The organism is Parageobacillus sp. G301, from assembly GCF_030268025.1.
In the GTDB taxonomy this organism is placed as follows: Bacteria; Bacillota; Bacilli; order Bacillales; family Anoxybacillaceae; genus Parageobacillus_B; species Parageobacillus_B toebii.
The window spans coordinates 1,151,531-1,209,201 of sequence record NZ_BSDB01000001.1 but is presented as its reverse complement, the minus strand read 5'-3'; the positions used below and the strand labels follow the sequence as shown (position 1 = coordinate 1,209,201).

Below are 57,671 nucleotides of genomic sequence, written 5' to 3'. Positions count from 1 at the left end.
AGCTTCGTCCGAGCACGAAAGGAAATGGGTATGTCGTCAGCCAAAATATTCGGCCAGGTGCATTAGTAAAGAAAGGTGATTACTTAATTGTAGAATTAGAAGAACCGCGAAAATGGAATGAGAGAATGGAACAAGAACAAAAAGAAGCATCCAAGAAAAAAAGCGACGGACCAGTGGATTGATTTAAGACGTTCTATAATGAAGCGTACAAGCATATAGTGGAACGAGCCTATCATAAAGGAGGTTCCACTATATGCGTGTTTCCCACGTCACTGTCCGCAAACGGCTAATGATCGTGTTTCTAGTTGGGGTGTTTATTTTTGCGATTATTGACATTCGTCTCGGATATGTTCAATTTATATTAGGTGATATGTTAACAGAAAGAGCGAAAGATTCATGGAGCCGAAATATTCCATTTGAGCCGAAGCGCGGAGAAATTTTGGATCGCAACGGCGTTCCGCTCGCTACGAATATGAGCGCTCCAACAGTATACGTCATTCCGCGCCAGATTGAAAATCCGGCCGAGACGGCAGAAAAGTTAGCGAAAGTGTTAAATATGCCCGTCGAAAAAGCGTATAAACATATTACGAAAAAAACGTCGATCGAACGCATTCCAGAAGGTAGGAAAATATCGAATGAAAAAGCAAAAGAAATTCGGGCACTCGGATTAAAAGGGGTATATATCGCGGAAGATACGAAACGTTATTATCCGTTCGGCAGTTATTTGTCCCATGTTTTAGGATTTACCGGCATCGATAACCAGGGCTTGATGGGATTAGAGCTCTATTATGATAAAGAATTGAGCGGTCAACGCGGTTCGGTGCAATTTTATTCGGACGCAAAAGGAAAAAGAATGCCTAATATGGCAGATGATTATACGCCGCCAACAGATGGGCTAAATTTAGTGCTCACGATTGATTCGCGTATCCAAACAATCGTGGAGCGGGAACTCGATATTGCCGAAGCAAAGTATAATCCAGACGGCATTATTGCAGTTGCAATGAACCCGAATACGGGAGAAATTTTGGCAATGGCGAGCCGTCCAACATTTGACCCGGCAAACTATCGAAACGTCCCAGCGGAAATTTATAACCGCAACTTGCCGATTTGGAGTACGTATGAACCTGGTTCGACGTTTAAAATTATTACGCTTGCTGCGGCGTTAGAAGAAAAAAAAGTAAATTTATTGAAAGATCATTTTTATGATCCAGGATATGTAAATGTTGCCGGTGCAACATTACGTTGCTGGAAAAAAGGCGGGCATGGATCGCAAACTTTTTTAGAAGTTGTGCAAAATTCTTGTAACCCAGGTTTTGTAGAGTTAGGGGAACGCCTTGGGAAAGAAAAATTGTTTCACTACATAAAGGAGTTTGGCTTTGGTGAAAAAACAGGCATTGACTTGCAGGGGGAAGGAACTGGAATTTTATTTGATTTGAAACGCGTTGGACCTGTCGAACAAGCAACAACGGCCTTTGGGCAAGGGGTGTCGGTGACACCGATTCAGCAAGTGGCAGCTGTTTCTGCGGCAGTAAATGGCGGAATTTTGTACACGCCATATATTGCGAAGCAATGGGTTGATCCTGAAACAGGAAAGGTAGTAAGCCGCAATACGCCAAAGGCGAAGCGACGCGTTATTTCCGAGGAAACGTCGAAACAAATTCGTTATGCTCTAGAGAGCGTTGTTGCACAAGGGACAGGAAAAGGTGCCTATATAGAGGGATATCGTGTTGGTGGAAAAACCGGGACAGCACAAAAAGCAAAAGGCGGCCGATATTTAAAAGATAATCATATCGTTTCTTTTATCGGATTTGCTCCGGCGGATGACCCACAGCTTGTCGTTTATGTTGCTGTCGACAACCCGAAAGGAACGGTTCAATTCGGTGGTGTGGTCTCTGCTCCAATCGTCGGAAAAATTATGGAGGATAGTCTACGTACACTTGGCGTGAAACCACGCAAAGGTCAAATAGAAAAAGAACGGGCGTGGAATGATCCCAAAATGGTCGAAGTTCCGAATTTAATCGGCTTATCAAAAAAAGACTTGCAAGAGCAACTTTTTAACTTAAAATTAGATGTTAGTGGAGAAGGTGATGTTGTTATTGAGCAAGCTCCAAAACCTGGTGTGAAAGTGAAAGAAGGTTCCACTATTCGCATTTACTTAGCGTCAAAGACATCATTTTCTAAAGAAGAAGTTCGATGAAAGCGATCAATATATCGATGTATCAAGGGGGCGGCTGATGTAAGTTGTCATATATCCTATCTCGCCCCTTTTTTCCGCTTTTCATTGTTTTCTTCTAAAGACTATGAAGCGAAAGGAATGAACAAAAATGAAGCTGCGGACGCTGCTTTCGTATTTGCATGATTTTACAACGTATGTCGGTGAAAACCCGACAATTACTTCCATTGAAATGGATTCGAGAGAAGTAAAAAAAGGATCATTATTTATTTGCGTCAAAGGATTTACAGTGGACGGCCACGATTTTGCGAAACAGGCAGTCGAAAATGGTGCTGTAGCCATTATTGCCGAACGGCCTCTTGATGTGGATGCGCCCGTTATTGTCGTTCGTGATAGCCGTCGCGCAATGGCGGTGCTTGCCGATGCGTTTTACGGACAGCCGACCCATCAGTTACATTTAATCGGGGTTACGGGCACAAATGGGAAAACGACAACGACTCATATAATAGAGCACATCGCTAGAAAGGCGAATAAAAAAACGGGGCTAATTGGAACGGTGCATATTAAAATTGGCGATGATACGTATCCAACGAAAAATACGACGCCAGAATCGTTGCTGTTGCAACGAACGTTTAAACAAATGGTGGACGAAGGTGTCGATGTTGCGGTCATGGAAGTGTCTTCGCATGCCCTTCATATGGGACGCGTGCACGGCTGTGACTATGATGTCGCCGTGTTTACTAATTTAACGCAAGATCATCTCGATTACCACGGGACAATGGAAGAATACCGCAATGCGAAAGGATTGCTGTTTTCCCAGCTCGGAAATCGTTATGATCACAAACGGCCAAAGTTTGCGGTATTAAACAACGATGATCCTGCTTCACAATATTATAAGCATATGACGGCTGCAACCGTTATTACATACGGAATTGAAACAGAAAGCGATATTATGGCAAAGCGGATTGATATTGTTCCAAGCGGAATGTCGTTTGATCTTGTCACACCGCACGGTACTGTTCGGGTCAAAACAAGGTTAATCGGATTGTTTAACGTATATAATTTGCTCGCAGCTGTTTCCGCCTCTCTTGTGTCTGGTATTCCATTTCCTGTTATTGTAGAGGCGATTGAAGAAATTTCTGGGGTTGCGGGACGGTTTGAAACAGTCGATGAAGGGCAAAACTTTACAGTAATCGTTGATTATGCTCATACACCAGATAGTTTGGAAAATGTCTTAAAAACAATTCGGCAATTTGCTCAGAAAAAAGTTTACGTTGTTGTTGGCTGCGGCGGTGATCGAGATCGTACAAAACGGCCGCTTATGGCAAAAACAGCGGTCAAATACGCCGATGTGGCCATTTTCACTTCTGATAATCCGCGTTCCGAAGAGCCTGAACAAATTTTGCGCGATATGGAAGCAGGTGTTTCCAGCGAGCGTTATGTAACGATTGTCGATCGCAAGGAGGCGATTTATTACGCGATTGAACAAGCGCAAGAAGGAGATATTATTTTAATCGCAGGCAAAGGGCATGAAACGTACCAAATTATTCGGGATCGCGTCATTGATTTTGATGATCGGCTTGTTGCCCGGGAAGCGATTAAGGAGCGAAAGAACATATGTTGACATATGAAATGGTTAAACGGTTATGTAAACAGGCTCGTGGCATTGTCGATGATGCGATTACGTTTCACCATGTGTTTGTGGATCCTTATGAACATGCCCCAAAAGGGTTATTCGTTCCGCTTGGGCATGGGATGGAAACGTTAAAAATTGCGATTGAACATGGAGCAATCGCAGCGTTTTGGCAAGAAGGCGATGAATTGCCGCGTTACATTCCAAATCAGTTTCCGATCTTTTTTGTTTCATCACCAATTCAAGCATTAGAGGAGCTTTTAGATATGTATGGGCAATGGGAAAACAATAAGAGTGAAAAAACAAAGTTTAACCTTACCATTTCTGCTCATAATGAACAAAATCATTCATATGATATAGCGGTGCTCGCTGCTCTTAAACGGCTGCAACAGAAATGGATGCATGTTCAAGGACAAGAAGGATGTGACCGATCATGCTAGAGCAAGTCATTGTTTTAGCCATTGTTCTTTCCTTTCTGATTACTGTTATCTTATCGCCATTGTTTATTCCGTTTTTAAGACGGTTAAAATTCGGGCAGAGCATACGGGAAGAAGGACCGAAATCGCATCAAAAAAAATCAGGCACCCCGACGATGGGAGGTATTATGATTTTACTTTCCATCGTTGTGACAACGTTATTGATGACGAAAAAATTTGCTACTCTTTCCGTTGAAACATATTTATTGCTTTTTGTAACGATTGGTTATGGATTGCTTGGCTTTTTGGATGATTTTATTAAAGTGGTGATGAAACGGAATCTTGGTTTGACGAGCAGACAAAAGTTAATTGGGCAATTAATTATTGCCATTGTTTTTTATTTTGTATATCAGCGCAGTGGTTTTTCTACTGCCTTACATATTCCAGGGACAGATCTTTCTATTAATCTTGGCTTTGGATATGTGTTATTGCTTATTTTCATGCTTGTCGGCGGTTCGAATGCGGTCAATTTAACCGACGGGCTTGATGGTTTATTGGCTGGGACAGCGGCCATTGCCTTCGGCGCTTATGCCGTTCTTGCCTGGAACCAAGGCCAATATGATATCGCTATTTTTTGTGTTTCCGTTGTTGGGGCTGTACTAGGATTTTTAGTATTTAACGCCCATCCAGCGAAAGTGTTTATGGGGGATACCGGGTCGCTTGCGTTAGGCGGCGCGATTGCTACTGTGGCAATTTTAACGAAGTTGGAAATATTGCTTGTTGTTATTGGCGGTGTATTTGTTATCGAAACACTGTCCGTTATTATTCAAGTCATTTCATTTAAAACAACGGGAAAACGCGTATTTCGCATGAGCCCGTTGCATCATCATTATGAGTTGATTGGCTGGTCGGAGTGGCGCGTTGTCGTCACATTCTGGGCAGTCGGCTTATTATTTGCAATGCTAGGAATCTATATCGAGGTGTGGATTTAATTGAAACAGACAGCTTTCTATCAACAACGTCAGGTGTTAGTCATTGGTTTGGCAAAAAGCGGTTTTGCAGCGGCAAAACTGCTTTATGAGCTAGGTGCCAACGTCACGGTAAATGATCAAAAAACGTTTGAAGAAAATAAAGAAGCACAACAGCTAGAACAAATGGGAATCCGGGTTGTTTGCGGCGGGCATCCGCTTGAGCTCTTGGATGAACCGTTTGATCTTGTCGTAAAAAACCCTGGTATTCCATATACGAATCCAATGGTAAAAAAAGCAATGGAAAAAGGATTACCCGTTGTTACAGAAGTGGAGCTAGCGTATCACATTTCGGAAGCGCCTTTTATTGGAATTACCGGTTCCAATGGAAAAACAACAACAACAACATTAGTTTTTGAGATGCTGCGTGAAGGAGAAAAACGCCCGCTGCTTGCGGGAAATATAGGGATGGTTGCTTGTGAAGTGGCAAAAAATGCGGAAGCGGGCAATTGGCTTGTAACGGAACTTTCCTCCTTCCAGCTAGCGGGAATTCGTGATTTTCGCCCGCGTATTTCCGTTTTATTAAACATTTTCGATGCCCATTTAGATTACCATGGTACAAAAGAAGCCTATGCACAGGCAAAAGCAAATATTTTTAAAAACCAAACAAATGAAGATTATGCGGTCATTAATGCAGATGATGAACTTGTGATGCAGCTTGCTGAGGACATTCATGCACAAAAGATTCCTTTTTCGACAACAAAAGCGTTAGACCGCGGTGCTTATATAAAAGATGGTTTTATCTATTGGAACAATGAAGTGGTAATTGCTGTTGGCGATATAGTGCTACCAGGAAAACATAATTTGGAAAATATATTGGCAGCTGTTTCTGTAGCAAAATTAGCAGGCGTAGACAATAAAGCTATTTCTCAAGTCTTAACGACATTCACAGGGGTGAAGCATCGGCTTCAATACGTTGCTACTATTGATGGGAGAAAGTTTTTCAATGACTCCAAAGCAACCAATATTCTTGCGACACAAAAAGCACTATCCGCTTTTGAAAAAGATGCTGTCATCCTTTTGGCAGGTGGGCTAGACCGCGGCAATGAGTTTGATGACCTTCTTCCTTATTTGCATAACGTAAAAGCAATCATATTGTTTGGCCAAACCGCGCCAAAAATAGCTCGTGTCGCTAAACAGGCGGGAATAGAAACCATTGAATATGTCGATAATGTGGAAAAAGCTGTACCAGTTGCCTATCGACTATCCGAACCAGGTGATGTCATTTTACTGTCGCCGGCATGTGCAAGCTGGGATCAATATAAAACTTTTGAACAAAGAGGAGACATTTTTATCAATGCCGTGCATAAGTTGAAATAGAGAGAAAGGACAGCCTTTTCTCTCCTAGTTTAGAAAAGTAGAGGTGTTGGGCATTGCCGCGGAAAAAGTCTACGCCTGATTTTTTGCTGATTATCCTTACGTTTTCGTTGTTGGCAATTGGGCTTATTATGGTGTATAGCGCCAGCGCCATTTGGGCGGAATATAAGTTTCATGATTCGTTTTTCTTTGCAAAACGTCAGTTTTTGTTTGCCGGCGCGGGAGTCATTGCAATGTTCTTTATTATGAATATTGATTATTGGACATGGCGCGACTGGTCGAAAGTGCTTATTATCGTCTGTTTTTTGTTGCTTGTTCTCGTATTAATCCCCGGAGTTGGAATGGTTCGCAATGGATCACGCAGCTGGATTGGTGTTGGGGCGTTTTCCATTCAGCCATCCGAATTTATGAAACTTGCAATGATTGCCTTTTTGGCAAAGTACCTGTCGGAAAACCAAAAAAATATTACATCGTTTAAACGAGGGCTGCTTCCCGCTTTGGCACTTGTGTTTTTTGCGTTTGGAATGATCATGCTTCAACCGGACTTGGGAACCGGCACCGTAATGGTCGGCACATGTATTGCAATGATTTTTGTTGCTGGTGCGCGCATCAGTCATTTTATCGGATTAGGAATACTTGGACTGGCAGGATTTGCTGCTCTTGTTTTGTCAGCGCCATATCGGATTAAGCGGATTACTTCTTTTTTGAATCCTTGGGAAGATCCGCTTGGAAGCGGTTTTCAAATTATTCAATCGCTATATGCGATTGGTCCTGGAGGTTTGTTTGGCTTAGGGCTGGGACAAAGCCGACAAAAGTTTTTTTATTTGCCTGAGCCGCAAACTGACTTTATTTTTGCGATTTTAGCAGAAGAACTTGGTTTTATTGGCGGGTCGCTTGTTTTACTTTTATTTAGCTTGCTGCTTTGGCGCGGAGTGCGTATTGCACTTGGGGCGCCGGATTTGTATGGAAGTTTTCTTGCCATCGGCATTATTTCGATGGTAGCCATTCAAGTAATGATTAATATCGGCGTTGTTACAGGATTAATGCCGGTAACGGGAATTACGCTTCCGTTTTTAAGCTATGGTGGTTCATCATTAACGCTTATGTTAATGGCAATTGGGGTTTTACTAAACATTAGCAAGCATGCAAAATATTAATAAAACCAATTCGCTGCGTTGCATCCAACAACCAAAAAACAAAATGTTCAAGTTTCATCGATCTAGAAGGGTATCTCTCAAATTAGAGAGACACCCTCTCATTTTGTTAAGGTGACATCTACGATGAAAGGAGCATACGTATATACATAGGCGGTTTGGGAAAGGAGATGAAAGCGATGAAAGCAATGGTAAATGAATTATTAAGCGCTAACGTTGGGAAAGTGAAGGAAATGGAACCTTTATCGAACCATACGACGATAAAAGTTGGCGGTCCTGCAGATGTATTGATCGAACCAGATAGCGTAGAAAACCTGAAAAAAACAATGGCGATTATAAAAAAGCATGAAGTGCCATGGCGCGCGATTGGCCGTGGTTCGAATTTGCTTGTTTCTGACGAAGGGGTCGAAGGGGTTGTAATCAAAATTGGCGAAGGATTAGATGAATTACATGTTGATGGGGAAACCGTTACGGTCGGTGGAGGATACTCATTAGTACGCCTTGCCACGTTAATGAGCAAACAAGGGTTGTCTGGTTTAGAATTTGCCGGCGGAATTCCTGGATCGGTCGGGGGAGCTGTTTATATGAATGCGGGGGCGCACGGCTCCGATATGTCACAAATCGTAAAAAGGGCGTTAATTTTATTTCCAGACGGGATGATGGAATGGCTGACGAATGAGGAAATGCAATTTGCGTATCGCACTTCTGTGTTGCAAACAAAAAGACGTGGAATTTGTATAGCAGCGGAACTTCAGCTTACTTCCGGGAACCGTGAAGAAATTGTTGCAAAAATGCGGAAAAACAAAGATTATCGCCGTGAGACACAACCATGGGATAAACCTTGTGCGGGCAGCATATTCCGCAATCCTTTGCCGCAATATGCTGGAAAACTGATTGAAGAGGCTGGTTTAAAGGGATATACGATTGGCGGCGCGAAAATTTCTGAACAGCATGCCAATTTTATCGTTAATACAGGAAAAGCAAAAGCAAAAGATGTACTGGACTTAATTCAGTTTGTGAAAAAAACGATTTATGAATTGCATGGCATTCATTTGCGGACAGAAGTAGAAATTATTGGCCGGAAGTTGTAAAATCTATCTCTCTATATTACAATGCTGTGATATAATAAATTTGAATTTGTCTATGTTTATCGAACATAGAAATACAACGGCATCGAGGTGTGCCGTTTGTTTTTATAGACGTGCTTTCGAGCTTATGTCGGAAAGCGGTGAATGGCTTTGGAAAAAGGAAAAAAAATCGTTGTTCTTGAGGAACGGGTGCCGAAATTAAAGGAACGGCGGAGACAAAAAGCGAATCGTCGTTTAATCGCGTATATCTCTTTCTTTTTTCTTCTCATTTTATGCATGATTTATTTTCAATCACCATTGAGTTATGTCCGTCATATTCAAGTAAACGGAAATCATCATCTTTCCGCAAAACAAGTGATACAGTTAAGCGGCATCACAAAACGGACAAGCTTTTGGAAAGTAAAAAAAGACGAAATTAAGCGGAATGTGGAGAAACATCCGGAAGTGGAGAGCGTATCGTTGGAAAAACATTTCCCAAATACGATCATCATTCATGTGAAAGAGCGGAGGAGAATCGCTTATATTTATGACCAACAAACATTTTTTCCGCTTTTAGAAAATGGTTACATACTAAAGAAACACACATCAAAAACCGCGCCAAGCGATGCGCCGATTTTAATTAATTGGAAAAAGGGAGAAGATATTCAAGAAATCGCAGGACAGTTGGCGCAGCTTTCCCCATCGATATTAAACGCCATTTCTGAAATTCATTATACACCGAGCGATGATAACCGTTATCATATTACTGTTTATATGAATGATGGTTTTGAAGTGAGTGCGAACGTGCAAAATTTTGCCGATAAAATGTCATTGTATCCGTCTATTGTCCAGCAATTAGATCCAAATGTAAAAGGGGTAATCCATTTAGAAGTAAGCAATTATTTTACCGCTTATAAACAACCGAAAAAGGAGGATGACAATGACAAAGCGGAAAGGTAACCGTGTCATCCTTTCTTTTATCTGTTTTATACTAGGATCTATGCTGGCGTTTTCTTATCAATATACAAAAAGGGAAGCATCAAAGCGAAATATAACAGATCGGCAATGGCAAAAGGAGTATGATTACCGAGAGCGATTGATTAAGATACAGAAAGAAAATCGACGATTAAAAAACGAGTTAGTACAAAAACAAAATGAAGTTGTGGAGATGGAAAAAGTGTTGGCAGAACAACAAACATCGTATACGGATTTGGCAAAACAAGCAGAAAAACTACGCATGTATGTTGGAGAGGCCAAAGTAAAAGGAAAAGGAATTGAAATAACGTTATCGGATGCATCTTATATTCCTTCTGAACAAAGTGCGACAGACTACATTGTTCACGAACAACATGTCTTTAAAGTCATTCATGAGCTGCTCATTTCCGGAGCAGAAGCAATCGCCATTAATGGGCAACGAATTTCCCATCGTTCGTACATTGTTTGCAATGGTCCCGTAATCGAAGTAGATGGTACGCAACACGCAGCCCCTTTTGTCATCTCCGCAATTGGCAATCCAACGGTTCTCGCTTCCGCTTTGAACATTCCCGGCGGGGTAAAGGATCAGCTTATTCAAGATAACATAATTGTAGGGATTGCTAGTAAAGATGAAATAGTGTTAGATCCTATCTTTCATGTTAATCATCCATAAATTGCCTCGGCAGAAAGAATGGTGAAGATGATTGGAACGGAAAAAAACGATCTATTTTACTTGTATTACGGCCATTTTTGGATTTATGCTAGCTGTTCAACTTCAGACAACGTCACATCCCAAAGTTCGCGATACACGTGATATTTGGGAGTTGCGCGCTGATTTAAAAAAAGAACAACAATTGCAGCGACAACTTGTATTAGAAATCGGGGATTATGAGGAAAAATTACGGAATTACAAGCAAAAGCAGCGATCTAATCAAGAAGCCGTTTTGCATGAAACAGTAAGTGAATTGGAACAGGAAGCTGGTTTGACAAAAATAGAAGGCCCAGGAATTGTTTTGACAATTGAACCATTTTATTCGGATCATTACGTAGGTCCCATTGCGGAAACGGTGTCGCCTGAACTGTTGCACCGGCTTATTAATGAATTAAACATGTACGGTGCGAAAGAAATTGCTATTGCCGAGGAGCGGATTACAAACACGACGGCGATTCGCGATGTTAATGGTTCGACGAAAATCGGAGATAGCAAAATCTCTTCATTGCCAATTACAGTAAAAGTAATCGCAGATGATGCAGAAATGTTATGTAATCGTTTAAAAGTATCGACAATTCGTGATGATTTTGTCGTTGAAAATTTGCAGCTTACAATTTCTGAACCGTTGACATCGGTGGTTATTCCGCCGTCTAAAGAAAAATGGAACGTGAAATATATGGAAACGGTAAAAGCCGAAAAGGAGGAGAAATAATATGTGGCTCCCGCTCATCGGCTTATTCGTTGGTTTAATAGTAGGATTTTTGAGCGATTTGCGCGTCCCTGACGAATATTCCAATTATTTATCCATTGCAATCCTTGCTGCATTTGATACATTAATTGGTGGACTCCGCGCCCATTTACAGCAAACATATGACGAAATAGTATTTATAACAGGATTCTTTTTTAACATTATTTTGGCTACAACTTTAACTTTTCTTGGTGTCCATCTTGGTGTAGACTTGTACTTAGCAGCTGTATTTGCATTTGGTGTGCGCCTTTTTCAAAATATCGCTGTCATTCGCCGCCTCCTTCTTACCGAATGGATGGAAAGGCGACAAAACCGTGAAAAAAGTTAATTGGAAAAAAGGGAAAGTTTCTTAAAATGTTGAATATATGGAGTAAAAAATGATTGGTTCGCTTTTTAACATTGCCGATGATAAGCAAGCGTATCCGTTATAGATTAAGATTAAAAGATGAATAGGGAATAACGCAAATGTGTGGCATATACGGGATATATAAATTTCAGCTTAAAGGAGGTGTCACTGCTTACTAAAATACGTAATAGGACCGCAAGAAAATGGATGAGAAGCCACAGTTGCAGACGGAAGCGGTATATATACGATTTTAGTAGGCAGGTACCAAAAGATGAGCAGCAATGAGATCGTCGTTAGTCTTGACATTGGCACGTCCAGTGTTAAAGTCATAATCGGAGAAATGCTAAATGAATCTATTAACATTATTGGAGTAGGAAATGTAAAATCGGAAGGACTCAAAAAAGGTTCCATAGTGGATATAGATAAAACGGTGCAATCGATCAAAAGAGCGGTTGAGCAAGCGGAACGGATGGTTGGTTTAACGATTCGCCGTGTCATTGTTGGTGTGACGGGCAATCATGTCCAGCTTCAAGACTGCCACGGCATCGTTGCTGTTTCCAGTGAAAACCGCGAAATTACCGATGAAGATGTTGCGCGCGTGATGGATGCTGCGCAAGTCGTATCGATTCCTCCAGATCGGGAAATTATTGGCGTGATTCCGCGGCAGTTTATCGTTGATGGGTTAGATGGCATTAACGATCCGCGTGGAATGCTCGGTGTCCGTCTTGAAATGGAAGGAACGATTATTACCGGTTCGAAAACGATTTTACATAACTTACTCCGCTGTGTAGAAAGAGCTGGACTGGAAATAAGCGATATTTGCCTGCAGCCGCTTGCTGCTGGTTCTCTTGCTTTGTCAAACGATGAGAAAAACTTAGGGGTGGCGTTAGTCGATATCGGTGGCGGTTCCACGACTATCGCTATTTTCGAACAAGGATTTTTACAGGCCACTTCCGTTTTGCCAGTAGGAGGAGATCATATTACAAAAGATTTATCGATCGGGCTCCGAACATCGACGGAAGATGCAGAAAGGATTAAGCTAAAGCATGGACATGCTTTTTATGACTATGCTTCTGAAGAAGAAGTATTCATCGTGCCGATTATCGGGACTGATCAGCATCAGCAATTTAGTCAATTAGACATTGCCGATATTATTGAGGCAAGGCTGGAAGAAATTTTTCAAATGGTTCAACATGAAATCCGCAAGTTAGGATTTCGTGATTTGCCAGGCGGCTATGTGCTAACTGGCGGAGTAGCAAATATGCCAGGAATATTAGAATTGGCTCATGTCGTATTAGGAAGCAGTGTTCGCATTGCTATGCCTGATTATATTGGTGTGCGCGATCCGCAGTATACGACAGGAGTAGGGCTGATCAAGTTTGCTTATCAACAAGCGATGCTGCAAGGAAAATCGGTTCCTGTTGCTGCATCGGTTGCGGAGCCTGTTGAAAAACATCCGCAAAAGCAATCACAACCGAAACAAAAAAAGAAAGAAGCGACTATTGGAAAAAAAGTGAAAAAATTTTTCGGGTATTTCTTTGAATAGAGATTGAATTTGGGAGGATTTAGTTATGTTGGAGTTTGACACTACAATTGATCAAATGGCAACGATTAAGGTGATTGGTGTTGGCGGCGGCGGTAACAATGCCGTAAACCGAATGATTGAGCACGGTGTACAAGGTGTTGAGTTTATTGCTGTCAATACGGACGCACAGGCGTTAAATTTATCGAAAGCACCAACAAAGCTGCAAATTGGCGCAAAATTAACGCGCGGTTTAGGCGCAGGTGCAAATCCGGAAGTAGGGAAAAAAGCAGCGGAAGAAAGTAAGGAGCAAATTGAAGAAGCGCTGAAAGGCGCTGATATGGTGTTCGTTACTGCAGGAATGGGCGGTGGAACAGGAACTGGGGCTGCTCCAGTTATTGCTCAAATTGCCCGTGAATTAGGAGCATTGACTGTTGGTGTCGTTACCCGTCCATTCACATTTGAAGGGAGAAAACGGGCGACACAGGCAGCAAGTGGAATTGCCGCGATGAAAGAAGCAGTCGATACATTAATTGTCATTCCAAACGACCGCTTGCTAGAAATCGTCGATAAAAACACACCGATGTTAGAGGCATTCCGTGAAGCAGATAACGTTCTTCGTCAAGGTGTACAAGGTATTTCGGATTTAATCGCAGTGCCAGGTCTTATTAACTTAGACTTTGCCGATGTGAAAACAATTATGTCTAACAAGGGCTCTGCGCTAATGGGCATCGGGATTGCAAGCGGGGAAAACCGGGCGGCGGAAGCAGCCAAAAAAGCAATCTCTAGTCCATTGTTAGAAACATCGATTGATGGAGCACAAGGTGTTTTGATGAACATTACCGGCGGCACGAATTTAAGCCTTTATGAGGTGCAAGAAGCTGCCGATATTGTCGCATCTGCGGCTGACCAAGATGTTAATATGATTTTCGGCTCGGTCATTAATGAAAACTTAAAAGATGAAATTATTGTAACGGTTATTGCGACTGGGTTTAATGAAAATGTGGCATCACAATCACGCCCATCCCGTATTGGAATTGGCACGATTCCGAAAGTGACAGCAGCTCCAAAACGGGAAAAACGCGAAGAAGCCGTACAAGATTATGCGGCGTTGCGTTCCGCGCAAGCCGAAGATCCACTTGACATTCCTGCTTTTCTTCGCAATCGCAATCGCCGCCGCTAAACGAAAGAGCGCGAATCTTTTATGGTTCGTGCTCTTTTTCTTTTAGTTAATATTTTTTCCTAGTGCGTATTGCGGAGCTAGGATGGTGACATTTCGCCGTTGCCCGCAGGACTCGGGGCCACTCTTAGGAGAAATAGGGGGGCCTTTTGCTTTTCCATTTGTCTAGTTGCGGCGTCAACACATTGTATTAACTTCTCTGAACAACCCACGCAAGACCTAACTTTGTTTGGTCTGAGCCTCCTCGCGGGTCCTTCAGCGCGTGTCGCGGAGCCAGGATGGCGACATTTCGCCGTTGCCCACAGGACGTGGGCCGCCTTTAGGCGAAATTGAGGCGCCTTCCGCTTTTCTTTATTGTCTAGCTCGGCGGCTAGCTCTCTTGTGCGAAATAACCTTCTCCCTTGAAGTGCAAGCACTTCAGCGGTCGAAGAACATTTCGCTTCGAGAGCTAATCGCGCCGCCTCCGCTTTTCTTTATTGTCTAGCTCGGCGGCTAGCTCTCTTGTGCGAAATAACCTTCTCCCTTGAAGTGCAAGCACTTCAGCGGTCGAAGAACATTTCGCTTCGAGAGCTAATCACGCCGCCTTCCGCTTTTCTTGTTTCTTTGACAAAAATTCCTGTTTTTCACCATCATAAATTGACAGACTTTCCAATAAGATGTACTATATACTATTTTCAGAAACTGCTTGTTTTTGTTATGAGTGAGGGAGGCTATTTGATTGGCCGTTTATTTGGATGTCATTTGGTTATTAAATGTTTGTTTTGACAGTTTATTGCTTTGGTTGACAGCGATTATGTTAAAGCGGGATGTCGTGTGGTGGCGAGTGTTGTTTGGAGCATTTATTGGCGCATCTCTTGTTGTAATGATGTTTACACCGTTTTCTATGTATGCTCAGCATCCGGCGATCAAAACCGTGTTCTCGTTTCTCATTGTTTTTGTTACATTTGGATTCAAACGAATAAGGTATTTTTTAGAAAATTTATTTGCCTTTTATTTTGTGACGTTTACGGTCGGAGGAGGTATGATTGCCGTCCATTATTTTTTGCAGCGGCAAATCGATATTCATGCTAGCGTGTTAACAACGTATTCGCTCGGTGTGGGCGACCCGGTCAGTTGGATGTTTGTTTTATTAGGATTCCCAGCCTTATGGTTATTTTCGCGAGCACGCATCAACGGGATTCGCGAAAAAAAGTTGCGATTTGAACATATTGTCGACGTCCTTATTGTATTTGATGGCATACCGCTTCAATTAAAAGGACTCATCGATAGCGGCAACCAACTATATGATCCGCTATCGAAAATGCCTGTCATGATTGTTGAGATGAATAAAGTAAAGGAAGTGTTGCCGGAAGAATTAGTGCAACATATCCAGTTAGGAAAATCAATGGATTGGATCAATAATGAGCAATTGGAAAAGTGGGTGCATCGTCTGCGTATTGTTCCATATCGGGTTGTAGGGAGCGAACAACAATTTTTAGTTGCGATTAGACCAGACCGCATCATGATTTTTTACGAACAACAATGGCTGGAAATCGAAAAAGGGCTTGTCGGATTAAACGAAACCAATTTATCTGCTGATGGAGAATATGAGTGTATTATACATCCGAAAATGGTACAAACGGGGAAGAGGCTCACAGCTTCATAATTCGTTACTATATCATACTCACTTTTTGCTAATTTAGAAGGGGGGATTTTGATGAAAACGTGGAAACTTCGTATCATTTATTTTTGGTATAAGTTATTGGCGAAGTTAGGGATTAAAGCGGATGAAGTGTATTATATCGGTGGAAGTGAGGCGCTGCCGCCACCGTTGACAAAAGAAGAAGAAGAGATGTTGATTAAAAAGCTTTCATCTGGGGATGAAACTGCACGGTCACTGCTTATTGAGCGTAATTTACGGCTTGTTGTATATATTGCGCGCAAATTTGAGAATACGGGAATTAATATCGAAGATTTGATTAGCATTGGAACGATCGGACTTATTAAAGCAGTAAATACGTTTAATCCAGAGAAAAAAATTAAATTAGCGACATACGCTTCTCGTTGCATTGAAAATGAAATATTAATGTATTTGCGCCGCAATAATAAAGTGCGTGCGGAAGTATCGTTTGATGAACCTTTAAATATTGATTGGGATGGTAATGAATTATTGTTATCAGATGTGCTTGGCACGGAAGATGATGTGATTACGAAAGACCTTGAAGCAGATGTCGATCGGCGTCTTTTATTCAATGCGCTAAGGCAACTTAGCGACCGTGAAAAACAAATTATGGAACTTCGTTTCGGGCTTTCAGGTGGAGAAGAAAAAACACAAAAAGATGTTGCCGATTTGCTTGGCATATCGCAATCTTACATATCACGGCTAGAAAAGCGGATTATTAAGCGGCTTCGCAAAGAATTCAATAAAATGATGTAAAATGACGGCAATGGTTTCGCATTGCCGTTTTTTTATGCATGGATCTGCGTGCATATTTTTCCTTCCGGAGGAGATACTGAAAATGGACGACTTAGCATCTCCTGATGGGAGGGAACAACTTGACAAGAAACAAAGTTGAGATTTGCGGAGTAGACACATCTAAGCTCCCTGTACTAAAAAACGAAGAAATGAGAGAACTGTTTAAGCGAATGCATGAAGGGGATTTGGAGGCAAGGGAAAAATTAGTGAATGGCAATTTGCGGCTTGTATTGAGCGTCATTCAACGCTTTAATAATCGCGGTGAATTTGTGGATGATTTATTTCAAGTTGGTTGTATCGGACTTATGAAATCGATTGATAACTTTGATTTAAACCAAAATGTAAAATTTTCGACATATGCAGTACCGATGATTATTGGAGAAATTCGCAGATATTTGCGCGATAACAATCCGATTCGCGTATCCCGCTCGCTTCGTGATATTGCCTATAAAGCATTGCAAGTGCGTGAAAAGTTAATGAGCGAGACGGCGAAAGAGCCTTCAGCGGAAGAAATTGCAAAGGTGCTTGGTATTCCTCATGAGGAAGTGGTGTTTGCCTTAGATGCAATCCAAGACCCTGTTTCGTTATTTGAGCCAATTTATAACGATGGCGGTGATCCGATTTACGTGATGGATCAATTAAGTGATGAACGCAACCGTGATAGCCAATGGATTGAAGAAATTGCGCTAAAAGAAGGACTGCGCCGTCTAAATGAACGAGAAAAAATGATTATCCGCAAGCGTTTTTTCCAAGGAAAAACGCAAATGGAAGTTGCCGAAGAAATTGGAATTTCCCAAGCACAAGTATCGCGGTTGGAAAAGGCGGCGATTCGTCAAATGAATAAAAACATTCAAGTATAAGAGCTGCTCGTTCAGCTCTTTTCTTTTTTACATAAGCCACTAGGCAAACTCATATAGTTATGATAAGAGAAGAAAGCGGGGGATGTTGAATGATGAGAATTTCTGAGTTTCAAACAAAAGATGTTGTAAACGTTGCAAACGGAAAAAAATTAGGGAATATCGGGGACATAGATATTGATTTAGAGACAGGGCAAATACAATCACTGATTATTTTAGGATCAGGGAAAGTACTCGGTTTATTTGGCCGGGAGGAAGCGACAGTCATCCCGTGGCAAAATATCGTCAAAATTGGTGCGGACGTTATTTTAGTACGTTTGCATGAAAGCGAGTAAATAAAAAATAAGGATTATCACGTTTAAGCAAACTATGATAAAATAGGAAAAAAAGTGATAAAAATCAACAAAAAAGATATGAGGTTGACGAGGATGTCAGACATTTTTCAACAAATAGAAAAGGAATTGTTGATGCTGCAGTCGCATTCGTTTCCTCAGATCGTCGCTGGATTTACGACGAAACATGGAGGAGTGAGTAAAGGAGCATTTGCGACATTCAATTTAGGGCTGCATGTTGGGGATGACCCTTCTTTTGTTTGCAGCAATCGACAGCGTTTGGCGGATTTGCTACAATTTCCACTTGAATGGTGGATATGTTGCGACCAAATACATGATGTTCACATTGAAAAGGTGACAACCGACCACGGTGGAAAAGGAACAACGGATTATCAGTCCGCTATAGCGGGTACGGACGGTCTGTATACAGAAGAGGCAGGATTGTTGCTTGCCTTATGTTTTGCTGATTGCGTACCGCTTTATTTTATGGCTCCGAAACATGGCATGATTGGCCTTGCTCATGCCGGATGGAAAGGAACAGTAAAAAACATTGCGGGAGAAATGGTTCGTCTTTGGCATGAGCGTGAGCAAATTCCTCTTGAGGATATATACGTTGTGATCGGCCCTTCGATTGGCGCCTGTTGCTATATCGTCGATGACCGTGTGATCACGCGCGTCGATCGCGTTTTGGAAGGGGAAGAGAAGCTTCCGTATAAGCAGGTGAGCATAGGGCAATATGCTCTTGATTTAAAAGAGCTGAATAAAGTATTACTGATAAAGGCAGGAATTCATGAAGAACATATTGATGTTTCCGGGTATTGTACGAGTTGTGCTGATCATTTGTTTTTCTCCCATCGCCGTGATCAAGGAAAAACAGGAAGAATGATGGCGTTTATCGGCAGGAAGGAGGAATGAATGATGACAGTTCGCGACAATTTAGCAATCATTCGAGAAAACATTGAAGCAGCGTGCCAACGAGTAGGACGCAACCCTGCCGACATTCGCATTGTTGCCGTTACGAAATATGTAAGTGTGGAGCGGGCGAGAGAGGCGCTAGAAGCCGGCATTACCGATTTGGGAGAAAATCGTGATGACGGGTTGTTGAAAAAATATGAAGCGTTGGGCACGGAGCCGACATGGCATTTTATTGGCACACTGCAATCACGAAAAGTGAAAAATATTATTGACAAAGTGGATTATATTCACTCGCTTGACCGTATGTCGCTTGCTAAAGAAATCGAAAAGCGAGCAACGAAGCGGGTGAAATGTTTTGTTCAAGTGAACGTATCTGGTGAAGCGACTAAACATGGATTAGCAAAAGAAGAAGTGATTCCGTTTATTCAACAGCTGCAAGATTTTTCGCATATTGAAGTGATTGGTTTAATGACGATGGCGCCTTATACAGATGACGAATCTGTTTTGCGTACATGCTTTCGTCAATTAAAATTATTGCAAGAAAATGTACAAGCATTACATATTCCAAACGCTCCATGTACGGAACTGTCTATGGGGATGTCCAACGATTACGTGATCGCCATTGAAGAAGGCGCAACTTTTATTCGCCTTGGCACATCGCTTGTTGGAAAAGAATTTTAGGAGGTGAAATCAATGGGATTGATAAAAAAATTTAAAGATTATTTTTTAGAGGAAGACTATGAGGAATATGAAGAATATGAAGAGGAATATGAGGAAGAGGAAGAAATGCGGCAAGCGACAAAGGCAAATACAAAATCCAATGTGGTGAGCTTACAAAGCGTACAAAAGTCGTCAAAAGTAGTATTAATTGAGCCAAGAGCATATGCGGAAGCGCAAGAAATCGCTGACCATTTAAAAAATCGCCGCGCGGTTGTGGTGAATTTACAACGAATTCAACACGAACAAGCAAAACGTATTGTCGACTTTTTAAGCGGTACCGTATATGCCATTGGAGGAGATATTCAACAAGTTGGCACGAAAATTTTTTTGTGCACGCCAGATAACGTAGATGTGACTGGTTCGATTTCCATCGATAGTGACGATGATACATCAATGAAGAGGTGGTAGCCGTTTATGGATAGTTTGCTTTGGTTTTTGACCACATTGATTCAAATTTATTCGTATGCGCTTATTATTTACATTTTGATGTCATGGTTTCCTAATGCTCGCGATACAAAAATCGGGCAAATGCTTACAACGATTTGTGAACCGTATTTAGAACCGTTTCGCCGCATTATTCCACCAATCGGAATGATTGACTTTTCTCCGATCGTCGCTTTTTTAGTGCTTAAATTTGCGACAAAAGGGTTGTATGCCCTTTTTGATATGTTAAATTTAGTGTGAGGAATCCATCGTAGGGTTCCTTTCTTCATGGAAGTTAGGTGTGAACAGATGGAAATATACCAGCATTTTCGCAAAGAAGAACATCATTTTATTGACCAGGTATTAGAGTGGCAAGAAACGGTAAAGAGGCAATACGCACCAAAGCTTACTGACTTTTTAGATCCACGCGAGCAACAAATTGTGCAAAGTGTTATCGGCCGTAATGAAGAAGTTTATATTTCTTTTTTTGGCGGCGCCCCGTTTGTGGAGCGCAAAAGAGCGCTATTGTTCCCGCCATATTTTCAGCCTGCAGATGAAGATTATGAAATTGCTTTGTTTGAGGTCCATTATCCGAGCAAATTTATCAGCCTAGAGCATCGCCAAGTGCTAGGGGCGCTCATGTCGCTTGGGTTGAGGCGCGGAAAATTTGGTGATATTTTAATGAAGGAGGAACGGATTCAATTTTTGGCGGCCAACGAAGTGGCGGACTATATCCGCCTACATTTGCACGCAATCGGAAAAGCAAATGTTTCGGTAGAAAAAAGACCATTGACAGAGATCATCACGTTAGAAGAAAAGTGGCAAGATACGACCATTACCGCTTCATCATTAAGGCTGGATGCAATATTATCACAAGCATTTCATGTATCACGGCAAAAAATTCAGTCATTCATTGAAAATGGATTTGTAAAAGTAAATTGGAAAATCGTTGAACAAGCACATTTTGAATGCCAACAAGGAGACATTCTTTCCGCGCGCGGATTTGGCCGCTGTAAAATTATATCCATTGAAGGAAAAACAAAAAAAGAAAAGTGGCGCGTTCGAATCGGAATGCAAAAATAATCGAATGGTTGCAGGAATTGATAGAAAAATGTCGAATGATAAGGAAAAGGAATTTCGAGACGGAGGTGGCCATTGTGCCTTTAACGCCATTAGATATTCATAATAAAGAGTTTAGCCGAGGTTTTCGCGGCTATGATGAAGATGAAGTAAATGAATTTCTTGATCAAGTCATTAAAGATTATGAAATGGTGATTCGCGAAAAAAAGCAACTTGAGGAAAAAGTAGCGGAATTGACAGAAAAACTAAATTACTTTACTAATATTGAAGAAACATTAAACAAATCGATTTTAGTTGCCCAGGAAACAGCGGAAGAAGTAAAGCGAAACGCGGAGAAAGAAGCGAAACTAATCATTAAAGAAGCGGAAAAAAATGCGGAGCGCATCATCAGCGAAGCGCTCGCGAAATCGCGGAAAATCTCTCTTGAAATTGAAGAACTAAAGCGGCAATCGAAAGTATTTCGCATGCGTTTTCGCATGCTCATTGAAGCGCAGCTAGAAATGTTGAATAATCGCGATTGGGATGATTTAATGGAATATGAAGTGCCAGAAGTAGAAACAAAGGAGAAGGAAGAACTCTCCCAATCTTGACGACCATTGATTTTTTCGCATATAATATCGAATAAAATGAACATAGGCGTTAACGATGAAAGGGACAGTAGCTCTTTCAACGCTTATTTCAGCGAGCTGGGGATGGTGGAAGCCTGGCATAAGCGAAAGAGTGAAGATCACCCTGGAGTTCCATGCTGAACGGAAAAGTAGGCAGTGGCGTGTCATTCACGTTACGAATGCAAAGTGGGCTATGGCATACATAGCCAATAAGGGTGGTACCGCGAGACCGTTCTCGTCCCTTTTTGGGAGAGAGCGGTTTTTTGCGTTTCTACTGTCTTTCCAACTTGATCAGCTGCTTATCTATTTCGCTCATTTATACATGAAATAAAAGGATAGGAGGAATGAACATGGATTACAAAGAAACGCTGTTAATGCCACAAACGGAATTTCCGATGCGCGGAAACTTACCGAAGCGTGAACCAGAAATCCAGAAAAAATGGGAAGAAATGGACATTTATCGTAAAGTGCAAGAACGGACAAAAGGACGCCCGTTGTTTGTGCTGCATGACGGGCCGCCGTACGCGAACGGCGATATTCATATGGGACACGCTTTAAATAAAATTTTAAAAGATATTATCGTCCGCTATAAATCGATGAGCGGCTATTGCGCGCCATACGTTCCTGGATGGGATACACATGGACTTCCGATTGAAACAGCGCTCACGAAAAAGGGAGTTGACCGAAAATCGATGAGCGTTGCGGAATTTCGTAAGCTTTGTGAACAATATGCGTATGAACAAATTAATAATCAGCGCGAGCAATTTAAGCGTCTTGGCGTGCGCGGCGATTGGGAAAATCCGTATATTACGTTGAAACCGGAATATGAAGCACAACAAATTAAAGTGTTTGGCGAGATGGCGAAAAAAGGACTTATTTATAAAGGCCTAAAGCCGGTATATTGGTCTCCATCAAGCGAATCGGCGTTGGCGGAAGCGGAAATTGAGTATAAAGATAAACGTTCCCCTTCCATTTATGTTGCATTCCCAGTGAAAGATGGGAAAGGAGTGCTTGACGGCGACGAAAAGATCGTTATCTGGACAACAACACCTTGGACGATTCCAGCAAACTTAGCGATTGCCGTCCATCCAGACCTTGATTATCAAGTGGTGGAAACAAACGGTACAAAATATGTCGTTGCTGCTGCGTTATTAGAATCTGTTGCGAAAGAAATCGGCTGGGACGAAGTAACGGTTGTGAAAACGATCAAAGGAAAAGACTTAGAATATGTCGTGGTAAAACATCCGTTTTATGACCGCGATTCTTTAGTTGTTTGCGGAGAACATGTTACGACAGACGCCGGAACAGGATGCGTTCATACCGCGCCTGGACACGGGGAAGATGACTTTATTGTCGGGCAAAAATACGGCTTGGATGTGCTATGTCCAGTCGATGAGCGCGGCTATATGACAAGCGAAGCGCCAGGCTTTGAAGGACTGTTTTACGATGAAGCAAACAAAGCGATTACGCAAAAATTAGAAGAAGTCGGGGCGCTTTTAAAACTCAGTTTCATCACTCACTCGTATCCGCACGACTGGCGTACGAAAAAGCCGACGATTTTCCGTGCTACGACACAATGGTTTGCATCCATCGATAAAATTCGCGGTGAACTGCTTCAGGCCATTAAAGAAACAAAATGGATTCCGGAATGGGGCGAAATCCGCATCCATAATATGATTCGCGACCGCGGCGATTGGTGCATTTCCCGTCAACGTGCATGGGGGGTACCGATTCCAGTCTTTTACGGGGAAAACGGTGAACCAATTATTACGGACGAAACGATTGAACATGTATCTAACTTGTTCCGTCAATATGGTTCGAACGTTTGGTTTGAGCGTGAGGCGAAAGATTTATTACCGGAAGGATTTACGCATCCATCAAGCCCGAACGGTATTTTTACGAAAGAAACAGACATTATGGATGTATGGTTTGATTCCGGTTCTTCCCATCAGGCAGTACTTGTAGAACGTGATGATTTACAACGCCCGGCAGATTTATATTTAGAAGGTTCCGACCAATATCGCGGCTGGTTTAACTCTTCGCTTTCGACTGCCGTCGCTGTTACCGGTAAAGCACCGTATAAAGCTGTATTAAGCCACGGATTTGTTCTCGATGGAGAAGGGCGGAAAATGAGCAAATCGCTCGGCAATGTCGTTGTGCCGGCGAAAGTGATGGAACAGCTTGGTGCCGACATTTTGCGTTTATGGGTTGCTTCTGTTGATTATCAAGCAGACGTTCGCATTTCAGACAGCATTTTAAAACAAGTGGCGGAAGTATATCGCAAAATTCGCAATACGTTCCGCTTTATGCTCGGAAACTTATTCGACTTTAATCCAGAAACAGATGCGGTTCCGGTTAACGAATTACGCGAAGTCGACCGCTACATGCTTGTAAAATTAAACCATTTGATTGAAAACGTAAAGCATGCCTATGAAACGTATGATTTTGCGTCCATTTATCATGATGTGAACAATTTCTGTACTGTTGATTTAAGTGCTTTCTATTTAGATTTTGCAAAAGATATTTTATATATCGAAGCGCCAAACGATCGCGCCCGCCGTTCGATTCAGACGGTATTGTACGAAACGGTTGTCGCGTTAACAAAGCTTGTAGCGCCGATTTTGCCGCATACTGCAGAGGAAGTATGGGAGCACATTCCAAATCGAAAAGAAAAAGAAGAAAGCGTTCAACTTGTTGATATGCCAGAGACAATAAACATTGACGGCGAAGATGCGCTAGTAGCAAAATGGGATGCGTTTATGAACTTGCGCGATGATGTGTTAAAAGCGTTAGAAGTGGCGCGCAACGAAAAAGTGATTGGCAAATCGTTGACCGCAAGCGTTACGGTATATCCGACAAAAGAAGCGAGACAATTGCTTGAATCGATCGAAGAAGATCTAAAACAGTTATTTATCGTATCCGAGTTTACGATTGCAGATGACTATGAACACGCTCCAGAAGATGCGCAAAAATTGGCCAATGTGGCCGTTATCGTCAAACCGGCGGAAGGAGAAACATGCGAGCGTTGCTGGGTGGTGACTCCGGAAGTAGGAAAAGATGCGGATCATCCGACATTATGCCCTCGCTGCGCCCATATTGTGAAAGAACATTATTCCGCCTAAAGCTGGCGGAGCTGCCGAATTGCGGCGGCTCCGCTGTTTTTATTGCATCATCCAATTGTCTATAATTGCCTGATTATGCTACAATGCATTAGGTATGATATACGTGAGTGGGGGGAATATGGTGATATACTATATCATTGCGCTGGCGGTCATCGCCATCGATCAGTGGACGAAATGGCTCGTTGTAAAATATATGCAGCTTGGTGAAAGTATTTCGATCATTCCAAACGTGCTTTATATCACCTCACATCGTAACCGCGGAGCGGCATGGGGTATTTTACAAGGGCAGTTTTGGCTGTTTTATTTGATTACCGTAATCGTTGTCATTGGGTTAGTCGTCTATATTCAGCGTTTGCCGCGCGGAGAGCGGTTGTTTGGAATTGCTTTGGGCCTTATGCTTGGGGGAGCGATCGGCAATTTTATTGACCGGGTTTTCCGCAAAGAAGTCGTTGACTTTATTCATACATACATTGGCACATATAGCTTTCCAGTGTTTAATATTGCTGATTCCGCACTTTGTATCGGTGTAGCGCTTGTCTTTATTAAAACGTTTTTTGCTGGAAAAACTGAAAAGGAGAATCGGTAATGGATGTTATTCAATTTCATATTGATGCGGAATACGACAATGAACGAATTGATAAAGTGATTGCAGCATTAAATGAAGAATGGTCCCGTTCCAAAGTGCAGCAATGGATAAAAGAGGGGCTTGTCACCGTTAACGATCAGCATATCAAAGCGAATTACAAGAGTTCAGCTGGCGATGTTGTCGTCGTTCGCCTTCCGGAACCGGAGCCGCTTCATGTCGAGCCGGAGAATATTCCGTTAGATATTTATTACGAGGATGCTGATGTTCTTGTTGTCAATAAACCGCGCGGCATGGTCGTTCACCCAGCACCAGGACATATGCGCGGCACGCTCGTAAACGCCTTGCTTGCACATTGCACCGATTTATCAGGCATTAACGGAGTGCTTCGTCCGGGTATTGTGCATCGCATTGATAAAGATACATCTGGATTATTGATGGTTGCCAAAAACGATATGGCTCATCAGTCACTTGTCGATCAACTTATGAAAAAAACAGTGACACGAAAATATAAAGCGATTGTTCATGGAGTGATTCCGCACGATTATGGCACAATTGACGCGCCGATCGGCCGTGATAAACGAGATCGTAAAAAAATGACGGTAACAGAAGAAAACGGAAAAGAGGCGGTCACTCATTTCCGTGTGTTAGAACGTTTTCGTCACTATACGTTTGTCGAATGCCAATTAGAAACAGGAAGAACCCATCAAATTCGCGTGCATATGAAATATATCGGCTATCCGTTAGCGGGCGATCCGCAATACGGGCCGAAAAAGACGCTGCCAATTGACGGGCAGGCTTTACATGCAGGAGTGCTCGGATTTACCCATCCGCGCACTGGAGAATATTTGGAGTTTGAGGCGCCACTTCCGCCTGAGTTTGAGCATCTTTTACAATTGTTGCGAAAAGGTGATTGACAACTAGACAAAGAAAACGTACAATAAGGTCAAATGAATAAGAACCTTTAAATTCAGTCCTGTGAGGCTGAGAAGGGATCGGATCAGTATCAATATGATAACGTACGTAAGGCGCAGTATGTCTTGTTCTGTACGCGTGAACGGTTCCTCTCGCTTCCTGGGCGGGAGGATTTTTTTATGGAGGTGAAATGGCATGCAAAAGGCAGTCGTATTAGACGAACAAGCGATTCGCCGCGCATTGACGCGGATTGCCCATGAAATTATCGAACGCAACAAAGGCATTGATGATTGTGTGCTTATCGGTATTAAAACGCGCGGCATTTATTTAGCGAAACGATTAGCGGAACGGATTGAACAAATTGAAGGAAAAGCAGTCCCTGTTGGTGAATTAGATATTACATTGTATCGCGATGATTTAACGGTAAAAACGATCGACCACGAGCCGCTCGTGAAAGGAACGGATGTACCGTTTGATGTGACGAATAAAAAAGTAATATTAGTGGATGATGTATTGTTTACCGGACGAACGGTGCGCGCGGCGATGGACGCGGTGATGGACCTTGGGCGCCCGGCACAAATTCAGCTTGCGGTGCTTGTCGATCGCGGCCATCGCGAACTGCCGATCCGCGCTGATTTCGTCGGCAAAAACATTCCAACATCAAGCTCCGAATTGATTGTTGTTGAGTTGACGGAAGTCGATGAACTGGACCAAGTCAGCATTCATGAAAAATAAAAGCAATCCCTTTTAAATGCAGTCCCGAGAGGCTGCAAAAGGGACGGAAAGATAGGCTCGGACTATCTCTGTACCCTCTTTGCACCCTCAAGGGCAAAGAGGTTTTTTTATGCAAAAGAAGAAAGGAGTTTTTACGATGAACAAACCTGTGTTAGATATTCAAGACAGGCCATCGCCGATGCAATGGTTAACCCTTAGTTTACAACATTTGTTCGCTATGTTCGGGGCGACGATTTTAGTGCCTTATTTAGTCGGATTAAGCCCGTCGATCGCACTCATTTCCAGCGGGCTCGGAACGTTTGCTTTTCTCATGATCACGAAATGGCAGGTTCCTGCATACCTCGGTTCATCGTTTGCTTTCATCGCTCCTATTATTGCAGCGAAAACATCGGGAGGGCCAGGAGCGGCGATGATCGGCAGTTTTCTGGCAGGACTTGTGTATGGCATTGTGGCGCTCGTCATTAAAAAGGCTGGCTACCGTTGGATTATGAAGCTATTGCCGCCAATTGTCGTCGGACCGGTGATCATTGTGATCGGTCTTGGATTGGCGAATACCGCCGTGAATATGGCGATGAACAACCTCGATGGAAAATACAGTTTCACGTACTTTTCGGTTGCGCTTGTCACGCTTGCGGCAACGATTGTTTGCTCGATTTTCTTGCGCGGCATGCTCAGTTTAGTCCCGGTGCTAGCAGGGATTATCGTTGGTTATGTATACGCGCTTATTGTCGGGGTTGTTGATTTCTCGAAAGTCGCGGAAGCAAAATGGTTTGAAATGCCGGATTTTCTCCTTCCATTTGTCGATTATCCAGTTCACATCACGTGGGACATTGTGCTGCTAATGGTGCCAGTCGCGATAGTGACGCTATCTGAACACATCGGGCACCAGCTTGTGTTAAGTAAAGTTGTCGGGCGCGATTTAATTCAAAAACCAGGTTTGCATCGCTCGATTTTAGGAGATGGTACTGCGACGATGATTTCTGCGCTTATCGGCGGACCGCCAAAAACAACGTACGGCGAGAACATCGGAGTATTGGCGATTACGCGGGTCTATAGCGTCTACGTGTTAGCGGGCGCGGCGATGATTGCGATTATCTTTGGATTTATCGGAAAGGTAACCGCGCTTATTAGCTCGATTCCAACCCCGGTGATGGGAGGCGTGTCGATCTTGTTGTTCGGAATTATCGCCTCTTCCGGCTTGCGCATGCTTGTCGATAGCCGCATCGATTTTGGAGACAAACGCAACTTAGTCATCTCTTCTGTTATCTTAGTCATTGGAATTGGCGGCGCGGTGTTAAAAGTGACAGAACAATTCCAAATTCAAGGTATGGCGCTTGCGGCAATTATTGGTGTCCTCTTAAACCTTATTTTACCGGGTCGCCCGGAAGTAAACGAAAATATGTTTGAAGTAAAAGAAAATAGTAACGATCATGTGGCATAACTGCACCTTTTAATTAAGTCCAGAGAGACTTAAAAGGGTGTTACGACGAGAAGGAAAAAGGTAGATCGTTGTCTGGAAAGACGAAAGTTGCTTTCTGGTCCCTTTTTGCGAACTGTGTAACACCCTGTCTCTAGGCAGGGTGTTTTTTATGAAAAATCAAGCAAAGGAGAGAAAACGATGGCACATTTGTTTACATTGTCTGAACTGTCCGTCACGGAAATTATCCGATTATTAGAGGATGCGGAGCAATTTAGAAAAGGACATTTTTGGCGTCCGCCTGAACCGATGTTTATCGCCAACTTGTTTTTTGAACCAAGTACACGGACAAAATGCAGTTTTGAAATGGCGGAACGGAAACTAGGGCTTCACGTGATTCCGTTTGATGCTGATATGTCGAGCGTACAAAAAGGAGAAACATTGTACGATACGGTCCGCACGCTTGAGGCGATCGGGGTAACCGCGCTTGTTATTCGTCATTCGCAAGATGCGTATTTTGAAGAGCTTCGTCATACGGTCCGCACTCCCATCATTAACGCTGGTGACGGCTGCGGGCATCATCCGACGCAATCGCTCTTAGATTTGCTCACCATCCGGCAGGAGTTTGGCACATTTGCCGGGCTGACTGTAGCAATCATCGGGGATATTCGTCACAGCCGCGTAGCCCGCTCCAATGCCGAAGTGCTGACAAGACTCGGAGCGAAGGTGTTATTTTCGAGTCCCGAAGAATGGAAAGATGAAGCAAACCCATATGGTACGTATGTAGATATTGATACAGCGGTAGCGGAGGCGGATGTCGTCATGCTGCTGCGCATCCAGCATGAACGGCATGCGGAAAAAATGGGGCTGACAAAAGAACAGTATCATGAGCGCTATGGACTGACGATAAAGCGGGCGAAAAAGATGAAAGCAAACAGCATTATTTTGCATCCGGCGCCAGTCAATCGCGATGTCGAAATTGAAAGCAGCCTTGTTGAATCGGAACGCTCGCGCATTTTTAAGCAAATGGAAAACGGCGTTTATGTGCGGATGGCTGTGTTAAAACGAGCAATCGAAGAAGGGAGAATGGCCAATGGCAATTATTTTGAAAAATGGCAAGTCGTTCAATAAAGATGGTGTGATCGAACGGACGGAACTAAAAATCGAAAATGGATTTATTACCGCAATCGGCTCTAAGCTTCACATTGAAGAAGCAGACGAAGTTATCGATGTACAAGGGAAGTTGATATCAGCCGGATTTATCGATTTGCATGTTCACCTGCGCGAACCGGGCGGCGAAGCGAAAGAAACGATTGCCACCGGAACGCTGGCGGCAGCCAAAGGCGGTTTTACCACAGTGGCGGCAATGCCGAATACACGACCAGTGCCGGATACGAAAGAACAAATGGAATGGCTTTGCAAGCGAATCCGCGAAACGGCTTATGTCCATGTGCTTCCATATGCGGCCATTACGGTCGGCCAGCAAGGAACAGAGCTGACCGACTTTGCCGCATTAAAAGAAGCGGGTGCGTTTGCGTTTACCGATGACGGAGTAGGTGTGCAGTCCGCCGGCATGATGTATGAGGCGATGAAGCGGGCTGCTGCACTGGATATGGCGATTGTCGCCCATTGCGAAGATAACACGTTAACGAATCACGGTGTGGTGCATGATGGCGAATTTGCGCACCGCTACGGGCTATATGGAATTCCATCCGTATGCGAATCGGTACATATCGCACGTGATGTGCTATTAGCGGAAGCAACAGGATGTCACTACCATGTGTGCCATATTAGCACGAAAGAATCGGTCCGCGTTGTCCGCGATGCAAAACGGGCAGGAATTCGCGTCACCGCGGAAGTGACGCCGCATCATCTTCTTTTATGCGATGAAGATATTCCAGGCCCTGACGCGAATTATAAGATGAATCCGCCGCTTCGCAGCAAAGAAGACCGCGAGGCGTTAATCGAGGGGCTGCTTGATGGCACGATCGACTTTATCGCAACCGACCATGCCCCGCATACGGAAGCGGAAAAGCAAAAAGGAATCAATGCCGCCCCGTTTGGCATTGTCGGTTTGGAAACGGCGTTTCCGCTCCTTTATACCCACTTGGTCGAAACGAACATATTGACACTTAAGCAGCTGATTGATTTGCTGACGGTGAAGCCGGCTAAATGCTTCGGCTTGCCGCTTGGAAAGCTTGCTGTCGGCGAGAGGGCGGATATTACGATTATAGATTTAGAGACCGAAGAAGTAATTGATCCACAGACGTTTGTATCCAAAGGGAAAAATACTCCATTTACCGGTTGGAAATGTAAGGGTTGGCCGGTGATGACGTTTGTCGGCGGAAAACTAGTTTGGCAGAAAGGGAGAGAATAAATGAAACGGCAGCTTGTGTTAGAAGACGGTACGTTTTTTATCGGCGACGCGTTTGGCAGCACGGAAAAAATGGTCGGAGAAGTGGTGTTTAACACGGGTATGACCGGTTATCAAGAAATTTTAACCGATCCTTCTTATTGCGGACAAATTGTAACAATGACGTATCCGCTCATCGGCAATTATGGCATTAATCGCGATGATTTTGAATCGATTGAACCGCATGTTCATGGCTTCATTGTTAAAGAAGTATGCGACTCACCATCCAATTGGCGAAACGAAATGACGCTCGATCAGTATTTAAAAGAAAAACGGATCCCGGGGTTATCAGGAATCGATACGCGAAAATTAACGCGGATCATTCGAAAATATGGCACGCTCAAAGGAATGATCTGCGATTTAGATGCAAGCGTGCAAGAGGTTGTCGAATACTTGAAAACAACGGAACTGCCGAGAGATCAAGTGAAGCGCGTCTCGACAAAAAGCCCGTATCCAAGCCCGGGGCGAGGTTATCGCGTTGTCCTCGTTGATTTCGGCATGAAACATGGCATTTTGCGCGAATTAAATAAACGAAATTGCGATGTGATTGTGCTTCCATATAACGCGGCCGCGGAAGATGTATTGCGTTTGCACCCGGACGGAGTAATGTTATCAAACGGTCCTGGAGACCCGAAAGATGTGTCGGAAGCGATCGAAATGATTCGCGGCATTCTCGGCAAAGTGCCGCTCTTTGGCATCTGTCTCGGCCATCAGCTGTTCGCGCTTGCCTGCGGCGCCGATACGGAAAAAATGAAATTTGGCCATCGCGGCTCAAACCATCCAGTGAAGCATTTGGCGACGGGAAAAGTAGCGATCACTTCGCAAAATCACGGCTATACCGTCAAAGAAGAATCGTTGCACAATACAAGATTAGAAGTAACACACATCGCTTTAAACGACGGCACGATAGAAGGATTGCGCCATCTTGATTATCCGGCGTTTACGGTGCAATATCATCCGGAAGCATCACCTGGTCCTGAGGACGCCAACTCGTTATTTGATGAGTTTATCGCGATGATTCGCGAGTTTAAAAAGAAAGGGGAAATCGTCCATGCCTAAACGCCAAGATATTAAAACGATTTTAGTGATCGGTTCAGGCCCGATTGTCATCGGCCAGGCAGCGGAGTTTGATTATGCGGGCACACAGGCGTGCTTAGCGCTAAAGGAAGAAGGGTATAAAGTCATTTTAGTAAACTCCAATCCAGCAACGATTATGACCGATACCGAAATTGCCGACAAAGTATATATGGAGCCGCTCACGTTTGAATTTCTTGCGCGCATCATTCGCAAAGAACGTCCGGACGCGATTTTGCCGACGCTTGGCGGGCAAACGGGACTAAACTTGGCGGTGGAACTGGCAAAAGCCGGAGTGCTGGAAGAATGCGGTGTTGAAATTTTAGGAACAAAATTAGAGGCAATCGAAAAAGCAGAAGACCGCGAGCAATTCCGCGCCCTGATGAACGAACTCGGCGAACCCGTTCCGGAAAGTGAAATTATTCATAGCTTGGAAGAAGCATACGCTTTCGTCGAAAAGGTCGGCTATCCGGTCATCGTCCGCCCGGCGTTTACGCTCGGCGGCACCGGCGGCGGCATTTGCACGAATGAGGAAGAATTGATTGATATCGTTTCTACTGGGTTAAAACTAAGTCCTGTTCATCAATGTTTGTTGGAAAAAAGCATCGCCGGCTATAAAGAGATTGAGTATGAAGTGATGCGCGATGCCAACGATAACGCGATCGTCGTCTGTAACATGGAAAATATCGATCCGGTCGGCATTCATACCGGCGATTCGATCGTCGTCGCCCCAAGCCAGACGCTAAGCGACCGTGAATATCAATTGCTGCGCAACGCGTCGCTAAGAATCATTCGCGCCCTTGGCATCGAAGGCGGCTGCAACGTGCAGCTGGCGCTCGATCCGCATAGCTTCCATTACTACGTTATTGAAGTCAACCCGCGCGTCAGCCGCTCATCGGCGTTAGCGTCAAAAGCGACGGGCTATCCGATCGCCAAGCTTGCTGCAAAAATTGCCGTTGGCTTAACGTTAGATGAAATCATTAATCCGGTGACAGGAAAAACGTACGCCTGTTTTGAACCAACGCTCGATTACGTCGTGACGAAAATTCCGCGCTTTCCGTTCGATAAATTCGAATCAGCCAACCGCCGTCTTGGCACGCAAATGAAAGCCACAGGCGAAGTGATGGCGATCGGACGGACGATAGAAGAGTCACTGTTAAAAGCGGTTCGCTCCCTTGAGACGAACGTCTACCATCTCGAACTTAAAGATGCCGAAAATGTATCGGATGAGTTAATCGAAAAGCGGATTCGCAAAGCGGGAGATGAACGCCTCTTCTATATTGCCGAGGCGCTTCGCCGCGGTTTTACTGTCGAGCAAATTCACGAGTGGAGCCAAATTGACCGATTTTTCTTAACCAAAATCGAAAACATCGTCCGCTTTGAAAACGTTGTTCGTGACTATAAGGGAGATATCGAAGTACTGCGAAAAGCGAAAGAAATGGGCTTTTCCGATGTAGCCATCGCCAAGCTTTGGAACAAGAGTGAGCGCGATGTATATGAGATGCGCAAACAAGCAGGAATCATTCCTGTATATAAAATGGTGGATACATGCGCGGCGGAATTTGAATCAGAAACGCCGTATTACTACAGCACGTACGAAGACGAAAACGAATCGGTCGTCACCGACCGAGAAAGCGTCGTTGTGCTCGGCTCAGGACCAATTCGCATCGGGCAAGGGATTGAATTCGATTATGCGACCGTTCATTCGGTCTGGGCGATTAAAGAAGCGGGCTATGAGGCGATTATTATCAACAACAATCCGGAAACGGTGTCCACCGACTTCAGCATATCGGACAAATTATATTTCGAGCCGTTAACCATTGAAGATGTGATGCATGTCATTGATTTAGAAAAGCCGATCGGGGTTATCGTACAATTCGGCGGCCAGACGGCAATCAACTTGGCGGCCGAATTAGCGGCGCGCGGCGTCCGCATTTTAGGAACGTCGCTTGAGGACTTAGACCGCGCCGAAGACCGTGACAAATTTGAACAAACGTTATCGGAGCTAGGCATTCCGCAACCGCAAGGAAAAACGGCATTTTCCGTCGGGGAAGCGGTGCGGATTGCTGAGGAAATCGGCTATCCGGTGCTTGTTCGTCCATCATACGTTCTGGGCGGGCGCGCAATGGAAATCGTGTATCAAGAAGAAGAGCTATTGCACTACATGGAGCATGCCGTCAAAGTAAACCCGCAGCATCCGGTTCTCATCGATCGTTATTTAATCGGAAAAGAAATCGAGGTGGATGCGATTTCTGACGGAGAAACGGTGTTTATCCCGGGAATTATGGAACATATCGAACGGGCGGGCGTGCATTCCGGCGACTCAATTGCCGTTTATCCGCCGCAAACGTTAACGGAGGACATCAAGCAAAAAATCGTCGATTACACGATTAAACTGGCAAGAGGATTGCACATTGTTGGATTATTGAATATCCAATTTGTTATGTATCAAGGCGAAGTGTACGTGCTGGAAGTAAATCCGCGTTCAAGCCGCACGGTGCCGTTTTTAAGCAAAATTACCAATGTACCGATGGCGAATATCGCGACGAAAGTCATTTTAGGAGCGAAACTCACGGAACTTGGCTATGAAACAGGTTTGAAACAAGAAAGCGAAGGAGTATACGTGAAAGCGCCGGTCTTCTCATTTGCCAAACTGCGCAACGTTGATATTTCGCTCGGTCCGGAAATGAAATCAACCGGCGAAGTGATCGGCAAAGACGTGACATTTGAGAAAGCGTTATATAAAGGATTAGTTGCTTCGGGAATCCATATTCGTCCATACGGAGCTGTCCTATTGACGATTGCCGATAAAGATAAAGAAGATGCGATTGAACTTGCGAGACGTTTCTATCAAATTGGCTATCAGCTACTTGCGACAAACGGCACGGCGGAAGCGTTAAAAGCAGCGGACATTCCGGTAACCATCGTCAATAAAATCCATTCCGCATCGCCGAACATTTTAGATGTGATTCGTCAAGGGAAGGCGCAAGTTGTCATCAACACGCTTACAAAAGGAAAACAGCCGGAAAGCGATGGATTCCGCATTCGCCGTGAAGCGGTCGAAAACGGCATTCCATGCTTAACATCGCTGGATACGGCGAAGGCGATGCTTCAAGTCATCGAATCGATGACGTTTTCGACAACGGCGATGACACAAGGGATGGTGCGTGCATGATGAAACAAGAACAGATGAGGGTTGTCCGTCACAAGCCGATTGCAAAAAACATTTACGAACTAACGTTAAGCGGCCATTTAGTTGAGGAAATGAATGCACCAGGCCAATTTGTCCATGTGAAAGTGACTTCGCAAGCGGACCCGCTCCTGCGCCGTCCGCTTAGCCTTTGCCGCATCGATCAAGATGCGAGGGAATGTACGCTCATTTATCGGAAAGAAGGAATTGGCACGACATTGCTTTCGGAAAAACGGCCTGGGGAAACAATCGACGTGCTCGGCCCGCTCGGAAACGGATTTCCACTCGATGCCGTAGAGAAAGGACAGCGCGCGCTTTTTGTCGGCGGCGGCATCGGTGTTCCTCCGCTTTACGAATTAGCGAAACAACTTGTCAAAAAAGGAGTTATCGTCACAAGCGTGCTCGGCTTTCAAACGAAAGAGGTCGTCTTTTATGAACGGGAGTTTGCAGAGTTCGGGGAAACGTATATCGCCACTGTCGATGGCTCTCACGGAACGAAAGGATTTGTCACCGATGTCATCCATGAGCGGGCGATTTCGTTCGACGTCTTGTACGCGTGCGGGCCGAAACCGATGTTAAAGGCACTAGAACAAATGTTTCCAGATAAAGAAGTATATCTTTCATTAGAAGAGCGGATGGGTTGCGGCATCGGCGCGTGTTTTGCCTGCGTCTGCCGTGTTCCTGGCAGTAAAACGGCGTATAAAAAAGTATGCAGCGACGGTCCTGTGTTTAAAGCCGGGGAGGTGGTGTTATGAACCGTTTAGCGGTCGAACTGCCTGGGCTTTCGCTTAAAAATCCGATTATGCCGGCGTCAGGATGTTTCGGATTTGGCCGCGAATACGCGCAATTTTATGACTTAAGCAAGCTTGGCGCGATTATGATCAAAGCGACAACAAAAGAACCTCGCTTTGGCAATCCGACGCCAAGAGTGGCGGAAACGCCAAGTGGAATGCTAAACGCCATCGGTTTGCAAAACCCAGGCTTAGAAAAAGTAATGGAAGAAGAACTGCCGTGGCTTGCGCAATTTGATGTTCCGATTATCGCGAATGTGGCTGGCTCGACGATGGAGGAATATGTAGAGGTTGCCAAACATATTTCCAAAGCGCCAAATGTTCGCGCGCTCGAGCTCAATATTTCCTGTCCAAATGTCAAAAAAGGCGGCATTGCGTTTGGCACCGTTCCGGAAATTGCCGCAGAACTCACGAAGCTCGTGAAAGAAGTGTCCGAAGTGCCTGTCTATGTCAAACTTTCGCCAAACGTCACCAATATTGTCGAAATGGCGAAAGCGATTGAAGCGGCGGGAGCGGACGGACTAACGATGATTAATACACTTCTTGGCATGCGCATCGATGTGAAAACTGCAAAGCCGATTTTGGCGAACCGAACCGGGGGATTATCGGGACCGGCGATTAAGCCGATTGCGATCCGCATGATTTACGAAGTAAGCCAAGCCGTTTCGATTCCGATTATCGGCATGGGCGGCGTTCAATCTGCCGAAGATGTCATTGAGTTTTTCTATGCCGGCGCCAGCGCCGTCGCAATTGGGACGGCGAATTTTATCGACCCGTTCGTCTGCCCGAACATTATTGACAAACTGCCGGCGCTTTTGGACGAGCTTGGCATCGACCACATTTCCGAATGCACGGGAAGGAGCTGGAAAAAAGGTGAACGATCCGTTTATTGTGGCGCTTGATTTTTCATCGAGCAAGGAAGTACGAACATTTTTACAACCATTTTCTCATACATCGCTATTTGTCAAAGTGGGAATGGAATTATACTATCAAGAAGGCCCCGCGATCATTCATTGCTTAAAAGAACAAGGACATCGGATTTTCCTTGATTTAAAGCTGCATGATATTCCGAATACGGTCAAACGCGCCATGCAGGGATTGGCCCGTTTAGAGGTCGATTTAGTCAACGTCCATGCCGCCGGTGGAACGCGGATGATGGAAGCGGCGCTCGAAGGATTAGAAGCGGGAACGCCAAACGGAGCGCGCCGTCCATATTGCATCGCCGTCACGCAACTGACGAGCACAAGCGAGCAAATGCTGCATAACGAACTTTGGATCGGCCGGACAATGGAAGAAACGGTGCTTCATTACGCGGCACTGGCGAAACAAAGCGGGCTTGACGGGGTCGTCTGCTCGGCGAAAGAAGTGCCGCTTATCCGCAAACATTGCGGAGAAGCCTTTTTGACCGTTACCCCAGGCATTCGCTTTGCCGATGACGAAAAAAATGATCAAGTCCGCGTCGTCACCCCATATGAAGCAAAAAAACTCGGCGCAAGCTTTATCGTCATCGGTAGAAGCATTACCCGCGCAGAAAATCCAATTGCAGCTTACAAGCGTTTGCAACAGGAATGGAAGGGAGAAGAGAAGAAATGAAAAAAGAAATCGCTGCACATTTGCTTGAAATTGGTGCGGTATCGCTAGAGCCGCAAGAACCGTTTACCTGGTCGTCCGGATTGAAATCGCCGATTTATTGCGATAACCGTCTTACACTTGCGTATCCGAACGTACGAAACGCGATCGCCGATGGGCTCACTAAGCTGATCCGCGCACATTTTTCAGACGTCGAAGCAATCGCCGGAACCGCCACAGCCGGCATTCCACATGCAGCATGGGTGAGCGAACGTCTAAACTTACCGATGTGCTACGTGCGCAGCCAAGCAAAAGGCCACGGAAAAGGAAAGCAGATTGAAGGAAAAGTCGACAAGGGGCAAAAGGTCGTTGTCGTTGAGGACTTAATTTCTACAGGCGGAAGCTCTTTGAATGCCGGTCGCGCATTGCGGGAAGCAGGCTGCCAAGTACTTGGCATCGTCGCCATTTTTACGTATGGACTCGAAAAAGCAAAACGGGCATTTGCGGAAAATAACGTAGAAGTGTATACACTGACGGATTACGACACACTTATTAAAACCGCAGTCGAACTGGGCGTCGTGACAGAACAAGACCTCGCCACTTTGAGAAAATGGCGGGAAAACCCGGAAGAGTGGGGAAAATAAAATGGATGCGAGTAAGAGAGCGCACAGCGGAATGCGCTCTTTTTTTCATGATCCCGCTCCGCTCTTTTGCTCAAGGTGAGCAGGTAATATAATAGAAGTATATATAAGAGAGGAAAAGAGGGATTATGATGTCCTTACCGCGATTTTCCAACGTTTCGTATGAAGAATATTTAGCGCTGCGGGAGAAAAGCGAAGACCGCTTGGAATATATTGACGGCGTCGTGTATATGACTCCTTCCCCAAGCATTAAACATCAGCTTGTTTCGAGCAATATTCATACGCAGTTCGGAATTTATTTGAAAGGGAAAAAGTGCAAAGTATTTGCCGCGCCGACAGACATTGAGTTAGTTAGCGAGAAGTTTCCTGATCGAAAAGTGGTCATTCCCGACCTTAGCATTATTTGTGGTGAAAAAGGGTTTACCGAGACGAAATATGTCGGTGTTCCTACACTGATTGTGGAAATATTAAGCCCTTCCAATCAGGCGCATGATTTAGTGACAAAGTTTAACTTATATATGGCCTACGGTGTGAAAGAATATTGGATTGTGAATCCGATGAAGGACGCGATTACGGTTTATACGTTAAATGAGGAAGGATTATATGAACAAGCCGATATTAAAGCAGGGACGGGCGTTGTCCAATCGGTTTGTTTTCTGGGGTTGGCATTAAATCTCGAAGAAATATTCACATAAAGAAATACCTCCCAACACGAAGCGTGGGAGGTATTTGTTATGTTATTGCTTTTTCATTCGAATCACCAAATCCTCATCCGGCGTAACGTAAATCGTCTGCTGGTTTTCGTAAATCACGAAACCCGGCTTGGCTCCGCTCGGTTTTTTCACATAGCGGATGCGCGTGTAGTCGACGGGAACGGAGCTCGATTGGCGCGCTTTGCTGAAATAGGCGGCGAGGTTGGCAGCTTCGATGATCGTTTGTTCCGACGGGTTTTTGCTGCGAATGACGACGTGTGAGCCGGGAATGTCTTTTGTATGCAGCCAAATCTCGTCTTTATGCGCTAGTTTTGTCGTTAAATAATCGTTTTGCTTGTTGTTTTTCCCAACTAGAATTTCCGTGCCGTCGCTTGCGACGTAGCGATCCAGCTCGATCTTTCGCGGTTTTTGCTTTTTCGTTTGTTTGGTGGCGCGCGCCCGCAAATATCCTTGTTCGATCAACTCCTCGCGAATTTCCTCGACATCTTTCGGCGCAGCGGTTTCCAGCTGCTGGAGAAGCGTATTGAAATAAGCGATTTCTTCGTTCGTGCGCTTAATTTGTTCTTGGACGACGTTTAACGAGTTTTTCGCTTTTTGGTATTTTTGAAAATAGCTTTGCGCGTTTTTCGACGGCGATTTTTGCGGATCGAGCGGAATCGTCACCGTCGCGCCGTTTTCGTCGTAATAGTTGATCACTTCGATTTCTTTCATTCCCCGCTCGATAGCGTACAGGTTAGCGGTTAACAGTTCCCCGTAAAGCCGATATTGTTCTGCTTGTTTTGCCTCCTCTAATGTTTGTTTCAGCTTGATCAGCTTTTTTTCATTTTTCGCTTTTTCGTTCACAATAAACCGCTCGAGATCGTGAGCTTGCTGTTTCACGCGGTCGCGTTCAGCCTTGCCAAAGTAGAAACGGTCCAATAGTTCGCTTGGCGTGGCAAACGCTTTTGCTTCTGCCTGCAAGTGGGTAAGCGGAAGCACGTAAAACCATTCTTTTTCGCCATTCGTGTACATCGCCGGCGCAAAGCGATGGGCGCGCACTTCATCCATCAACGAGATAAAGCTTTTTGGAAGTGTTGCCCGATTCGCGAGCCCGGCGCGAAAAACGATTTCTTTTGCTAAGAGCGGCGAAATGCCCGAAAATGCAGCAACGAGCTGCTCCGCTAATTTCCCCGCCTGAAAATCAATTTTTTTCAAGACTGTTTCTTCGGTTGCTTCAAGCGGATTTATTTTCCCATGCGATGGCGGTGCGATGTACTCATGGCCAGGAAGCACCGTACGATACCGGTTGACGGCAGGGGAGAGGTGTTTAATGCTGTCGATAATCGTGTTTGTATCTTTGTCGATCAAAATAATGTTGCTATGCCGTCCCATAATTTCGATGATGAGCTGTCTGGTATGGATATCGCCAATCTCGTTTCTCCCTTTTGTCTCAATAGTGATGATGCGGTCGAAATCGACTTGGCGGATCGCTTCGATGATGCTTCCTTCTAAATGTTTGCGCAAAAGCATACAAAACATCGGCGGTTCTGCCGGATTGTCATACGTCTCATTTGTTAAATGAACGCGCGCATAGCTCGGATGCGCAGACAGCAGCAATTTATAATTTCGCCCGTACGAGCGGATTTGCAATACGAGTTCGTGGGCAAACGGCTGATGAATTTTCGTGATGCGCCCTCCTTCAAGCGCTTGTTGCAACTCTTTTGTTATTGCGTATGTAAATACTCCGTCAAATGCCATGGAAAAACACCTTTCTGCTCATTTTTTACATTAATATCATATCATTTTTTTGGACATGTCTGAATAAGCTTTCATAGAGAAGCGAAGAGGAGGGAGAAACGTCGATGCAATGGCATACGCTCGCATCCAATGAAGTCGCGAAGGAAACGAACACAAACATCGCTACAGGATTAACGACAGAAGAAGCGAAAAAGCGTCTGAAACGGTTCGGATATAACGAATTAAAAGAAGCGAAAAAACAGTCGGCGCTTTTGTTGTTTTTGAATCAGTTTAAAGATTTTATGGTGCTTGTGTTGCTGGTTGCTACCGTTATTTCGGGACTGCTAGGCGAATATGTCGATGCGGTTGCCATCATTGTTATTGTCATCATGAACGGGTTTTTAGGATTTTTCCAAGAACGGCGTGCCGAGAAATCATTAGAGGCGCTGAAACAACTATCGGCACCGCAGGCGACGGTATTGCGCGATGGGGAATGGATGAAAATTCCATCGCAAGAACTTGTTGTCGGCGATATTATCAAATTTTCAAGCGGAGACCGAATCGGAGCCGATGTTCGCTTAATTGATGCAAAAGGGCTGGAAATCGAAGAATCGGCGCTAACGGGTGAGTCGGTGCCAACGGCGAAATCAGCCGCACCGCTTATGAACGAAAATGCTGCGATCGGTGACTTACATAATATGGCTTTCATGGGCACCCTTGTAACAAGAGGAAGCGGCGTTGGCATTGTGATTGCAACGGGAATGAAAACGGCGATGGGACAAATTGCGAATCTGCTTCAAGAAGCGGAAACGGTGATGACTCCGTTGCAGCGCAGGCTCGAGCAACTTGGGAAAATTTTAATTGCTGTTGCCCTGCTGCTTACAATTCTCGTTGTCGCAGTCGGTGTCATTCAAGGGCACGACTTATATGAAATGTTTTTAGCAGGTGTTTCGCTAGCGGTCGCCGCGATCCCAGAAGGATTGCCAGCGATTGTAACGATTGCGCTCGCGCTTGGTGTGCAGCGGATGATTAAGAAAAACGCGATTGTCCGCAAATTACCGGCTGTGGAAACGCTAGGATGCGCTTCTGTCATTTGTTCCGACAAAACGGGAACAATGACGGAAAACATGATGACGGTGACGCATATTTGGGCAAGCGGGAAAAACTTTTCAGTCAGCGGTACAGGGCTTGAAACATCCGGGCAATTTTATGAAAACGGCCATCCTGTTGATCTAAGAAAGGATACAGTCTTACATCAATTGCTTACGTTTGGAGTGCTTTGCAATAGTTCACAATTAAGAGAAAAAGAAAAACGTCGTTACATTGACGGCGATCCGACCGAAGGCGCTTTGCTTGTCGCCGCGATGAAGGCGGGATTGACGAAAGAACGCATCGAAAACGAATTTACCGTGGAGCAAGAATTTCCGTTTGATTCGGAACGGAAAATGATGACGGTCATTGTGAAAGATAAAGCAGGCAAACGATTCATTGTGACAAAAGGGGCCCCAGACGTATTGTTGCAAGTGAGTAAGCAAATTTGGTGGAACGGCCGTGAGCAAATGATGACAACGGCATGGAGAAAGACTGTAAAAGATGTCATCCATCAAATGGCGAGCCAAGCGCTCCGCACGATTGCGATTGCTTATCGCCCGCTTCAAGCTTATGAGCGAATTACTTCAGAAAAAGAGGCCGAGAAAAATCTCGTGTTTATCGGAATTCAAGGAATGATCGATCCGCCGCGCCCAGAAGTGAAAAAAGCGGTGCAGCAGTGCAAGGAAGCGGGCATTAAAACAATCATGATCACTGGTGATCATGTGCTTACCGCCAAAGCGATTGCCAAGCAGCTTGGGGTGCTGCCGCCGAACGGAAAAGTAATGGACGGCCCAACGTTGTCGCGGCTTTCGGTAGATGAACTTGAAGAAGTGGTCGATGATATTTATGTATTTGCCCGCGTTTCTCCGGAACATAAATTAAAAATTGTAAAAGCATTGCAACGGCGAGGGCATATTGTATCGATGACGGGCGACGGCGTGAACGACGCCCCGGCAATTAAGGCGGCCGATATAGGTGTGGCGATGGGACGGTCCGGAACGGATGTTGCGAAAGAAGCGGCTTCGCTTGTGTTATTAGATGATAATTTCGCAACGATTCAAGCGGCGATTCAAGAAGGAAGAAATATTTACGAAAACATTCGCAAATTTATCCGCTATTTGTTAGCATCCAATGTTGGAGAAATTTTAGTCATGTTGTTTGCGATGCTGCTTGCTTTGCCTCTTCCGCTTGTGCCGATTCAAATTTTATGGGTGAACCTCGTTACCGACGGCCTTCCGGCGATGGCGTTAGGGATTGACCGCGCCGAAGAAAATGTAATGAAACGTCCGCCGCGCCATCCGAAAGAAGGGGTGTTTGCTCGCGGACTTGGCTGGAAAATTGTCAGCCGCGGCTTTGCCATCGGAATGGTGACGTTGGCAGCGTTTATGACCGCGTATGAACGAAGCGGGCATGAGCTTGTTTATGCACAGACGGTGGCGTTTGCGACGTTAGTGTTGGCGCAGCTTATTCATGTATTCGACTGCCGGTGCGAACGCTCGATTTTTGACCGCAATCCGTTTGAAAATATATACCTTGTTGGAGCAGTCATCATATCAATATTGTTATTGCTTATCGTGATTTACTATCCACCGCTGCAGGGAATTTTTCATACCGTGCCGATCGCTTCGTTTGATTGGCTGCTCATTATTGGTTTAGCGGCGCTTCCAACATTTTTGTTTTCCGGTTCGCTTTTTACGAGAAAATAAAAAAGAGATATGATATAATATCCAAGGTGATAGAGGATCACTCTATGACCTTTTCTTTTTTGGATTTCACACAAACGGATGTGATGACATGGTTTATAGCATGACAGGCTTTGGACGCAGCACGAAAAAGAATGAACAGCTAAGCATTACCGTGGAAATGAAGTCAGTGAACCATCGCTTTTGTGAAATTTTCATCCGCATTCCTAGACAATGGATTGTTTTTGAGGATAAAATAAAAAAAGCAATTTTGCAGTACGTGAAACGAGGAAAAATCGAAGTTTTTGTCAATATCGAAGGCGATGGATTAGTGAAGCGAAAATTACATATTGATTGGGATTTAATGAAGGAGTATTATAATAGTTTGCAAAGAGCGAATGAGCAATTTTCTTTGCATGATCGTGTGACACTTTCCCACTTATTTCAGCTCGAAGGTGTTGCGGAAATTATTGAAGAAGAAACCGACAATGAGGAAATGGAGCAACTGTTACTTGCAGCAGTCAAAGAGGCAGCAGAGCAACTTGCATTTATGCGTAAGCAGGAAGGTGAGGCGCTCCTTGTTGATATAAAAACGCAGCTTTCTAGTATTGAAAAAAGTGTGCAAGCGATTGAGGAGTGGGCTCCTTGCGTCATTGATCATTATCGCGAGCGGTTAATGAAACGTATCAATGAGCTTGTTCCACTTCCTGCCGATGAGTCACGCATTTTAACAGAGGTGGCGATTTTCGCGGAAAAAGCGGATATTAACGAAGAGCTAAAGCGGATTCGCAGCCACCTTAAGCAAGTTGCCGCAACGCTCGAAAAAGACGAACCAATCGGTCGAAAGCTTGACTTTTTAGTACAAGAGTTAAACCGGGAAGTGAATACGATCGGGGCAAAGGCGAACGATAGCCGAATTGCTGCGCAAGTAGTAGAGATGAAAAGCGCGCTCGAAAAGATGAAAGAGCAAGTGCAAAATATCGAGTAATCGTTTAGAACTGTCCAATTGCGGCAACAATAATTTTTATGGCAGGTGGGCATTTCGTGGGGATAAAATTTATTAATATCGGATATGGAAATATGGTATCAGCCGCTCGCATTATTACGATTGTCAGCCCCGATTCAGCACCAATTAAACGAATTATTCAAGATGCGAGAGAAAGCGGAAAATTAGTTGATGCCACTCATGGAAGGAGAACACGGGCTGTCATTATTATGGACAGCGATCATGTCATATTATCTTCCGTTCAACCGGAAACAGTAGCCAATCGTTTATATGGAAGCGATGATTTATCGGAGGAAGGGTAGGGTTTTATATATCTATGAGTGAAAGAGGATTATTGATTGTGTTGTCTGGACCGTCTGGCGTTGGAAAAGGAACGGTGCGAAAAGCATTGTTTTCCCAGCCGGATATTAATTTGCATTATTCCGTTTCCGTAACGACAAGGAAACCGCGGGAAGGAGAAGTCGATGGTGTCGATTACTTCTTTAAAACGCGCGAAGAATTTGAGCAAATGATTCGTGAAAACAAATTGCTTGAGTGGGCAGAATACGTTGGCAATTACTATGGAACTCCAATTGATTATGTGGAAAAAACGTTGCAAGAAGGAAAAGATGTGTTCTTGGAAATTGAAGTGCAAGGGGCGCTTCAAGTGCGCAAAGTGTTTCCGGAAGGTCTTTTTATCTTCCTTGCCCCTCCAAGTTTAAGCGAATTGGAAAAGCGAATTATAGCGCGCGGTACAGAGTCAGAAGAGCTCATTCAAAATCGTTTGAAAGCAGCAAAAGAAGAACTTGAAATGATGGATGCTTACGATTATGTCGTGGAAAACGATAAAGTCGAGCTCGCGTGCGAGCGGATTAAAGCGATCGTGATTGCTGAACATTGCCGACGAGAACGTGTGGCAAAACGCTATAAAAAAATGTTGGGGGTGGAATAAAACATGTTATATCCTTCCATCGATCTATTGATGCAAAAGGTCGATTCGAAATATAAGCTTGTTACGGTTGCAGCGAAACGCGCTCGTCAACTTCAGGAAAATGAAGAATTAACCATTAAAAATCCGGTGTCGAAAAAATTTGTTGGGCAAGCTTTAGAGGAAATTGCTGCGGACCATATCGAATTAGTAGAAGAAAAATAACAACCTAGCTGTTAGGTTGTTATTTTTTTACAAAAGTATAGTAGAGGTGTTTCTAATATGGTGAATGGAAAGAACATTTTATTATGTGTAACAGGGGGAATTGCAGCTTATAAAGCCGCTGCCTTAACGAGCCAATTAACCCAGCGCGGTGCCAATGTGAAAGTAATGATGAGTGAAGCTGCCTGTCAATTCATTACTCCGCTTACATTCCAAGCATTATCGCGCAACGAAGTATATGTGGATACATTTGAAGAAAAAAATCCAGCGGTAATTGCTCATATTGATGTTGCAGATTGGGCTGATCTTGTTCTTGTTGCCCCTGCTACCGCCAATACAATTGGAAAATTGGCAAACGGCATTGCCGACAACATGATTACAACAACGCTTTTAGCGACAAAAGCGCCGGTATGGATCGCGCCGGCAATGAATGTTCATATGTACGAACATCCGGCGGTGCAAGCCAATATCGAAACGCTATATCGCTTTGGCTATCGCTTTATTGAGCCGTCGGAAGGGTATTTAGCTTGCGGATATGTCGGAAAAGGGAGACTAGAAGAACCAGAAAAAATTATTGACAATATCGAAACATATTTTGCCTCTCTCAATCCTTTCTTAAAAGGAAAAAAAGTGCTTGTCACCGCGGGACCGACGCGTGAAAAATTAGATCCTGTCCGCTTTTTTTCCAATCGTTCCACAGGGAAAATGGGCTATGCGATTGCGGAAGCGGCAGCGCGCTTTGGTGCGGAGGTGACACTCATTTCTGGTCCTACGGAGCTGGATGCGCCAGCAAACGTAGAAACCGTTCGAGTAGAGTCTGCGCAAGAAATGTATGAAGCGGTGATGGATCGCTTTCCGCATGTGGATATCGTCATCAAAACGGCGGCGGTGGCTGACTATCGACCGAAGCATGTGTTTGATCAAAAAATAAAAAAACAGCCGGGCGACTATGTGATTGAAATGGAAAGAACGATTGATATTTTAAAAACGCTAGGTGAACAAAAAACGACGCAAATTTTAGTCGGATTTGCGGCAGAAACGGACCATGTTGAGGAATATGCCCGGCAAAAATTAGAAAGCAAACGGCTGGATATGGTCGTTGCCAACAACGTCTCGGAAGAAGGAGCAGGGTTTGCTGGCGACACGAATATTGTGACTATTTTCAAACGCGACGGCTCCGTACGTTCGCTGCCGCTTTTGCCGAAAAAACAAGTAGCGGAAGAAATTTTAAAAGAAATTCATTATTATATCGAGGCGATTCGATGAAAGTAGCAGCGGTTATTGTAGATGTTCCTTCGCGTCAGACGGATCGGCCTTTTGATTATGCCATCCCTAAAAAATGGGAAGATGTATTGCAGCCAGGCATGCGTGTCACCGTTCCGTTCGGTCCGCGGCGATTGCAAGGGTTTGTGATCGATATTAAGTCTCACTCGGACGTAAAAACATTGAAACCGATTGAAGAAGTGTTAGACGTCACCCCTGTATTAAACGAAGAGCTGCTCGAGCTAGGGAAATATTTAACAGAAACGACGCTTTGTTTTGCGATTTCCGCTTATCAAGCGATGCTTCCGGCGGCGATGAAAGCAAAATATGAAAAGGAAATCCGGCTCGTTCGTACAGAAAATCGCTTTTTACTGCCAGAAGCGATTCAGCCGCTTTTTGTGGATCGTACTGCCATTGATTGGAAAGAAGTAGAGCATAGCGATCTGCTTAGGCCGCTGCAAAAGGCGATTCAACAAGGCTATTTAGAAGTCGTATACCATGTAAAAGAAAAAGCAACAGCGAAAACGGTAAAGTACGTGGAACTGGCGCAATCGCATGAAGAAATCGCGCGTGCCATTAACGCATTGCCGGCAAACGCCGCCAAGCAAAAACAGTTGTTAACGGTTCTTCTGTCTGCGGATGAAGCAATGCCATTGAAACAGCTGTTAGAGCAGACCGATGCTTCCTATGCTTCGCTGAAAGCGTTGGCCGCAAAAGGACTCGTTGTAGAAAAAGAAATCGAAGTATATCGCGATCCATATGAGCATCGTTCGTTTTCAAAAACAGCGCCGCTTCCGCTTACCGATGAGCAAGAAAAAGCGCTTTCCGCCATTGTTGAGCGCGTAAGAGCCAATGAGCATGATGTGTTTTTGCTATACGGCGTGACGGGAAGCGGAAAAACAGAAGTTTACATGCAAGCGATTGAAGAAGTATTGCGGCAAGGAAAAGAAGCGATTGTTCTTGTTCCGGAAATTTCGCTGACGCCGCAAATGGTCGAACGGTTTAAAGGGCGTTTCGGTTCACAAGTGGCAGTGCTTCATAGCGGTTTATCTGTCGGTGAAAAATATGATGAATGGCGAAAAATTCATCGGAAAGAAGTGCAGCTTGTCGTCGGCGCCCGTTCAGCGATTTTCGCTCCGTTTGAAAATCTCGGTATGATTATTATTGATGAGGAACATGAGACAAGTTACAAACAAGAAGAAAATCCGCGTTATCACGCCCGTGATGTGGCGATTTACCGAGCCCGTGTCCACGGATGTCCTGTCGTGCTCGGCAGCGCTACTCCTTCGCTTGAATCGTTTGCGCGGGCGAAAAAAGGGGTATATCAGTTACTGACATTACAAAAGCGGATAAGCGATAATGGGATGCCGGACGTTCATGTTGTAGATATGCGGGAAGAACTGCGGAGCGGAAACCGTTCGATGTTTTCGCGCTTGTTATTCGAAAAGTTGAAAGACCGCCTTCATAAAGGAGAACAGTCTGTATTGTTTTTAAATCGGCGCGGCTATTCGACATTTGTTATGTGCCGTGATTGCGGTTATGTGATTCGTTGTCCGCATTGTGATATTTCATTGACGTATCATCGGGTCGAGCAGCGATTAAAATGCCATTATTGCGGACACGAGGAGCCGATTGCGTATCGCTGTCCATCATGCGGAAGTGAGCATATTCGCTTTTTTGGAACGGGAACGCAAAAAGTGGAAGAAGAATTGACGAAACTGCTTCCCGAAGCGCGCGTGATCCGCATGGATGTCGACACAACGAGCCGCAAAGGCGCCCACGAACGGCTGCTTGCTGAGTTTGGCGCAGGGAAGGCCGATATTTTGCTTGGCACACAAATGATTGCCAAAGGTCTTGATTTTCCAAAAGTAACGCTTGTCGGCGTGTTGGCCGCAGATACGATGCTCCATCTTCCTGATTTTCGCGCTTCAGAAAAAACATTTCAGCTATTGACACAAGTAAGCGGGCGCGCCGGGCGCCACGAGCTTCCCGGCGAAGTCGTCATCCAAACGTATACGCCGGAGCATTACAGCATCACGCTTGCCGCTAAACACGATTATGATGCATTTTATCAAAGAGAAATGGTGCTTCGTAAAATGTACGGATACCCGCCATTTTACTATTTGACATTAATCACCGTATCCCACTCGGAAATAACGAAAGCGGTGGCTGTGACAGAAAAGATTGCGGCGTATTTGCGGGCGCAGCTGTCGAATGAAGCGATCATTCTTGGCCCTGTCGCTTCACCGATTGCTCGACTTCATGATAGATATCGCTATCAATGCATGATAAAATACAAACGGGAGCCGAACATGACACGGGTATTAAAAGCGGTTATCGATCGTTATCAGCACGATGTTTCCCAAGGAGATTTATTGATTACGATCGATACAAACCCATATACAATGATGTAAATGGAGGAATTGTGTTGGCAATCTTACCAATTGTAACATACCCAGCGGATATTTTAGAAACGGTGTGCGAACCGGTAAAACAATTTGACCGTCAGCTTATTCAGCTGTTAAATGACATGTATGAAACAATGATAGATGCAGACGGCGTCGGCTTAGCCGCGCCTCAAGTCGGAATCGCGAAACAAATTGCCGTTGTTGATGTCGGTGACGATCACGGCCGGATTGAACTGATCAATCCGCGCATTATAGAAGCGCGCGGGGAGCAAATCGGTCCGGAGGGCTGTCTAAGTTTTCCAGGGCTGTTTGGTGAAGTAAAACGCGCCAATTATGTAAAAGTTCGTGCTCAAGATCGGCGCGGTCGGGTGTTTACGCTTGAAGCAACCGAATTTTTAGCACGCGCGCTTCAACATGAAATCGACCATTTAAACGGAATATTGTTTACTTCGAAAGTAATTCGCTATTACGATCCGGAGGAATTAGAAGGGTAGATGATGGAAAGATGATAAAAGTTGTATTTATGGGAACACCGGATTTTTCTGTTCCGATATTAAAGCAGCTAATAGAAGATGGCTATAACATCGCTGCCGTCGTTACACAGCCGGATAAACCGAAAGGAAGAAAGCGGGAGTTGACACCGCCGCCGGTCAAAGTGGAAGCGGAAAAACACGGAATTCCGGTATTGCAGCCGACAAAAATTCGTGAAAAAGAACAATATGAACAAGTGTTGGCGTTCAAGCCAGATTTAATTGTGACAGCGGCGTTTGGCCAAATTTTGCCAAAAGCATTGCTCGATGCCCCAAAATATGGCTGCATTAACGTCCATGCTTCATTGCTTCCAGAATTGCGGGGCGGCGCTCCGATTCATTATGCGATTTTGCAAGGAAAGACAAAAACAGGCGTCACGATTATGTATATGGTGGAAAAGCTCGATGCCGGCGATATTTTAACACAAGTGGAAGTACCGATTACCGAAACTGATACGGTTGGCACGCTTCATGATAAATTAAGCATTGCCGGGGCAAAACTGTTATCAGAAACGATTCCGCAATTAGTAGCTGGAAAATTAACTCCAATCAAACAAGACGATGAAAAAGCAACATATGCGTATAATATTAAACGCGAACAAGAAAAGATTGATTGGACAAAGCCGGGAGAAGACATTTATAACCATATACGCGGCTTGCACCCGTGGCCAGTTGCATATACAACGTTTGCCGGAAATGTATGGAAGGTTTGGTGGGGAGAAAAAGTTCCGGCTCCGAAAAAAGCAGAACCCGGAACGATTATTGATATCGTACAGGATGGAATTGTTGTTGCGACCGGCAATGAAACGGCAATTAAAATTACAGAATTGCAGCCGGCGGGGAAAAAACGGATGAATGCGGCGCAATTCTTGCGCGGCGCCGGCGCCCATCTCACTATTGGAATGAAGCTAGGAGATGAACATGAAAGCTAAAAACGTACGAGAAGTCGCTTTGGAAACATTGTTGGCTGTCGAAGAAAAAGAAGCGTACAGCAATTTATTATTAAATAAAATGATTGAGACGCATCGCCTTTCCGAAAGAGATGTCCGGCTGTTGACGGAAATCGTATACGGAACGATTCAGCGCCGGGATACGCTTGATTATTATTTGACCCCGTTTTTGAAAAAAGCGCGCAAACTAGAGCGGTGGGTTCGCGTGCTTCTTCGCTTGACCCTTTACCAAGTATTGTATTTAGACCGCATTCCTGACCGCGCCGCGATTTTCGAAGCGGTGGAAATTGCGAAAAAACGAGGGCATCAAGGGGTCGCTTCGCTGGTTAACGGGGTGATGCGCGCCATTCAACGTCAAGGAGTGCCGTCTCTTGAGAAAATAGAAGATAAAGTGGAGCGGTTAGCCGTTGCGACAAGCCATCCACACTGGCTTGTCAAGCGCTGGGTCGAGCAATACGGATTTGAAGAAACAAAACGGATGTGTGAAACAAACTTGTTGCCGCCAAAGCAAACGGCGAGGGTGAATACCGCAAGAATAACTGTCGAGGAAGCAATAGACAAGCTCAAGCAAGAAGGAATGGAAGTGGTGCTCGGCGAGGTGGCAGAGGAAGCGATTCAAGCGAAAAAAGGAAATCTTGCGCACACGGATGCGTTTCGCCGCGGATGGATTACGATTCAAGACGAAAGCTCGATGTTAGTGGCGCAGGCGCTTGGACCGAAAGAACATGAGCGCGTTCTTGACAGTTGCGCTGCGCCGGGCGGAAAATCGACCCATATCGCAGAGTTAATGAACAACACCGGACAAGTAATATGCGCGGATATTCATGAACATAAAGTGAATTTGATCGAGGAGAATGCGAAACGACTGCAGCTTACGAATATTTCTGCGCGTGTGCTTGATAGCAGACGTTTAGGCGAAGTGTTTGAGCGGGAGATTTTTGATAAAATTTTAGTTGATGCCCCGTGTTCGGGGTTTGGCGTCATCCGACGTAAACCAGATATTAAATATGCAAAAACGGAAGCAGATATTCCTTCCCTTGCGGCGTTGCAACGTGAAATTTTGCACGCAGTTGCGCCATTGTTAAAAAAGGGCGGTACGCTTGTATATAGCACATGTACGATTGACCGTGATGAAAATGAGGCAGTCATTGCTCAATTTTTAGACGATCACCCAGAATTTTCACCGGATGAAACGATGAAACTGCGGTTGCCAGAAAAAGTACAACCATACGTTCGCAACGGGCAACTGCATCTTCTTCCACATTATTTTGGGTCGGACGGATTTTTTATCGCATCATTACGAAAGAAGGTGTAGCTTCGTTGGAACAGACGAATATTGCAAAACAGAAAAAAGAAGAAACAGTATCACGCAATCCATCGATTTATTCACTTACGTTCGAACAGTTAAAAGATTGGATCATCGAGCAAGGAGAAAAACCATTTCGTGCCACGCAAATATATGAATGGTTATATCAAAAACGGGCAACCGATTTTTCTGAGATGACCAATCTTCCGAAAACGTTACGTGAAAAACTAAGCGAACATTTCGATATTACAACGTTAAAAACGTTAGTGAAACAAACATCAAAAGACGGCACCATTAAATTTTTGTTTGAACTTCATGACGGATATTCGATTGAAACAGTGTTGATGCGTCACAATTATGGAAATTCCATTTGTGTAACGACACAGGTTGGCTGCCGCATCGGCTGCACATTTTGCGCTTCGACGCTTGGCGGATTAAAGCGTCATTTAGAAGCAGGAGAAATTGTAGCGCAAGTCGTAAAAGTACAAAAAGCGCTTGATGAACAAGGAGAGCGCGTAAGCAGCATTGTCGTCATGGGAATCGGCGAGCCGTTTGACAATTACGATGAGCTGATAAAATTTTTGAAAATCGTCAACCATTCAAAAGGGTTGAACATCGGTGCACGACATATCACCGTTTCTACAAGCGGGATCATCCCGAAAATTTACCAATTTGCGGATGAAGGAATGCAAGTGAATTTTGCGATTTCGCTGCATGCCCCGACGACAGAGCTGCGCACGAAGTTAATGCCGATCAATAAAGCATATCCGCTTCCAAAATTAATGGATGCTGTCCGTTATTACATTGAAAAAACAGGGCGACGCGTTACGTTTGAATACGGATTGTTTGGCGGAGTCAATGACCAAATCGAACATGCGGAACAGCTAGCCGAGCTCATTAAAGGATTGAAATGCCACGTTAACTTAATTCCGGTAAACTATGTGCCGGAACGAAATTACGTGCGGACACCGCGCGACCAAATTTTTGCGTTTGAACGCGCATTAAAAAAACATGGAATCAATGTTACGATTCGCCGCGAACACGGACACGATATTGACGCAGCATGTGGGCAGCTTCGCGCGAAGGAGCGAAAAGAAGAGACGAGGTGAAATAATGAAAGTCGTTTTTCAAACCGACATTGGTAAAATTCGGGCTCACAACGAAGACAGCGGCGGAGTTTTTCAAAATAAAGACGGGCATTATTTGGCGGTTGTTGCAGATGGGATGGGGGGACATCGCGCCGGCGATGTTGCGAGTGAAATGACGATTTCCTATTTAAAAGAAGAATGGGAACAGACAGAGCACATCTCTTCTCCAGATATAGCAGAGCAATGGTTGAAAGATCATGTAGCGGCTGTGAATCGGATTTTATTCGAGCATTCCTTAAAGCATACGGAATGCCAAGGAATGGGGACAACGATTGTCAGCGCGATTTGCACTGACCATTTTGTCACGGTCGGCCATATTGGCGACAGCCGCTGTTACCTTTTAAATAAAAATGGATTTCAGCAAATTACGGAAGATCATTCACTCGTCAATGAATTAGTGAAAACGGGGCAAATTTCAAAGGAAGATGCAGAACACCATCCGCGTAAAAATGTTTTGTTGCGCGCGCTCGGCACGGAAAAAGAAGTGAAATTGGATATGAAGACAATCAGCATCGATGAGCATGATATGTTGCTTTTATGTTCGGATGGTTTATCAAACAAAGTGCCGGAACAAATGATGGTACATATTTTGACATCGGATGACTCTCTCGAGCACAAGGCGCAAGCGCTAATTGACTTGGCAAATGAACATGGAGGGGAAGACAATATTACGCTGGCAATTATTGATTTTTCATTGGAACGTGAAAGTAGGTGATCCGCATGCTCATCGGCAAACGGTTAAATGATCGCTATAAAATTATTAGTTTAATTGGCGGCGGTGGGATGGCAAATGTTTATTTAGCGAGAGATATCATTTTAGATCGCGACGTCGCCGTAAAAGTATTGCGCTTTGATTTTGCCAATGATGAACAGTTTATCAAACGGTTTCACCGCGAAGCACAGGCGGCAACGAGTTTGAATCACGAAAATATCGTCACCATTTATGATGTTGGAGAAGATGAAGGCATTTATTATATTGTTATGGAGTATGTGCGCGGATATACATTAAAACAATATATTCATCAGCACGCCCCCCTCCCGGTTCCAAAGGCGCTTCATATTATGGAGCAATTAACATCAGCGATTGCGCACGCTCATGAAAACGGGGTTATTCATCGGGATATTAAGCCGCAAAACATTTTAATTGATGAGAATGGAGATGTAAAAGTAACTGATTTCGGGATTGCCGTTGCCCGTAGTTCTACTACGATTACGCAAACAAATTCGGTGCTTGGCTCTGTTCATTATTTGTCCCCCGAACAAGCGCGAGGCGGAATTGCGACAGAAAAATCCGACATTTACTCCCTAGGAATTGTCATGTTTGAGCTTGTAACAGGGCGGCTTCCTTTTTCTGGAGAGTCTGCCGTATCGATTGTGCTCAAACATTTACAGGCGGAAACTCCTTCTCCAAAAGCATGGAATCCTAGTATTCCTCAAAGTGTCGAGAATATTATTTTAAAAGCAACGGCGAAAGATCCGTTTTATCGTTACCGTTCGGCAAGGGAAATGAATGAGGATATCAGCACGGCTTTAGATCCGGAACGCGTCAATGAGCAAAAATTTATGATTCCTGCCGATGATGAAGAACCGACAAAGGCGATTCCTGTTATTAGAGAGAGCCCTGTTAGCGCCGGGCTGGAACAGCAAACCATTGTTTACGAAGAAAAAAAGGAAGAAGAGAAAAAAGAAACAAAACCGAAGAAAAAGCTAAAATGGATTGTTTGGCTCACTGCGTTATTTTTATTTCTTGCAGCAGCCGGGGTGAGCGCAGTTACGTGGATTCCCGATTTGATTTTTCCGAAAGAAGTGACAATGCCGAATGTCGTCAATGAAGATTATGACGAGGCGGTCGAAAAGTTATCATCGCTAGGATTGGAGATTAAAGATACGATTGACGTCGAGGATGACGAAATCGCAGAAGGAAAGGTTGTACGCACGAAACCGGAAGCAGGAATGATGGTAAAGGAAGGATCTGCTGTTATTATTTATAAAAGCATCGGTAAAAAGAAAGTAGAGTTTGGCGATTTTATCGGCGAAGATATCGAAACAGCGGAAGCACAGCTGAAAAACGAAAATTTTATGAATGTTACACGCAATGAACGTTATAGCGACAAGCCGCCTGGTACCATTATCGATCAATTTCCTTATGCAGGAGATAAAGTCGTTCCTGAAGAAACAGAAGTGATTTTCACTGTCAGCCTTGGTCCGGAAAAAATTATGTTGAAAGACTTGACGGGATATACAGAAAAGAGCGTGCGTGATTATGTAGATGATCAACAGTTGTACTTGAAGGTAAAATACGAATATTCGGATAAAGTTCCGGAAGGGCTCGTTATTTCTCAAACACCTACAGCCAATGAAAAAGTAGGTAAAGGCGATACCATTACGGTAATTATTTCACGCGGCAAGGAGACGCTTCCTGTGAAAACGGTGATAAAAGATATTGAAATTCCATATGAACCGGAAGAAGAAGGACAAGTGATGGAAGCGCAATTATATATTCAAGATGCCAAACATAATATGACAACGCCGTATAAAACATACCGTCTGACCGCACCGGTAACGGAGACGGTGGAATTTGAAATTCCATATAAGGAAACGGCGTATTATCGTGTCATTGTAAACAATGTAGTAAAGGATGAAGGAACAATTCCATATCCAAACAATGTCACAAAGGAGTGAGGCTATGGCAGAAGGAAAGATTATTAAAGCGCTAAGCGGATTTTATTATGTATTATCGGAAGGAAAGGTGTTTCAATGCCGAGGCAGAGGAGTATTTCGAAAGCAGAAAATTACTCCTCTTGTCGGGGATCATGTCGAGTTTCAGGCGACGAGCGAAACAGAAGGATATATTATGAATATACGCGAACGAAAAAACTGGCTCGTTCGTCCGCCAATCGCTAACGTAGAACAAGCGATTTTAGTGTTTTCGGCAGTGGAGCCAGATTTTAGCACAAGACTTCTCGACCGTTTTCTCGTTCTTGTCGAATCCAAACATATTCGTCCGATTATTGTCGTGAATAAAATGGATTTGGTGGACGACCAGACAAAACCAACAATGGAACAATATATTCGTGATTATCGGCAAATAGGCTATGATGTCATTGAAACGTCAACCATCACCAAATTAGGAGTAGAACAGTTGCTTTCATATTTAGAAGGGCATATTTCCGTTTTTGCTGGGCAATCCGGCGTCGGGAAATCCTCGCTTTTAAATGCGCTCCGTCCGGATTTGCAGTTAAAAACCAATGATATTTCTACACATTTAGGGCGTGGAAAACATACAACCCGCCATGTAGAATTGTTGGAAATTGGCGGCGGCCTTGTTGCTGATACGCCGGGTTTTAGTGCGTTAGAGCTTGATGATATAGAATTGGAAGAGCTGCCGCTTTATTTTCCAGAGCTTCGTGAGCGCAGCGAGGAATGCAAATTCCGCGGATGTTTGCACATCGCGGAGCCAAAATGCGCCGTGAGAGAAGCGGTCGAATCGGGGAAAATCCCTTCTTACCGATATGAGAATTACATTAGTTTTGTCGAAGAAATTAAAGAACGAAAGCCGAGGTATTAACTATGGTAAAAATTGCACCATCGATTTTATCCGCCGATTTCGCGCGGCTTGCTGAGGAGATTCGTGACGTGGAACAAGGTGGAGCCGATTACATTCATGTTGATGTGATGGATGGCCATTTCGTGCCGAATATTACGATCGGGCCGCTAATTGTCGAAGCGATTCGTCCCATTACAAAGCTTCCTTTAGATGTTCATTTAATGATTGAGCAGCCTGACCGATACATTCCTGCTTTTGCAAAGGCGGGAGCGGATTATTTATCCGTTCATGTGGAAGCGTGCCCACACTTGCATCGTACGATTCATTTAATTAAAGAGCAAGGAGTAAAAGCGGGAGTTGTCTTAAATCCACATACGCCGGTAGAAATGATTCAACATATTATCGATGATGTTGATTTAGTATTATTGATGACAGTCAATCCAGGATTTGGGGGACAGAAATTTATTCCATCTGTATTGCCAAAAATTCGACAAGTTGCGCAACTGGTGAAAGAAAGAGGACGATTTGTAGAAATTGAAGTAGATGGCGGGATTAATGCCGAAACAGCCCGCCTATGCATGGAGGCTGGGGCAAACGTGCTTGTTGCTGGTTCTGCTATTTATAATGAACGTGACCGTGCTGCAGCGATTCGTGCCATTCGTGGCGAAAATGAGGCGGAAGGTGTATAACCTTCCGCTTTAAAGTAAGTAAGAAAGGAAGAAACATATGTTTATTCATATTGTCGGCGGCGGACCGAGTGAACATCTTCCCTCTTTAGCTAGTTACGATGGAGAACATGTACGATGGATCGGGGTGGATCGTGGAACAATGACGCTGCTTGAGGCGGGAATCCGACCGATAAAAGCGTTTGGCGATTTTGACTCCTTGACGACGGAAGAGATTACATTACTACAAAAAACACTCGACGATCTTGATATATGGCCGGCGGAAAAAGATAAAACCGATATGGAAATTGCGCTTGATTGGGCGGTGCAGCAAGAAGCGGATAAAGTCCGCATTTTTGGAGCAACCGGCGGCCGCCTTGACCATTTATTTGGTAATGTTCAATT

55 protein-coding genes and 1 other annotated feature (2 of these 56 running past the window's edge) are annotated in these 57,671 nt (G+C 44.4%); of the genes, 54 read left to right on the top strand and 1 reads right to left on the bottom strand.

The features are described from left to right. The 38 genes from QSJ37_RS06085 to QSJ37_RS05900 form a co-directional block, all read left to right on the top strand. Positions 1–182, top strand: the end of a protein-coding gene (locus QSJ37_RS06085; protein WP_285754345.1) for a penicillin-binding protein. 2,029 nt of this gene lie to the left of the window's left edge; 182 of the gene's 2,211 nt are visible here — the last part of the coding sequence; its start codon lies off the left edge, out of view; the stop codon is at positions 180–182. Between the two features lie 71 nt (positions 183–253). After that, a complete protein-coding gene (locus QSJ37_RS06080; protein WP_285754344.1) occupies positions 254–2,197 on the top strand; it encodes a stage V sporulation protein D in 1,944 nt (647 codons plus the stop codon). Positions 2,198–2,324: 127 nt separating this feature from the next. Next, on the top strand, positions 2,325–3,797 hold the full coding sequence (locus QSJ37_RS06075) for a UDP-N-acetylmuramoyl-L-alanyl-D-glutamate--2,6-diaminopimelate ligase (protein ID WP_285754343.1): 1,473 nt from the start codon (positions 2,325–2,327) through the stop codon (positions 3,795–3,797). Next, entirely contained in the window at positions 3,791–4,246 is a 456-nt protein-coding gene (locus QSJ37_RS06070) for a hypothetical protein (RefSeq protein WP_285754342.1), read from the top strand. The genes QSJ37_RS06075 and QSJ37_RS06070 overlap by 7 nt, the downstream gene beginning before the upstream one ends. Then, entirely contained in the window at positions 4,240–5,214 is a 975-nt protein-coding gene (mraY, locus tag QSJ37_RS06065) for a phospho-N-acetylmuramoyl-pentapeptide-transferase (protein ID WP_285754341.1), read from the top strand. The genes QSJ37_RS06070 and mraY overlap by 7 nt, the downstream gene beginning before the upstream one ends. Continuing rightward, positions 5,215–6,570: a UDP-N-acetylmuramoyl-L-alanine--D-glutamate ligase gene (gene murD / locus QSJ37_RS06060; protein ID WP_285754340.1), complete on the top strand. Its 1,356-nt coding sequence runs from the start codon at positions 5,215–5,217 to the stop codon at positions 6,568–6,570. Between the two features lie 53 nt (positions 6,571–6,623). Continuing rightward, positions 6,624–7,724 carry a stage V sporulation protein E gene (gene spoVE / locus QSJ37_RS06055; protein ID WP_285754339.1) on the top strand — a complete coding sequence of 367 codons (1,101 nt, stop codon included), beginning with the start codon at positions 6,624–6,626 and terminating at the stop codon, positions 7,722–7,724. Positions 7,725–7,900: 176 nt separating this feature from the next. Further along, positions 7,901–8,812: a UDP-N-acetylmuramate dehydrogenase gene (gene murB / locus QSJ37_RS06050; protein WP_285754338.1), complete on the top strand. Its 912-nt coding sequence runs from the start codon at positions 7,901–7,903 to the stop codon at positions 8,810–8,812. Between the two features lie 141 nt (positions 8,813–8,953). Beyond that, positions 8,954–9,748: a cell division protein FtsQ/DivIB gene (locus tag QSJ37_RS06045; protein ID WP_285754337.1), complete on the top strand. Its 795-nt coding sequence runs from the start codon at positions 8,954–8,956 to the stop codon at positions 9,746–9,748. Further along, positions 9,729–10,436: a DUF881 domain-containing protein gene (locus tag QSJ37_RS06040; protein WP_285754336.1), complete on the top strand. Its 708-nt coding sequence runs from the start codon at positions 9,729–9,731 to the stop codon at positions 10,434–10,436. The genes QSJ37_RS06045 and QSJ37_RS06040 overlap by 20 nt, the downstream gene beginning before the upstream one ends. A 31-nt stretch (positions 10,437–10,467) precedes the next feature. Further along, the gene (locus QSJ37_RS06035) at positions 10,468–11,187 is read left to right on the top strand and encodes a DUF881 domain-containing protein (RefSeq protein WP_062678266.1); all 720 of its coding nucleotides are present in this window, start codon (positions 10,468–10,470) and stop codon (positions 11,185–11,187) included. 1 nt (position 11,188) lies between these two features. After that, a complete protein-coding gene (locus QSJ37_RS06030) occupies positions 11,189–11,551 on the top strand; it encodes a small basic family protein (protein ID WP_285754335.1) in 363 nt (120 codons plus the stop codon). A gap of 289 nt (positions 11,552–11,840) precedes the next feature. After that, positions 11,841–13,115 (top strand): cell division protein FtsA, encoded by a 1,275-nt coding sequence (gene ftsA / locus QSJ37_RS06025; RefSeq protein ID WP_285754334.1) that lies wholly within the window; start codon positions 11,841–11,843, stop codon positions 13,113–13,115. A gap of 25 nt (positions 13,116–13,140) precedes the next feature. After that, entirely contained in the window at positions 13,141–14,274 is a 1,134-nt protein-coding gene (gene ftsZ / locus QSJ37_RS06020) for a cell division protein FtsZ (protein ID WP_285754333.1), read from the top strand. A 715-nt stretch (positions 14,275–14,989) separates the two neighbouring features. Next, a complete protein-coding gene (gene spoIIGA, locus QSJ37_RS06015) occupies positions 14,990–15,916 on the top strand; it encodes a sigma-E processing peptidase SpoIIGA (RefSeq protein ID WP_285754332.1) in 927 nt (308 codons plus the stop codon). A 51-nt stretch (positions 15,917–15,967) separates the two neighbouring features. Continuing rightward, complete coding sequence (gene sigE, locus QSJ37_RS06010; protein ID WP_285754331.1) at positions 15,968–16,687, top strand: RNA polymerase sporulation sigma factor SigE; 720 nt, start codon at positions 15,968–15,970, stop codon at positions 16,685–16,687. Positions 16,688–16,806: 119 nt separating this feature from the next. Next, entirely contained in the window at positions 16,807–17,586 is a 780-nt protein-coding gene (sigG, locus tag QSJ37_RS06005) for an RNA polymerase sporulation sigma factor SigG (protein WP_062753466.1), read from the top strand. Between the two features lie 89 nt (positions 17,587–17,675). Then, on the top strand, positions 17,676–17,918 hold the full coding sequence (locus QSJ37_RS06000; protein ID WP_285754330.1) for a YlmC/YmxH family sporulation protein: 243 nt from the start codon (positions 17,676–17,678) through the stop codon (positions 17,916–17,918). 93 nt (positions 17,919–18,011) lie between these two features. After that, positions 18,012–18,830 (top strand): peptidoglycan editing factor PgeF, encoded by an 819-nt coding sequence (pgeF, locus tag QSJ37_RS05995; protein WP_285754329.1) that lies wholly within the window; start codon positions 18,012–18,014, stop codon positions 18,828–18,830. A 3-nt stretch (positions 18,831–18,833) separates the two neighbouring features. Further along, positions 18,834–19,511: a YggS family pyridoxal phosphate-dependent enzyme gene (locus tag QSJ37_RS05990; RefSeq protein ID WP_285754769.1), complete on the top strand. Its 678-nt coding sequence runs from the start codon at positions 18,834–18,836 to the stop codon at positions 19,509–19,511. Positions 19,512–19,523: 12 nt separating this feature from the next. Further along, a complete protein-coding gene (locus tag QSJ37_RS05985) occupies positions 19,524–19,958 on the top strand; it encodes a cell division protein SepF (protein ID WP_015863370.1) in 435 nt (144 codons plus the stop codon). Between the two features lie 6 nt (positions 19,959–19,964). Continuing rightward, positions 19,965–20,234 carry a YggT family protein gene (locus QSJ37_RS05980; protein ID WP_285754328.1) on the top strand — a complete coding sequence of 90 codons (270 nt, stop codon included), beginning with the start codon at positions 19,965–19,967 and terminating at the stop codon, positions 20,232–20,234. A 48-nt stretch (positions 20,235–20,282) separates the two neighbouring features. Then, positions 20,283–21,056 (top strand): YlmH family RNA-binding protein, encoded by a 774-nt coding sequence (locus tag QSJ37_RS05975; RefSeq protein WP_285754327.1) that lies wholly within the window; start codon positions 20,283–20,285, stop codon positions 21,054–21,056. Positions 21,057–21,130: 74 nt separating this feature from the next. Further along, complete coding sequence (locus tag QSJ37_RS05970; RefSeq protein ID WP_285754326.1) at positions 21,131–21,643, top strand: DivIVA domain-containing protein; 513 nt, start codon at positions 21,131–21,133, stop codon at positions 21,641–21,643. 46 nt (positions 21,644–21,689) lie between these two features. After that, positions 21,690–21,907, top strand: a binding site (T-box leader). A gap of 104 nt (positions 21,908–22,011) precedes the next feature. Then, entirely contained in the window at positions 22,012–24,783 is a 2,772-nt protein-coding gene (gene ileS / locus QSJ37_RS05965; RefSeq protein ID WP_285754325.1) for an isoleucine--tRNA ligase, read from the top strand. A 103-nt stretch (positions 24,784–24,886) separates the two neighbouring features. Further along, positions 24,887–25,369, top strand: coding sequence for a signal peptidase II (lspA, locus tag QSJ37_RS05960; RefSeq protein ID WP_483313580.1), 483 nt, complete (start codon positions 24,887–24,889; stop codon positions 25,367–25,369). Further along, positions 25,369–26,283 (top strand): RluA family pseudouridine synthase, encoded by a 915-nt coding sequence (locus QSJ37_RS05955; RefSeq protein WP_285754323.1) that lies wholly within the window; start codon positions 25,369–25,371, stop codon positions 26,281–26,283. Before lspA ends, QSJ37_RS05955 begins: the two co-directional genes overlap by 1 nt. Before the next feature lie 193 nt (positions 26,284–26,476). Beyond that, the gene (gene pyrR, locus QSJ37_RS05950; RefSeq protein WP_081189378.1) at positions 26,477–27,016 is read left to right on the top strand and encodes a bifunctional pyr operon transcriptional regulator/uracil phosphoribosyltransferase PyrR; all 540 of its coding nucleotides are present in this window, start codon (positions 26,477–26,479) and stop codon (positions 27,014–27,016) included. Positions 27,017–27,152: 136 nt separating this feature from the next. Beyond that, positions 27,153–28,457 carry a solute carrier family 23 protein gene (locus QSJ37_RS05945; RefSeq protein ID WP_285754322.1) on the top strand — a complete coding sequence of 435 codons (1,305 nt, stop codon included), beginning with the start codon at positions 27,153–27,155 and terminating at the stop codon, positions 28,455–28,457. A 177-nt stretch (positions 28,458–28,634) separates the two neighbouring features. After that, complete coding sequence (locus QSJ37_RS05940) at positions 28,635–29,564, top strand: aspartate carbamoyltransferase catalytic subunit (RefSeq protein WP_285754321.1); 930 nt, start codon at positions 28,635–28,637, stop codon at positions 29,562–29,564. Continuing rightward, positions 29,527–30,810 (top strand): dihydroorotase, encoded by a 1,284-nt coding sequence (locus QSJ37_RS05935; protein WP_285754320.1) that lies wholly within the window; start codon positions 29,527–29,529, stop codon positions 30,808–30,810. The genes QSJ37_RS05940 and QSJ37_RS05935 overlap by 38 nt, the downstream gene beginning before the upstream one ends. Further along, the gene (locus tag QSJ37_RS05930; protein WP_285754319.1) at positions 30,811–31,905 is read left to right on the top strand and encodes a carbamoyl phosphate synthase small subunit; all 1,095 of its coding nucleotides are present in this window, start codon (positions 30,811–30,813) and stop codon (positions 31,903–31,905) included. Next, positions 31,898–35,095, top strand: a complete 3,198-nt coding sequence (gene carB, locus QSJ37_RS05925; protein WP_285754318.1) for a carbamoyl-phosphate synthase large subunit — start codon at positions 31,898–31,900, stop codon at positions 35,093–35,095. Before QSJ37_RS05930 ends, carB begins: the two co-directional genes overlap by 8 nt. After that, entirely contained in the window at positions 35,092–35,865 is a 774-nt protein-coding gene (locus QSJ37_RS05920) for a dihydroorotate dehydrogenase electron transfer subunit (protein ID WP_285754317.1), read from the top strand. The genes carB and QSJ37_RS05920 overlap by 4 nt, the downstream gene beginning before the upstream one ends. Continuing rightward, a complete protein-coding gene (locus QSJ37_RS05915; RefSeq protein WP_285754316.1) occupies positions 35,862–36,803 on the top strand; it encodes a dihydroorotate dehydrogenase in 942 nt (313 codons plus the stop codon). Before QSJ37_RS05920 ends, QSJ37_RS05915 begins: the two co-directional genes overlap by 4 nt. After that, a complete protein-coding gene (gene pyrF / locus QSJ37_RS05910; protein ID WP_285754315.1) occupies positions 36,775–37,494 on the top strand; it encodes an orotidine-5'-phosphate decarboxylase in 720 nt (239 codons plus the stop codon). The genes QSJ37_RS05915 and pyrF overlap by 29 nt, the downstream gene beginning before the upstream one ends. Further along, positions 37,491–38,114 (top strand): orotate phosphoribosyltransferase, encoded by a 624-nt coding sequence (gene pyrE, locus QSJ37_RS05905; protein ID WP_285754314.1) that lies wholly within the window; start codon positions 37,491–37,493, stop codon positions 38,112–38,114. Before pyrF ends, pyrE begins: the two co-directional genes overlap by 4 nt. A 128-nt stretch (positions 38,115–38,242) precedes the next feature. Beyond that, complete coding sequence (locus tag QSJ37_RS05900; protein WP_015863387.1) at positions 38,243–38,806, top strand: Uma2 family endonuclease; 564 nt, start codon at positions 38,243–38,245, stop codon at positions 38,804–38,806. Positions 38,807–38,848: 42 nt separating this feature from the next. Here QSJ37_RS05900 and QSJ37_RS05895 read toward each other — a convergent pair whose 3' ends face one another. Continuing rightward, on the bottom strand, positions 38,849–40,561 hold the full coding sequence (locus QSJ37_RS05895; RefSeq protein ID WP_285754313.1) for an Rqc2 family fibronectin-binding protein: 1,713 nt from the start codon (positions 40,559–40,561) through the stop codon (positions 38,849–38,851). 104 nt (positions 40,562–40,665) lie between these two features. Here QSJ37_RS05895 and QSJ37_RS05890 point away from each other — a divergent pair, with 104 nt between their 5' ends. The 16 genes from QSJ37_RS05890 to QSJ37_RS05815 all read left to right on the top strand — a co-directional run. Continuing rightward, on the top strand, positions 40,666–43,338 hold the full coding sequence (locus QSJ37_RS05890; RefSeq protein WP_285754312.1) for a calcium-translocating P-type ATPase, SERCA-type: 2,673 nt from the start codon (positions 40,666–40,668) through the stop codon (positions 43,336–43,338). An 88-nt stretch (positions 43,339–43,426) separates the two neighbouring features. Continuing rightward, positions 43,427–44,302, top strand: a complete 876-nt coding sequence (locus QSJ37_RS05885) for a YicC/YloC family endoribonuclease (RefSeq protein WP_285754311.1) — start codon at positions 43,427–43,429, stop codon at positions 44,300–44,302. A gap of 56 nt (positions 44,303–44,358) precedes the next feature. Continuing rightward, positions 44,359–44,622: an extracellular matrix/biofilm regulator RemA gene (gene remA / locus QSJ37_RS05880; protein ID WP_015863391.1), complete on the top strand. Its 264-nt coding sequence runs from the start codon at positions 44,359–44,361 to the stop codon at positions 44,620–44,622. A 14-nt stretch (positions 44,623–44,636) separates the two neighbouring features. Continuing rightward, positions 44,637–45,251, top strand: a complete 615-nt coding sequence (gene gmk / locus QSJ37_RS05875; RefSeq protein WP_015863392.1) for a guanylate kinase — start codon at positions 44,637–44,639, stop codon at positions 45,249–45,251. Between the two features lie 3 nt (positions 45,252–45,254). Beyond that, entirely contained in the window at positions 45,255–45,452 is a 198-nt protein-coding gene (gene rpoZ, locus QSJ37_RS05870) for a DNA-directed RNA polymerase subunit omega (protein WP_015863393.1), read from the top strand. A gap of 57 nt (positions 45,453–45,509) precedes the next feature. After that, entirely contained in the window at positions 45,510–46,715 is a 1,206-nt protein-coding gene (gene coaBC / locus QSJ37_RS05865) for a bifunctional phosphopantothenoylcysteine decarboxylase/phosphopantothenate--cysteine ligase CoaBC (protein ID WP_285754310.1), read from the top strand. Then, on the top strand, positions 46,712–49,126 hold the full coding sequence (priA, locus tag QSJ37_RS05860) for a primosomal protein N' (protein WP_285754309.1): 2,415 nt from the start codon (positions 46,712–46,714) through the stop codon (positions 49,124–49,126). The genes coaBC and priA overlap by 4 nt, the downstream gene beginning before the upstream one ends. A 14-nt stretch (positions 49,127–49,140) precedes the next feature. After that, on the top strand, positions 49,141–49,614 hold the full coding sequence (def, locus tag QSJ37_RS05855) for a peptide deformylase (protein WP_285754308.1): 474 nt from the start codon (positions 49,141–49,143) through the stop codon (positions 49,612–49,614). An 11-nt stretch (positions 49,615–49,625) separates the two neighbouring features. Beyond that, the gene (gene fmt, locus QSJ37_RS05850) at positions 49,626–50,582 is read left to right on the top strand and encodes a methionyl-tRNA formyltransferase (RefSeq protein WP_015863397.1); all 957 of its coding nucleotides are present in this window, start codon (positions 49,626–49,628) and stop codon (positions 50,580–50,582) included. Next, entirely contained in the window at positions 50,572–51,915 is a 1,344-nt protein-coding gene (rsmB, locus tag QSJ37_RS05845) for a 16S rRNA (cytosine(967)-C(5))-methyltransferase RsmB (RefSeq protein ID WP_285754307.1), read from the top strand. The genes fmt and rsmB overlap by 11 nt, the downstream gene beginning before the upstream one ends. A gap of 20 nt (positions 51,916–51,935) precedes the next feature. Then, positions 51,936–53,015 (top strand): dual-specificity RNA methyltransferase RlmN, encoded by a 1,080-nt coding sequence (gene rlmN, locus QSJ37_RS05840; RefSeq protein WP_373467267.1) that lies wholly within the window; start codon positions 51,936–51,938, stop codon positions 53,013–53,015. Positions 53,016–53,019: 4 nt separating this feature from the next. After that, positions 53,020–53,769, top strand: a complete 750-nt coding sequence (locus tag QSJ37_RS05835; RefSeq protein WP_285754306.1) for a Stp1/IreP family PP2C-type Ser/Thr phosphatase — start codon at positions 53,020–53,022, stop codon at positions 53,767–53,769. A gap of 5 nt (positions 53,770–53,774) precedes the next feature. Continuing rightward, the gene (pknB, locus tag QSJ37_RS05830; RefSeq protein ID WP_285754305.1) at positions 53,775–55,736 is read left to right on the top strand and encodes a Stk1 family PASTA domain-containing Ser/Thr kinase; all 1,962 of its coding nucleotides are present in this window, start codon (positions 53,775–53,777) and stop codon (positions 55,734–55,736) included. Between the two features lie 4 nt (positions 55,737–55,740). Continuing rightward, a complete protein-coding gene (gene rsgA, locus QSJ37_RS05825) occupies positions 55,741–56,622 on the top strand; it encodes a ribosome small subunit-dependent GTPase A (protein ID WP_285754304.1) in 882 nt (293 codons plus the stop codon). Between the two features lie 2 nt (positions 56,623–56,624). Then, positions 56,625–57,290, top strand: coding sequence for a ribulose-phosphate 3-epimerase (rpe, locus tag QSJ37_RS05820; protein ID WP_285754303.1), 666 nt, complete (start codon positions 56,625–56,627; stop codon positions 57,288–57,290). Between the two features lie 37 nt (positions 57,291–57,327). Next, on the top strand, positions 57,328–57,671 hold the 5' portion of the coding sequence (locus QSJ37_RS05815; RefSeq protein WP_285754302.1) for a thiamine diphosphokinase. It continues 304 nt past the right edge of the window; the window shows 344 of its 648 coding nt (coding positions 1–344); its start codon is at positions 57,328–57,330; the stop codon falls past the right edge of the window.

What these genes read in the sequence shown, in the direction of transcription:
- QSJ37_RS05890 (WP_285754312.1), top strand. Translation starts at nt 40,666, where the DNA reads ATGCAATGGCATACGCTCGCATCCAATGAAGTCGCGAAGGAAACGAAC.
- QSJ37_RS05885 (WP_285754311.1), top strand. Translation starts at nt 43,427, where the DNA reads ATGGTTTATAGCATGACAGGCTTTGGACGCAGCACGAAAAAGAATGAA.
- QSJ37_RS06000 (WP_285754330.1), top strand. Translation starts at nt 17,676, where the DNA reads ATGATGAGAATTTCTGAGTTTCAAACAAAAGATGTTGTAAACGTTGCA.
- QSJ37_RS05920 (WP_285754317.1), top strand. Translation starts at nt 35,092, where the DNA reads ATGATGAAACAAGAACAGATGAGGGTTGTCCGTCACAAGCCGATTGCA.
- murB (WP_285754338.1), top strand. Translation starts at nt 7,901, where the DNA reads ATGAAAGCAATGGTAAATGAATTATTAAGCGCTAACGTTGGGAAAGTG.
- QSJ37_RS06080 (WP_285754344.1), top strand. Translation starts at nt 254, where the DNA reads ATGCGTGTTTCCCACGTCACTGTCCGCAAACGGCTAATGATCGTGTTT.
- QSJ37_RS06030 (WP_285754335.1), top strand. Translation starts at nt 11,189, where the DNA reads ATGTGGCTCCCGCTCATCGGCTTATTCGTTGGTTTAATAGTAGGATTT.
- carB (WP_285754318.1), top strand. Translation starts at nt 31,898, where the DNA reads ATGCCTAAACGCCAAGATATTAAAACGATTTTAGTGATCGGTTCAGGC.
- QSJ37_RS06075 (WP_285754343.1), top strand. Translation starts at nt 2,325, where the DNA reads ATGAAGCTGCGGACGCTGCTTTCGTATTTGCATGATTTTACAACGTAT.
- QSJ37_RS05940 (WP_285754321.1), top strand. Translation starts at nt 28,635, where the DNA reads ATGGCACATTTGTTTACATTGTCTGAACTGTCCGTCACGGAAATTATC.
- QSJ37_RS05945 (WP_285754322.1), top strand. Translation starts at nt 27,153, where the DNA reads ATGAACAAACCTGTGTTAGATATTCAAGACAGGCCATCGCCGATGCAA.
- QSJ37_RS05835 (WP_285754306.1), top strand. Translation starts at nt 53,020, where the DNA reads ATGAAAGTCGTTTTTCAAACCGACATTGGTAAAATTCGGGCTCACAAC.
- fmt (WP_015863397.1), top strand. Translation starts at nt 49,626, where the DNA reads ATGATAAAAGTTGTATTTATGGGAACACCGGATTTTTCTGTTCCGATA.
- rsmB (WP_285754307.1), top strand. Translation starts at nt 50,572, where the DNA reads ATGAAAGCTAAAAACGTACGAGAAGTCGCTTTGGAAACATTGTTGGCT.
- rpoZ (WP_015863393.1), top strand. Translation starts at nt 45,255, where the DNA reads ATGTTATATCCTTCCATCGATCTATTGATGCAAAAGGTCGATTCGAAA.
- QSJ37_RS05935 (WP_285754320.1), top strand. Translation starts at nt 29,527, where the DNA reads ATGGCAATTATTTTGAAAAATGGCAAGTCGTTCAATAAAGATGGTGTG.
- gmk (WP_015863392.1), top strand. Translation starts at nt 44,637, where the DNA reads ATGAGTGAAAGAGGATTATTGATTGTGTTGTCTGGACCGTCTGGCGTT.
- QSJ37_RS05930 (WP_285754319.1), top strand. Translation starts at nt 30,811, where the DNA reads ATGAAACGGCAGCTTGTGTTAGAAGACGGTACGTTTTTTATCGGCGAC.
- ileS (WP_285754325.1), top strand. Translation starts at nt 22,012, where the DNA reads ATGGATTACAAAGAAACGCTGTTAATGCCACAAACGGAATTTCCGATG.
- QSJ37_RS05985 (WP_015863370.1), top strand. Translation starts at nt 19,524, where the DNA reads ATGGGATTGATAAAAAAATTTAAAGATTATTTTTTAGAGGAAGACTAT.
- QSJ37_RS05900 (WP_015863387.1), top strand. Translation starts at nt 38,243, where the DNA reads ATGTCCTTACCGCGATTTTCCAACGTTTCGTATGAAGAATATTTAGCG.
- QSJ37_RS05980 (WP_285754328.1), top strand. Translation starts at nt 19,965, where the DNA reads ATGGATAGTTTGCTTTGGTTTTTGACCACATTGATTCAAATTTATTCG.
- ftsZ (WP_285754333.1), top strand. Translation starts at nt 13,141, where the DNA reads ATGTTGGAGTTTGACACTACAATTGATCAAATGGCAACGATTAAGGTG.
- ftsA (WP_285754334.1), top strand. Translation starts at nt 11,841, where the DNA reads ATGAGCAGCAATGAGATCGTCGTTAGTCTTGACATTGGCACGTCCAGT.
- QSJ37_RS05975 (WP_285754327.1), top strand. Translation starts at nt 20,283, where the DNA reads ATGGAAATATACCAGCATTTTCGCAAAGAAGAACATCATTTTATTGAC.
- sigE (WP_285754331.1), top strand. Translation starts at nt 15,968, where the DNA reads ATGAAAACGTGGAAACTTCGTATCATTTATTTTTGGTATAAGTTATTG.
- QSJ37_RS05915 (WP_285754316.1), top strand. Translation starts at nt 35,862, where the DNA reads ATGAACCGTTTAGCGGTCGAACTGCCTGGGCTTTCGCTTAAAAATCCG.
- mraY (WP_285754341.1), top strand. Translation starts at nt 4,240, where the DNA reads ATGCTAGAGCAAGTCATTGTTTTAGCCATTGTTCTTTCCTTTCTGATT.
- pyrE (WP_285754314.1), top strand. Translation starts at nt 37,491, where the DNA reads ATGAAAAAAGAAATCGCTGCACATTTGCTTGAAATTGGTGCGGTATCG.
- pyrR (WP_081189378.1), top strand. Translation starts at nt 26,477, where the DNA reads ATGCAAAAGGCAGTCGTATTAGACGAACAAGCGATTCGCCGCGCATTG.
- QSJ37_RS05990 (WP_285754769.1), top strand. Translation starts at nt 18,834, where the DNA reads ATGACAGTTCGCGACAATTTAGCAATCATTCGAGAAAACATTGAAGCA.
- QSJ37_RS06070 (WP_285754342.1), top strand. Translation starts at nt 3,791, where the DNA reads ATGTTGACATATGAAATGGTTAAACGGTTATGTAAACAGGCTCGTGGC.
- rpe (WP_285754303.1), top strand. Translation starts at nt 56,625, where the DNA reads ATGGTAAAAATTGCACCATCGATTTTATCCGCCGATTTCGCGCGGCTT.
- QSJ37_RS06045 (WP_285754337.1), top strand. Translation starts at nt 8,954, where the DNA reads ATGGCTTTGGAAAAAGGAAAAAAAATCGTTGTTCTTGAGGAACGGGTG.
- pgeF (WP_285754329.1), top strand. Translation starts at nt 18,012, where the DNA reads ATGTCAGACATTTTTCAACAAATAGAAAAGGAATTGTTGATGCTGCAG.
- QSJ37_RS05955 (WP_285754323.1), top strand. Translation starts at nt 25,369, where the DNA reads ATGGATGTTATTCAATTTCATATTGATGCGGAATACGACAATGAACGA.
- coaBC (WP_285754310.1), top strand. Translation starts at nt 45,510, where the DNA reads ATGGTGAATGGAAAGAACATTTTATTATGTGTAACAGGGGGAATTGCA.
- priA (WP_285754309.1), top strand. Translation starts at nt 46,712, where the DNA reads ATGAAAGTAGCAGCGGTTATTGTAGATGTTCCTTCGCGTCAGACGGAT.
- rsgA (WP_285754304.1), top strand. Translation starts at nt 55,741, where the DNA reads ATGGCAGAAGGAAAGATTATTAAAGCGCTAAGCGGATTTTATTATGTA.
- pknB (WP_285754305.1), top strand. Translation starts at nt 53,775, where the DNA reads ATGCTCATCGGCAAACGGTTAAATGATCGCTATAAAATTATTAGTTTA.
- QSJ37_RS06040 (WP_285754336.1), top strand. Translation starts at nt 9,729, where the DNA reads ATGACAAAGCGGAAAGGTAACCGTGTCATCCTTTCTTTTATCTGTTTT.
- QSJ37_RS05895 (WP_285754313.1), bottom strand. Translation starts at nt 40,561, where the DNA reads ATGGCATTTGACGGAGTATTTACATACGCAATAACAAAAGAGTTGCAA.